Raw genomic sequence first — 50,317 nt, forward strand, 5'->3', positions numbered from 1 at the left:
TAGTTCTAGGATGAGGTGTTCTAATTCCAAGGTAGTATAATCCTATCATGACAAGGGTCTAAGCAACTTCTGTGAATATGTTTTCCAATCAATATGTGGTGGGAAAGTCCAAATAATGGTCCGTTAGTCTCCATAATCGCGTGGAGGGAAGGAAACGGCAAACTGTCGTGGTAACAAAGGGAAGACGAGACCCCGCAGGCACGAGGAGGCTCGGCTATACTATGGAGGTTCTACTAAAACCGCCACATCATGTGGCAACGTAGAACTACCCCACGTCGTGTGGGGCAACAACAGGCTTGCCGTTTCACTGACCGCAACAAACTCCTCAACAGCAACGGACTCCTCTCATTATTATCTCGAAACCAAGTGTTCCACAAACGGGGGCTATTGTTGAACAAAGAAATACAAAAAAACAAGCTCAGATTAGCTCTGAGCTTGTTTGTGTGATTCTACTTATTCAAATATTCAATGACACCTTTAGCAATGCCCTTCGTAATTTTCTCCTGAAAGCTCTTCGTTTGAACCGTTTTCCCCTCTTGAGGATTCGATAAAAAACCTAGTTCTAACAATAAAGCAGGCTGTCGATTTTCACGAATAACATGATAATCACCAAATCGTGCTTCGCGATTGTGGAGAGCCGTTGATTGAATCATTGCTCTCTGAACAGTTTGAGCAAAGTCGCGATCGCGCTTGTGATAATAATACGTTCCAATCCCAGACACACTAGGGGATTGAGGGAAACTATTATAGTGAAGGCTTAAAAATGCATCTGCACCCTTCACATTAGACATTGTAGCTCGAGAGCTTAAGGATATATACGTATCATCCGTACGCGTTAAAATGACATTTGCACCGGCTAATCGAAGGCGTTCTGCTAATCGGTTAGCTGTTTTAATCGTTAACTTCTTCTCATAAAAACCGTCATGACCAATAGTTCCAACATCTCTCCCGCCATGACCAGCATCAATAACGATTGTTTTATTTTTTAACGTTTGGTTTTTCTGAGACATTTGTTTGATATCTGTTTGACTGTTTGCTACGATCCAGTCCGCAACATAAGCCGTTTTATTATTGTATTCAATTTCATACCATTTGTTTTTATGGCTTTTAACTACAAATTGATCGCCCATAGATGCTCGTCCAACAATAGCTGTATCTGTTCCTGGGCCTTTTCGGATGTTCGTAGCATTGTAGAGTAGGGTGATCCATTGTTTACTATTTGATTCAGTAACCGCCCCTCTTTCTACTAGCCAGTTAGCTACCCAACCTATTTGGCCGTTATCAAGTTTGATTTGATACCAAGCTTCTTTTTCTTGAAGGAAAGAAAGTTTATCTCCCTGTTTTACTTGAGCAATGACCTGACTCCCCAAGTTACCTTCACTACGTACATTGAGAATAGGTGTTTCCACCGTAACGGTACCTTTGGCTTGGGCTGTAGATGGGTTGTCATTGTTATTGTCTTCTTGTGTTGAAGCTGGTGCGGATTTCTTAATAAATTGTGAAGCTACCCATCCTTGATTGTTTTGATATGTAATGTTTGACCAATTTTCTTTTTCAGAGGTCACTGTAACTTTAGTACCTTTGTCTAGTTGGTCAATGACTTCAGCTGTTAAAGATGGTTCTCCACGCACATTTAAGTTGTTTACCTGGACCGTTTTTTCCTCAGCTTTTTGCTCATCGGATGAAGCTGAGGCTGTTGTCGTAACACTTACATAGTCTTGATGTACCCAACCTTGTTCATCTTCATAATTAATTCGGATCCACTTTCCTTGTTCACCTGATTTCGTATAGGATGTTCCTTTGTTCATATGACCTAAAATGTCATGAGATGTACCTGGTCCTGAGCGAATTCGAAGGCGGTCAACATCAGAAGTTACTTTATCAACTGAACTCGTGCCCTTTAGGTCAACTAGCCATTTTGCTACCCAGCCTTTTGTAGAATCCATTTGAATTTGTACCCAGTTCCCTTTTTGTTGTATGACAGGATAAGATTCTCCTTCATGAACTTGAGTAACCTGTTCATGTGATAAGCCAGGTCCTCCTCGAACATTTAAAGGCTCCACCTTAATGACCGCTGTACTCTCTGCTGAAATATCACTGCTCATTATGAAAAAAGAACCTATGATAAGAAAAAAGAGGAGCGTGGTGCGTTTTTTAAGTGTCAATGTCGTATTCCTCCTATTTTTTTAATCTAATTTAAGTAATCTGTCGCTACAAAAAACCGCCCTTACATTTCTAACATACTCATTGAGTAATTTTCCACTTTCGACAAAAAGTCCAATTATCCTCTTTTTTTACGTAAAAAAATCAAAGTTTAGGGAAAAATGAGTAGAAAGACTGAAGGGAGTTTTGATAGTGAGAGAAGGTCATAAGCAACAATCCTTTAATCGAACGAATAAAGATATATTCGGTGTGAACTTTCATGACTTTATCGAAAAAGATCCACACTTATCACGTATGGAAATGGCACAAGAATTTGGGGTATCTTTGAATGACGTTAAAAAATTAAAAGAAAGTCTGAATCGTGCTTGACATTCCATATATACGGGATTATGATAGTAATCAACTCATAAAGTATCTTGAATGAACGAAAATCCATATACGAACCAAAGAGGGAAAGAGTAATAAAGAATCACTTGGCCAGAGAGGGAATGCCACAGGCTGGAAGCATTCCTGCAGCGTATCTTTATGAAAGACATTCCTTAGGTTCCTCATCGAACAGTTAAGCTTAGCTTAGTAGGTGTAGGACGTAGCAGGCGTTAACTGTTTAAGCGGAAGCCTTTGCTTCAATTAGGGTGGCAACGCGGGAACTCAACTCCCGTCCCTATTCGGTCAATGATCGAATATGGGACGGGAGTTTTTATATTATTCAAACAATTTTTAGATAAAATTAGCTCTTTTAGGAGGATGAACATGAGTTTTAAATTACCTCGTGGTACCCAGGATATTTTGCCTGGTGAAGTAGAGAAGTGGCAATATGTTGAATCAGTCTTATCCGATTTATGTCGTCGTTATCATTATAAAGAGATCCGTACACCGATTTTTGAACATACAGAATTGTTTCAAAGAGGTGTAGGGGATTCGACAGATATTGTTCAAAAGGAAATGTACACATTTGAAGATCGCGGAGGTCGTAGTCTGACCCTTCGTCCTGAAGGGACAGCTTCCGTAGTACGTTCTTATGTGCAAAATAAACTTTACGGACTTCCAAATCAGCCAACAAAGTTATTCTATTTTGGACCGATGTTCCGTTATGAGCGTCCACAACAAGGTCGTACAAGACAGTTTGTTCAATTTGGAATTGAAGCTTTAGGAAGTGAAGATCCTGGTATTGATGCTGAAGTTATTGCGCTTGCTATGAACTCCTATCAAGAACTAGGCTTACGTTCATTAAAGCTCGTCTTAAACAGTCTGGGTGATAAGGAAAGTAGAGAAAATCACCGTCAAGCATTAATTGAGCACTTTAAACCTCATAAAGATGAGCTTTGTAACGATTGTCAATCTCGTTTAGAGCAAAACCCAATGCGTGTGCTTGATTGTAAAAAGGATCGTGATCATCCTGCAATGAAGGACGCACCATCTATTTTAGAATATCTAAATGATTACTCTCGTGAGTATTTCGAACAAGTTAAAGCTTATTTAGATCAACTAGGTATTCCATATGAAATTGATTCCAATCTTGTCCGTGGCTTAGATTATTACAATCACACTGCTTTCGAAATCATGAGTGAAGCAGAAGGATTTGGCGCTATCACAACATTAAGTGGTGGAGGGCGCTACAACGGGCTTGTAGAGGAAATTGGTGGCCCTGAATCACCTGGAATTGGTTTTGCTTTAAGTATTGAACGTTTACTTATGGCTTTAGAAGCTGAAGGAGTAGTGCTTCCAATTGAAGAGCAATTAGATTGTTATATAGTCGCACTTGGTGATGAAGCGAAAAAAGAAGCTGCTGGTATTGTGTATCAGCTGCGTAAAGCTGGTATTCAGGTAGATAAGGATTACGGACAGAAGAAGATTAAATCTCAATTTAAAGCAGCAGATCGCCTGCAATCCAAGTACGTTCTTGTGTTAGGTGAAGATGAACTTGCGAATAAGCAAATCAATGTGAAGCGAATGGCAACAGGAGAACAAGAAACGATTGACATAGCTGACGTCGTTGAATATATGAAGAAGGAATTTAAGGGGGAGTAAATCATGAGCGGGCATCGTCAATTAAGCGGTCAAATCCGTGAAACACATGTAGGAGAGAAAGTACACTTAAAAGGTTGGGTACAAAAGCGTCGTGACTTAGGTGGCTTAATCTTTATTGATTTAAGAGACCGTTCTGGAGTGGTTCAAGTTGTATTTAATCCAGAAAGATCATCTGAAGCGTTAGCGACAGCTGATAAAGTACGTAGCGAATATGTGATCGAAGTTGCAGGGGATGTTGTAGCACGTGACGAAGGTGCTGTAAACGAAAACCTCGCAACAGGTCGAGTAGAGGTAATGGCAGACTCCATTTCGATCTTAAATAAATCGAAAAACCCTCCATTCCAACCTCAAGATGACTTAGATGTCGCTGAAGAATTACGTCTTAAGTATCGTTACTTAGACTTGCGACGTAACCCAATGCAAGAAACATTTAAATTACGTCATAAGGCAACACAGTCTATTCGTAACTTCCTTAATGACGATGATTTCCTTGAGATGGAAACCCCGATGCTAACAAAGAGTACCCCAGAGGGTGCGCGTGACTATCTTGTACCAAGCCGTGTACATGAAGGAGATTTTTATGCACTACCACAATCTCCACAGATCTTTAAACAGCTGATCATGATGTCTGGTTTTGAGAAGTACTACCAGATTGCACGTTGCTTCCGTGACGAAGACCTTCGTGCAGACCGTCAGCCTGAATTTACACAGGTCGATATCGAGACGTCCTTCATGTCTAAAGACGAAATCATGGATATGACTGAACGTATGATGAAGAGAGTTATGAAAGATGTAAAAGATATTGAATTACCAACACCATTTCCTCGTATGAAATATGATGAGGCGATGGAACGTTACGGTTCTGACAAGCCTGATACACGCTTCGGCTTAGAACTTGTTAATGTATCTGATGTTGTAAAAGCTTCTGAATTTAAAGTATTTAAAGGTGCTGTAGAATCAGGGGGAAGCGTCAGTGCGATTAACGTAAAAGGGAAAGCAAGCGAATTTTCTCGTAAAGATATTGATAAGCTTACTGAATTTGTGAAAATCTATGATGCTAAAGGTTTAGCTTGGGTGAAAGAAAATGAAGGTGAACTTCAAGGGCCAATTGCTAAATTCCTTGAAGATGAAGTAGCAGCAGGCTTACGTGAGGCTCTTGAAATTGAAGAAGGAGACCTAATCCTTTTCGTTGCTGATAAGACATCTGTTGTTCATGAGAGTCTTGGTTCACTTCGTCAAAAGCTTGGTAGAGAGCTTGGTCTTATTGATGAAAGTCAGTTCAATTTCTTATGGGTAACGGACTGGCCATTATTTGAATACGATGAGGATTTAGATCGCTATTTTGCTGCTCACCATCCATTTACAATGCCAGAGCGTGAAGACATTGATAAAATGTCAGATCAACCTGGAGAGACGAAAGCTCAAGCATACGACCTTGTATTAAATGGATATGAATTAGGCGGCGGAAGCCTTCGTATTTACGAAAAGGAACTTCAAGACAAAATGTTTGAAGTACTTGGTTTCTCTGAAGAGGAAGCAAAGGATCAATTCGGTTTCCTACTAGAGGCTTTAGAATATGGTGCTCCTCCACATGGCGGAATTGCGTTAGGTCTAGACCGTTTCACAATGATCTTAGCAGGTCGTACAAACTTACGCGACACCATTTTGTTCCCGAAAACAGCGTCAGCTTCAGACTTGTTAACACAAGCACCGGATTCTGTAAGTGAGGAACAATTGAAGGAACTTCACCTTGAATTGAATGAAAAAGCTAAGGAAAATCAGAAAAATAAGTAGAAAAATTTACTGATTATTAATCCTTGATAAGAAAAAGTAGGTATGCTACTATACAAGTACAACATTAAAGAAATCAATCCTGATGTGTTCGTCAGCCAACAAATCGTTTTGACCGAACATTTTTGAATACGGGAGCTTGAGTTTCTATATGGCGCACAAGCCTCATTTGCTTCAGAGGACTTGCAAAATATAGAGCAGGGCACCCACCTGCCGAGAGCGGGTTCAAAACATTGGGTTAATGACGGCACGATTGGGATTGATTCATGTACATAACTGAGCAGACCTTAAGGAGAGCCTTAAGGTCTTTTTTATACTTTAAATACATAAATCTAATTGTTTATCTTTAAAAAAGCAAAGGAATACTAAAATAGACAACTAAACACGTTACAAGGGGTGTACATAAATGCTTCATCAGTTTTCTAGAAATGAATTAGCTATTGGGAAACAAGGGTTAGATTTAATGAAAGGCGCTACTGTTGCTGTTTTAGGTATTGGTGGTGTTGGTTCATTTAGTGTCGAGGCTCTTGCTCGTAGTGGAGTTGGAAAAATCATCTTAATCGATAAAGATGATGTGGATATTACCAATATCAATCGACAAATTCACTCTCTTCTTTCTACAGTAGGACAATCTAAGGTTGATCTAATGGCAGACCGTGTACTTGATATTAATCCAGAATGTGAAGTCGTTCGATTAAAAATGTTCTATACTGAGGAAACGTATGAAGAGCTTTTCCAATATCAACCTGATTATGTACTTGATGCAAGTGACACAATCTCTTACAAGATTCATTTAATAAAAGAATGTTTACATCGTGATATTCCGATTATTTCTAGCATGGGTGCTGCCAATAAGATGGATCCAACCCAATTCGAAATCGCTGATATTTTTGATACAAGTTATGACCCAATCGCACGTGTTATTCGCACGCGTCTTCGTAAAGAAGGATACAAAAAAGGTATTCCAGTGGTATATTCCAAAGAAAAACCTATTCGTATTCGTGAGGACGTAAGACAAGAAGTAGCTCCTGATAACGCTGAGATTCGTAAAGCAGAAATGCCGCCATCTTCGAATGCATTTGTACCATCTGTGGCAGGCTTAATAATGGCGAGTCATGTTGTTCAAGAAATTTTAAAACCGATTTCTATTGAACGCTACTAACGGGATCGCAAAGCATTTTTGCTTTGCGATTTTATCATTCAATAAGAGAGGAGGATAAGAAGTGGGGAACATTTATCATGTAAAACAACATTGGTTAGGAAGAGTAAGAGCATCAGATCCGGGGCGGAAAAGGTTACAAAAGGCTGGGAAAGCAACACTAAGTCTAATATTTTCGGTTTTTACTATGCTCTTTATTTTACACATTGCTGGTTTCGAGCAAATCACACCGGCGATTGTTGCTGGGATGGTCGGATTAGTCAGCATTATGGTTGTAATGGACGAGACAACTCAAGAGAAAAAAGTAACCACACTTCTTATGTCACTCTCTGCAATATTGGGGATCACACTTGGGTCATTAGCTTCTGTGAATCCATATTATGTAGGTGTGCTGATGATCAGCGTGATCTTTAGTGCATTTTTCTTTTCTCAATTTAGGGTAAGATATTTTTCGTTTGGCATGATTGGCTTCTTTACAGTCTATATATCTTCATTTTTGAAACTGAATATTGTTGAATTGCCTTGGTTTTACTTAGGTATAGCTTTAGGGATTATGTATGCTTATCTTTTTAACTTTCTTGTTTTTAAAGACTCAGCCACAATCTTAAAGCGTGGTATGCGTTCCTTTCATATACAGGCGAACTTAACGTTTAATATGATGATTACCATTATCCAACAACCTAATATAAGCGAAAAAAGAAAGAATCGATTGGAGAAGAATATTAAAATTCTCCGTGCTTATGCTCGAAATGTTTCAGAAGACTTAGACCAACAGGATGTCAAAGAAATTTGGCCAGGTCTTAAAGCTTCTCAGTTACGTTTGTATGTGTTTGATACTGCGATGTTAGTTGAGACATTAGGAGATTCAATTAATAAGCTGAAAAATCAAGATGCACTAGAAACCCAGGAATTAAGAAGATTGCTTTTGTGGATTGTTCGCTCTCTTAGAGAGGCAGAGGTTTTAGCAACGGATTATGACCCACAAAACTTAGAGGAAGCTGAAAAAGCTGTACAGGCTCTTCGTTTAGCACTTAATGAATTTCTTGATAATAGAGAAGAACCACAGAAGTGGCTTTATTTAATTCGTAGAATCGAATCTATTGTAAACCATGTAATCGAAGGGGCTACGCGAATTCAACATTCACTTCATAAATGGGATGGAGAAATAGAAGAGCCTGACTCTACAGAAGAGAACGAAGATGAAGAAGTATCTGAAGAAGAAGGGATGAACGCTGCGACGAAAAAGGCTATTCAAGCACTTGTCGCCTGTTCGTTGTCTATTGTATTAGGGTACATCATTTCACCTATTCAACCTTATTGGATCGTACTTACTTCTTTTATTGTTTTACTGGGAACAGAGTCTGTTGGACGAACCTATATAAAAGGAATGGAACGTTCTATAGGAACTGTAATTGGGGCAGTTTTCGGGTTTATGTTAGCTAATCTTGTATCTGGTAGGGCCGCATTAGAGATTACGTTATTGTTCATTGTTGTATTTTTTGCCTTTTACCTTTTAACTGTTTCATACACGTCAACTAGTCTATTTATTACAATGTTGATTGCTTTCTTGTATGATATCCTACTTGGTGGTATTTCTATCGAATTATTAGGTGCTCGTGTGATTGATACCATTGTTGGATCAGCGTTAGCACTTGGAGCAGCAGCATTCATTTTACCGACCAAAACCAAAGATAAAGTGTCCGAAGGCTTTTCATTATACTTAGAAGAGTTACAAAGTTATTTGTTGAAATACGTGAAGCGGTTCCGTGAAGATACAGATGTTAAGGGCCTTTCTTCTCTAGCATTTTCGATGGATCAACAGCTTCAAACGATTAGAGTGGATGCACAATCTTTAGTGGAAAGACCTTCGTTTCTTCGGTATGCAAACTTATCCCGCTATATAACGGTTTTTACTGCTATTCATTACTATGCTCAGCATTTAGTGGCCTCATCTTATCAGAAAAATTTTGAATCTGTTGATGAATTGGAAGACGTCTTTATAAGTATGGAAGAAAAGTTACAGAACAATACGGATACACTAAGTAAACTTATGCAAGGTGAAGAACGTAGTGGTATTGTTTATACGTTATTTGATGAACGAGAAAAGGTCGAGCGTGTTGCTCCGAGCAGATGGACAGCGAAACGAGACCTCATTCATCACTTATATTACATCTGGAAAATTAATCAATCGATCGTTGTGTTAGCTGAAGGATTAGGTGCTGACGTACAAGATCATAAAGAAAAATCCTATCACGACTCGTGATAGGATTTTTCTTATTGGATTTATGCCTGACGTGCTACTTGTTCCAAGTTTCCGTTTTTCTCCATGCGGAACGCTTTAGCTGCATTTGATTGATCTTCATCATCAAATACAATCATTTTACGAGCTCGGTCCATGATTTGCATCAGAACTTGGTAATCTTCTTGTACCATGTTGTATTTTTGGTCCATTTGTTGAACTTGCTTCTGTAACTTTTCATTTTCTTGTCGTAGAACATGATTTTCTTGTTCTAGTTGACTAAGTTTTGATTTTGATTGATTTGAAGCATTATATTGTTGCTTTAGTTGACGCATATATTTGATAACTTGCTCAAAAGAGACAGGCTCTTCTTCTTGATAAGTGACTTGCTCTTGTTTCTCTTCCATAGGTTGTTCCTGGAGAACCTCTTGTTCTTCTTGAGGCTCCCACTGTAATTGAGGTTGTTGTTGGAAAACAGGAAGTTCAGTAGATTCTTGTTCAGTTGAAGCATTAGCAGTCAAAGCTGCAGGTACTTCTTTTGTTTTTTGTTGACCAGCCATAGCTCGTTTCTTTTCTTTTCTCTGACGCTTAGCGATATCAATTGCTTGAATGTAACGATTACGCACTTCTGCATTCCATCGGAACCCACAAGCTGCTGAAGTTCTATTTAACTGATCCCCAACCTCATCAAATGCTTTTAATTGAGTGCTTCCCTCCCGAATATGACGAAGCACTGTTTCCGCTAATAATAGATCATCCTCGTGTGACCATGCATCTTGTCTTACTTTTACCATAAATAACTCCACTCCTTTTTTCGTCAACCAAATGTTCATTTAATAGAAAGTGTTCAACAAAAAACATCGTACCTTAGCTGTTTTACTTAGGATTGAACACCATCTACTAGAACTAGTTTGGTAATTTTATTTGTATTGTTGACGAATTGGAGGGTTTTATACCTAAAACATATTATTTTTTTCTGCTTTGTATGGATTCAAAGACTTGACTTAAGCCTTTTTCAAATTTTCCAGTCTTTTTAGGTGAATAGTAGATCGCATCTTTGATAGAATCTGGAAGGTATTGCTGATCGACCCAAGCACTTTCATAATTGTGGGGATATTTATAGTCAATTCCACGCCCTAGTTTTTCTGCCCCTTTATAATGAGAGTCTTTAAGGTGAGCAGGAACATCTCCACTTCTTCCCTGACGAATGTCATGAAGTGCCTCATCTAATGCTTTATATGCTGAATTTGATTTAGGGGAAAGGCAAAGTTCAACGATCGCATTGGCAAGTGGAATTCTTGCTTCAGGAAAACCTAAACGTTCAGCAGCTTCTACAGCATGAAGAGCTCTTGGACCAGCCTGCGGATTTGCAAGACCAATATCTTCATAGGCAGTGACAATCATTCTTCTAGCGATGCTATCTAAATCTCCTGCTTCAATAAGTCTTCCCAAATAATGAAGAGCGGCATTTACATCGCTACCGCGAATGGATTTTTGAAAAGCAGAAAGAACATCATAATGGGCATCTCCGTCTTTATCATGTGAGAAACTTTTCTTTTGCATACATTGTTCTGCTACATTTAAATCAATAAGAATTACACCTTCATTGTTTTCAGGTGTAGAGAAAGCTGCTAGCTCTAATCCATTTAGAGCAGCGCGTAAATCACCGTTTGAAGATAGTGCAAAATGTTCCATCGCATCATCTGTTAATTCAATATTGTATTCACCAAGCCCGTTTTCCTGATCATCAATTGCTCGATGGATCGCATTTTTTACATCTTTTTGTTCTAGGCGCTCTACTTCAAACAAATGACAACGACTTCGTATAGCAGGGTTAATAGAATGATATGGGTTGCTTGTAGTACAGCCAATTAGAGTGATTAGGTTAGATTCTACATGAGGGAGCAAAAAGTCTTGTTTTGCTTTATCAAGGCGGTGAACCTCGTCTAGAATGAGGACGAGCTGGCCTGACATTTTGGCTTCCTCAACTACAATCTCCATATCTTTCTTTTTATCTACAACAGCGTTTAACATTTTAAAACGTAATTGTAAGCTTTTGGCTAATGCCATGGCCATAGATGTTTTTCCGGTTCCAGGTGGTCCGAAAAGAATCATAGAAGCTAATCGATTTGCTTCAACCATTCTTCGGATCATTTTTCCTTCACCTACAAGATGGTCTTGTCCAATGATGTCATCTATATGTTTTGGGCGCATACGAAATGCTAATGGTTGTTGACTCACGTCGATCGCTCCTTCATGTGTAGCGGGATTTTGCTATAGATGTTTAGTTCCACGCCCCTCATTACTTAACGGGCGCTTCCACTTTTCTTTTTACAATAAAGATCAAGTTGTTAAAATGCAAGAGACTTGCCATTCGTGCTATAATAGTAATGTTTGCTTAAGAACGAAATTGAAAGCACAAATAACACCTAGAGTAGGAAAGGACAATGTTTATGGTAAAACAATCAAAAATGATAGGACAGGATGCCAAACGTATGAAGGATAGAGAGTTATTCATGCGTTGGTCGTTTTTTGTTATTGGTCTTATTATTTTAGCTCTAGGCATTTCACTAACGATTAAAGCTGATATGTTAGGTATAGGCCCATGGGATGTATTTCATGTGGGATTATACGAGCAGTTTGGATTAACAGTGGGTACTTGGTCCATTATAGCTGGTATTACGATTGTAACGATAACCTCCATTTATCAACGATCATTGCCTCAAATTGGCACGATTTTAAATATGCTATTAATTGGTATCTTTATAGATGTGTTTTTATATGTTCTCCCTGAACCTGAAGGGATCTTAATGAATATCATTATATTTGTTGTAGGTGTTACAGTCCTAGCCTATGGGATTGGAATTTATGTAGCACCTAATCTAGGAGCTGGTCCAAGAGACAGCTTAATGCTTGTGATTCGAGATGTTACAGGCTGGAAAGTAAGCTGGGTACGCAACGGGATAGAAGTGATTGTATTTCTATTAGGTTGGATGCTAGGTGGTCCAGTTGGTATTGGGACAGTTTTCATTGCTTTCTTTTTAGGAACAGTTGTTGGCTATTCATTACCCCAAATGCAACAATTGCTACAATATATGATTAAACGAGGTGAATTGAATGAAAATATCAACCAAGGGACGGTACGGACTGACTATCATGATTGCTCTAGCGAAAAAGTACGGTGATGGCCCAATCTCATTAAAATCTATTGCCAGAGAAAATCAATTATCAGAGCACTATTTAGAGCAGCTCATTGCTCCACTTCGAAATGCTGGACTTGTAAAAAGTGTACGAGGAGCGTATGGTGGCTATATGTTAACACGGGACCCTGCTGAAATCACTTCAGGAGATGTTATTCGTGTGTTAGAGGGACCGATAAGCCCTGTTGAAGGAATAGAAGATGAAGAACCTGCTAAACAAGCTTTATGGATAAGAATTCGAGATGCAGTGAAAGATGTTTTAGATACAACAACGCTTTATGATTTAGCTCAACACCATGAAGATGATGAGCATGATGCTTACATGTTCTATATTTAGAAAGCAAAGTTAATTCATTATGAAAAAGTGAGGGAGATCTCATGAAGTCCATTTATTTTGATCATGCGGCAACTACTCCAATGAGGCAAGAAGTAATTGACGCAATGATCCCGGTCTTCCAGGATGTTTTTGGAAATCCATCTAGTGTACATTCTTATGGAAGAAAAGCTAGAAAACTGCTAGATGATGCAAGAAAAACGGTTGCCCAAAGTATACAGGCAAACGAAAAGGATATCACGTTTACAAGCGGTGGTACGGAAGCAGATAACCTAGCTCTGATTGGTGCTGCTCGAGCAAACCAACACCTAGGTAAGCATATCATCACAACCAAAATTGAACATCACGCCGTATTACATGCAGCTGAACAACTTGAAAAAGAGGGCTTCGAAGTAACGTACCTTTCTGTAAATGAATCAGGATCAGTTTCTGTAGAAGATTTGAAGGCTGCGTTACGAGAAGATACGATTCTTGTATCCGTGATGTATGTCAATAACGAAACAGGCACCATTCAACCTGTTGCAGAAATAGGGGCATTATTAGAAGAACATCAAGCTTTACTGCATACGGATGCTGTACAAGCTTATGGGACGATTCCTATCGATGTCCATGCATTAAATGTTGATATGTTAACCGTTTCTTCTCATAAGGTAAGCGGTCCTAAGGGAGTCGGAGCGTTGTATGCAAAAGAGAAAATCTCTTTAGACGCTATGCAGCATGGAGGAGAACAAGAACGCAAGAGACGACCTGGTACAGAAAATACTGCTGCTGTTCATGGCTTTGCCAAAGCGGTTGAACTGATGCAAGAAGATCAGAAAGAACGATTAACGTCATATAGACAATTTAAACAATTATTTGTACGAACTCTTAAAGAGAGTGGTATTGAATTTAGTCAAAATGGTGGGCGAATTAATGTTCCTTCCATCATTAATATTAGTTTTCCAGGTACGAATGTTGAACAACTCTTAACGAATTTTGACTTATCTGGCGTAGCAGCCTCAAGTGGTTCTGCATGTACGGCAGGGTCTGTTGAACCATCTCACGTTTTAAGTGCGATGTATGGTGAAGGTGATGAACGTACGGTAAACTCTGTTCGATTTAGTTTTGGCTTAGCGAATACTGGAGAAAATGTTCAAGAGGGAGCGCAAAAAGTCGCTCAAATCGTTGAACGCTTAACGAAGACAACCTAAGGCGGTGACAAACATGAAAGATCCAAAAGATACACGCGTTGTCATTGGAATGTCAGGTGGAGTTGATTCATCTGTCGCAGCCTTGTTATTGAAAGAGCAAGGTTATGATGTCGTTGGTATTTTCATGAAAAACTGGGACGACACTGACGAAAATGGCGTGTGTACAGCAACAGAAGATTATGACGATGTGGTACGAGTATGTAACCAACTCGACATCCCCTATTATGCAGTGAATTTCGAGAAGCAATATTGGGATAAAGTGTTTACGTACTTCTTAGATGAATATAAAGCAGGACGTACACCAAATCCGGACGTAATGTGTAATAAAGAAATTAAATTTAAAGCATTTCTTGATCATGCAATGTCTCTAGGGGCAGATTACCTTGCGACAGGTCACTACGCGCAAGTTCGTCAAAATGGAGACAAATACGAAATGCTACGTGGGAAAGACAATAGTAAGGACCAAACGTACTTCCTAAATCAGCTTTCACAAGATGTATTATCTAAAGTCATGTTCCCGCTTGGGCATTTAGATAAAAGTCGTGTGCGGGAAATTGCTAAAGAAAATGACTTAGCAACAGCTACGAAAAAAGACTCCACAGGTATTTGCTTTATTGGAGAGCGTAACTTTAAGGAATTCTTAAGTGAGTATCTTCCTGCACAACCAGGTAATATGGAAACACTTGAAGGTGAAGTGAAAGGTAAACACGATGGTCTGATGTATTACACTTTAGGACAACGTCAAGGTCTTGGTATAGGTGGACCAGGTGAGCCTTGGTTTGTTGTAGGAAAGAATGTGAAAGACAATATTTTATATGTCGATCAAGGCTATCATAATGATTACCTTTATTCAGATGGTCTTGAAGCTTCTGACCTTAATTGGACATCTGGTGAAGCGCCGACAGAACCATTCACATGTACAGCAAAATTCCGTTATCGCCAAGAGGATAGTGCAGTAACGGTGACGCCACTTGAGGACGGACGTGTCAAAGTAGATTTTCATGAGCCTGAGCGTGCCATTACCCCTGGACAGGCTGTTGTATTTTATGACGGAGAATTATGTTTAGGCGGCGGTACGATTAATGGTATCGTTAAAAATAATGAGTATTTAACTTATGTAGGTTAAGATCCCTGACTCCATTGAGTTGGGGATTCTTTCAATTTGTTTTAAATCACAGAGGATCGTTATGAGGAGGAACTTATGATGGATGCATTAAATCAAGGAATTCAATACATGCAAGAACAAAAATATGAAGAAGCAGCACAATCATTTACACAAGCCATTGAAGAAAACCCAGAAGACCCGTTAGGTTATGTTAATTTTGGAAATCTCCTTCTTCACATGAACGACTTAGAACGTGCAGAACGCTTCTTTCAAAAGGCAATTGAGAAGGACCCAGAAACAGCAACAGCTCATTACGGTCTAGGTAATGTGTATTACGAGCAGCAAAAATATGAACAAGCTCAAGAACCTTTCCAACAAGCAATTAAAAAAGGGTTAGAAGAAAGCGATGCTTACTACATGCTTGGATTGAGCTTTTTATACCAAGAGCAATTTAAATTAGCTATGCCTTACTTACAACGTGCAGCTGAATTATCTCCAGAAGATGCAGATGTTCACTTCCAATATGGTCTTTGCTTAGCTCAAGTAGGTTTACTAGATGAGGCGACGCAAACCTTCCATAATGTGCTAGAATTAAATGACCAGCATAGTGATGCTCATTACAACTTAGGAGTTTCTCACCTTTTTAAAGAAGAGCCTTATAACGCATTGGAGCATTTTGATAAAGCAATTGAAATTCAGTCTGATCACATGTTAGCCATGCATGCTAAAGGACAAGTAGAAGAAATGTTGAATTCTAATAAAGAGAAAGAGTAATTTGTTCTAGTATAGGTGTTTTTGAACAACGTTATAAAGGGAGTTACGAATCATGGCAATGGAAGAGCAATTAGAAGGACAATTAGATACTGAACGTGGCTTTATCAAAGGTGAATCCCTTCGTATGATTTACCATAATGATGAAGAACACTTTTCCATTGCACTCATTCGTATCGAGGAAACGAATGAGTCGATTGAAGATAGTGAAGTCGTTGTAAAAGGCCATTTTTCTCCTTTAGATAAAGGAGAAATGTACATTTTTTATGGGGATGTAAAGGATCACCCGAAATTTGGTGAGCAATACCAGGTGAATCATTACCAAAAAGATATCCCCACATCTAAAGAAGGTATTGTCTTATACCTATCTAGCGACTTATTTTACGGAATTGGAAAAACAACAGCTGAGCGTATTGTAGCAACGTTAGGTGACCGTGCTATCCAACGAATATTACAAGATCCTTCAGCTCTTGATGATGTTCCATACTTAAAGCGTGATAAAGCGGATCAACTTGTAGCGGATCTACGTAAACATCAAGGGTTTGAGCATGTTGTCATTGCGCTGTCGGAGTATGGGTTCGGCCTGCAAATGGCACAAAAGATATATGAGGCTTATCAAGATAGAGCATTAGAGGTTCTTCAGGACAATCCTTATCAGTTTGTTTTTGATATTGATGGATTTGGCTTTAAAAGGGCAGATGAAATTGCCTCTAAACATCAAATAAGTATGGACCATCCCACTCGTATTCAGGCTGCTTGTCTCTATGCCTTGAATCAGTGGGTACAACAAGGTCATGTTTATGCTCCTTCTGATCGGTTTGCGGAAGAAGTATTAGCTGTTTTAAATGATGAAGAGGGGATGATATCCAATGATATTATTTCCCGAGAAATGAAACAGCTAGCTGATGAAGAGAAAATCATATTGGAAGAGGGCAATCTTTACTTACCCTCTCTATACTATGCAGAATCAGGCTTTGTTCAGCAACTTCATCGAGTGATGTTGAATGAAGTAGAGGAAGAATATACACAAGCGGAACTGATGAAAATTGTAGGTGAGATCGAGGATGAAGAAGATCTCAGTTATGGGAAAGAGCAATTTGAAGCGATAGAAAAAGCTCTTAACTCAAATATTATGATTTTGACAGGTGGTCCGGGTACTGGAAAAACCACCGTTATTAAAGGCATAATTACCGCCTACGCCAAAATGAATCGAAAGTCATTAAAGCCTGCAGATTATGATCAAGATGAGCCCTATCCTTTCTTACTTACAGCTCCAACAGGCCGTGCTGCAAAACGCATGAATGAATCTACTGGTATTCCTGCGGTAACCATACACCGTCTTTTAGGTTGGACTGGAGGAGAAGCTTTTGAACGAGACCACAATAATCCTCTGGCGGGAAAAATACTTATTATAGATGAGTTTTCCATGGTGGATATATGGCTTGCTAATCAGTTGTTCAGAGCCATTCCAGAAGGCATGCAAGTGCTCTTAGTTGGGGATGATGATCAGCTTCCTTCTGTAGGACCAGGACAAGTTTTATCGGATTTAATTTCTTCTGAGAAGATCCCAGCCGTTCAGTTACAGGAAGTGTACCGCCAAAAAGAGGGCTCGAAGATTATTCAACTAGCCCATGATATGAAACGAGGGACTTGTAATCGTCAGTCCTTGACGAAGGCGAATGACTTTAATTTCATTTCATGTCCAGAACCACAAGTGTTACCCGTAATTGAAAAAGTGTACGCTAAAGCAATGGAGAAAGGGCATAATCTTAAAGATATTCAAATCTTAGCCCCCATGTATCGTTCCAAAATTGGGATCCATTCGTTAAATCATGATATTCAGCAATTGGCGAATCCACCTTCGAGACAGAAAAGAGAAATTCAGTTAAAGGATTTAACATATCGAACTGGGGATAAAGTGATTCAGCTTATCAATCAGCCTGAATCTGGTGTTTATAACGGAGATATTGGTGAAATTGTAGCCATTTACAAAGAAGATGAAACACAGGAGCAGAAGGAAAAACTGACCGTTTCATTTGAAGGGAAAGAAGTTGAATATCTTCGAAAAGATTTAACCCAAATCACCCATGCTTACTGCACATCGATCCATAAATCTCAAGGAAGTGAATTCCCGATTGTTATTCTCCCAGTAGTACGCGGTTTTTCTCGTATGCTTCGTCGAAACTTATTGTACACTGCTGTTACAAGGAGTAAGCAGTCGTTAATTATTTGTGGAGATGAAGAAGCATTTATACGAGGGGTAAATACAGTGGACACCAATCAGCGCTACACAACTCTTCAAGAAAGATTGCAGGAACTACTGGATCGGCCTGAAGAAGACGAGCAGGATGATGAGGAAGAACTTTCCCCTTATGACTTTATGTAATGGACACATACTAAAGGTGTTCACATCGTACATGTGAACCTACCATTGGGTGCCATCCCTTTTACTCAAGGTGTATGAACTAGCAAAAATTTGGCAATAATGACATTCAAAAGCGATCGGCAGTAAACCGATAAGGAGTGTCATATGTATGCATTGCCCAAATTGTAAAAGAAAAGATATTGGAAAGATTGGAAATAACCAATATTATTGCTGGACATGTTTCATTGAACTCTCTGTAGCAGAGGGGAAGGTACATGTACACCAAGTAGAAGAGGATGGTTCCCTGAGCTCTCTGGATGATCTGTTTGGAGAACATGAGCAAACAGCCCAATGGTAAATCCATTTATGGGTGGTGAAGCGGATGAATCGTACACTAACATCTCTTGCAGCAATCGGAGCAAGTGCTGCATTCCTTTCAAGAGGAAGAAGAAAAAGAGGACGTAGAGGATTCTCCGATTTGTTTTCTCAAAAATCGATGAAACGAATCCGTAAGAGAGTAAACAAAGCTTTTCGTTAAGTAATGGTTGAATTTTACGCATGTGGTTCAGTTAGCTGAACTGCATGCGTTTTTTGTTTTCGGTTTATCAGTTTAATGGCAGTAATATTGAATAAGCTAGTGCGTGGTGGTTCCGTTGCTTTTATGCAGAGCGGCGGGCTGTGGAACGGGTTGCTTTCCTGCGGACGAAGCGCCGAGCCTCCTCATTCGCAAGCTCTCTGCGGGGTCTCGTCACTCCGTTCTTCCGCTGGAGTCAACCCGTTCCACAGCCCACCTTGGCCGAATGGTGTATAACGAAACCGCAGCTATCGTGCGGTTTTCTGATTAAAAATATGTAGTTAAATTCTATATGCACCAAAGTGATCTAAAGCCTTATATGTAGAGGGTTTTAGGATCTGAAATACAGTTTCCTTAAGAATGAAGTTAAAAGATCTCAGCTATGGGTCCGTTAATCTACATACCAGCAAAGGGGTGAGGGAAACGGCAAACTCCCGCGGTAGAAAGGGCGGACGAGATCCCGCAGAGAGCTTGCGAACGAGGAAGCTCGGCCGGTCTTCCGCAGGAGTATTGCCGTTTCACCGATCCCCTTACTCTCACAAAAGCAACGGACCTCCTTAGTACTTTATCTCGATTCCAAGTCTTCAAGATAAGGGGCTTTAATTGAGCAAGTAGCTTCCTCTCCATAATAAGAATTACGTCTCTCTCACATAATTAACGCGATTTTGTTCAAAATAAAAACAAAATTCACCAGAAGAGGGCGGAGTAATTTTGAACAACCTAGAGACAACGAAGCGTTGGATATATCGGGGTGTCCTTGTTCTCCTGGTATTATTGATTATATTTTTACTCATGAAGTTATTTCCGTTTTATCGCTCATTTCTTCAAGTCTTATTTCAATTAATGATTCCGTTTGTCATAGCATTATTTATAGCATATTTATTGCACCCGGTTGTCGAAGGATTACATGAGAGACATGTTCCACGATGGGCAGCTATCTTAATTATTTATATTTTATTTTTTGGAGGAGTAGGCTATGGGTTGTATCGTGCTTACCCAGTCTTCTTAAGCCAGCTTAAAGATTTCAGTCAAAGCTTGCCAGGGTTTGTAGATACGTATCGGGAGTGGATATACAGTTTATATGAACGTACATCCTTCTTACCGGAGCGTGTACATGATCGCATGGATCACATTCTAGAAAACGTGGAAAAGTTTGGAGAAGACTTTATCACTTCTCTTGGCACAAGACTAACAGGATTATTTGATGTGTTTATTATTGTGGCTGTAATCCCTGTACTCGTTTTCTATATGCTAAAAGATTTCCCTGTTATGAAAAATATTCTCTGGAATCTTACGCCTTCTAAGTATCGAGAGGAAGGAAAAGAAGTCTTAACTGAAATAGATGAAAGTTTAGGTGGATACATACGCGGGCAGTTGCTTGTTTGCCTCTTCGTTGGTGTTATATCTATGTTACTCCTTTGGTTAATCGGCATGAAATATCCATTGCTTTTAGGTGGAATCATGGGAATTACGAATATTATTCCTTACTTTGGTCCGATCATTGGGGCAGTGCCTGCAGTGATATTAGCTTTTACCATTTCGACTAAAATGGTGCTTTTTGTGATTATAACAGTGTTTGTGGTACAGCTGATCGAGAGTAATTTGTTATCACCTTTCATCGTAGGTAAGAGTCTGCATATCCATCCAATTTTGATTATTTTTGCGTTACTATTGGGAGGAGAAATTGCAGGAGTGATTGGTATGATTGTTGCAGTTCCGGTATTAACAATTGTTCGTGTATTGATTCATCACATCAAACCATTACAACGAGAGCGTTGACATTTGGTGTAGAGTTGACTATAATTTTGGCATATCCTAACGCTTTTAAACGAATACAGTAATACAAAGAAGGATCGAGTATGTGACAGACCATCTTTACAGAGAGGAATTCTCAGAGGCTGGAAAGAATTCTAGGTGAAGGGTCACAGAACGCTAGTCCGGAGTGCGGTTTTTAAAACATCGCCGGGTTTCGCCCCGTTATAGCGGAACGAAGAGAATGCTCTTCATGAAGTGATGAACCTTTCGTTTAAGGTTCATAATCAGGGTGGTACCGCGGATTCCAACTCTCGTCCCTGCAGATAATGCAGGACGGGAGTTTTTTTAATGGTTAATTTTAATTACTTACATTTTTAAAAATATAGGAGGATCAATCATGAAATCACTTAACTCAGCGCAAGTACGACAAATGTTTCTCGATTTCTTTAAAGAAAAAGGGCACAGTGTAGAGCCTAGTGCCTCACTCGTTCCTCATGAGGACCCAACACTTCTTTGGATTAACAGTGGTGTTGCAACACTGAAAAAGTATTTTGACGGTCGTGTCATTCCAGATAACCCACGAATCGTGAATGCTCAAAAATCGATCCGTACCAATGACATTGAAAACGTTGGAAAGACAGCACGTCACCATACGTTTTTCGAAATGCTAGGAAACTTCTCCATTGGTGATTACTTCAAGGAAGAATCCATCAAATGGGGGTGGGAGTTCTTAACAAGCTCAGATTGGTTAGATCTAGATGAAGAGCGTTTAAGTGTCACCGTACACCCAGAAGATGATGAAGCACTAAAGATTTGGCGTGACCAAGTGGGTGTTCCAGAAGAGCGTATTATTCGTTTAGAGGAAAATTTCTGGGACATTGGTGAAGGGCCAAGTGGACCAAATACCGAGATCTTCTATGATCGTGGTGAGTCTTATGGGAATGACTTGAATGATCCGGAACTCTACCCTGGTGGTGAGAATGAGCGTTATTTAGAAATCTGGAACCTAGTATTTTCACAGTTCAACCACAACCCAGATGATACTTACACACCATTACCTAAGAAAAACATTGATACAGGGATGGGGTTAGAGCGTATTCTTTCCGTTATGCAAGATACCCCAACGAACTTTGAAACAGATCTATTTATGCCAATAATCAAGCACACTGAACAGCTTGCTGATACCGAATATAATGTATCTGAAGAAAAAGATGTTGCATTTAAAGTAATTGCTGACCATATGCGTACTGTTTCTTTCGCAATTGGTGATGGAGCATTGCCATCCAACGAAGGCCGTGGATATGTTCTGCGTCGTTTATTAAGAAGAGCTGTCCGCTTTGCGAAACAGATTGGCATTCATGAGCCATTTATGTACAAACTCGTACCAGATGTTGCAGAAATTATGTTGGATTTCTACCCAGAAGTTCAAAATAAACAAGATTTCATTCAAAATGTTATTAAAACAGAAGAAGAACGTTTCCACGAAACATTAAACGATGGGTTAGATATTTTAACGAAAATCATTAAGGAAGAATCAGCGAAAGGGAAAAACGTATTCCCAGGCACTGAAGTATTCCGTTTGTATGACACATATGGGTTCCCGAAAGAGCTTACAGAAGAGTATGTTCATGAAGCAGGCTTCACACTAGATGAGGAAGGGTTCCAACAAGAAATGGAACGTCAACGTGAGCGTGCACGTAATGCTCGTCAAAAAGTTGATTCCATGCAGATTCAATCAGGCGTCTTAGGTGAAGTGACAGCTCATAGTGAGTTTGTCGGTTATGAAGACCTTGAAACATATACAAACATCGTTGAACTTATTAAAGACAAGGATTTTGCAAGTGAAGCAAATGAGGGCGACGAAGTGTACTTGTTCTTAGAGAAAACACCTTTCTATGCTGAAAGCGGTGGACAAGTTGGCGACAAAGGTTGGATTCAAACGGAAGAAGCAACACTTGAAGTCCTTGATGTTCAGAGCGCTCCGAATGGTCAAAACTTACACCATGCAATGGTACAAGAGGGAACGATTCGTAAAGGGGAGCAAGTTAAAGCACGAGTTGAACGTGGATCACGCTCACACATTGTGAAAAACCACACGGCAACCCACCTTTTACATCAAGCCTTAAAGGATGTATTAGGCGATCATGTTAACCAGGCTGGTTCTTTAGTTACTCCAGATCGCTTACGTTTTGACTTCTCTCATTTTGGTTCTGTATCAAATGAAGAGCTTCAGCAAATTGAACAAGTCGTGAACGAAAAGGTATGGAATTCAATCCCTGTTGCTATTGACTACCATTCTTTAGAGGAAGCGAAGAACATGGGTGCTATGGCTCTGTTTGGTGAAAAGTATGGAGATGAAGTACGTGTTGTAAAAATGGGTGACTATTCCATTGAGCTATGTGGAGGTTGTCACGTAACCAACACAGCTGAAGTTGGTCTATTTAAGATTATTTCAGAATCAGGCATTGGAGCTGGAACACGACGCATTGAAGCTGTAACAGCAAAAGGCGCTTACGAGTATATGAGCGGGAAGCAAGCTTTACTCAATGAAGCAGCAAGCCTGCTGAAAACAAAGCCTGAAGGTGTACCTGAGCGAATTGAAGGATTGTTCCAAGAGATGAGAGACCTACAACGTGAAAAGGAATCTCTATCAACGAAGTTATCCAATTTAGAAGCATCTTCTATCCTAGACCAAATCGAAGAAGTCGATGGTGTACCATTATTAGCTAAAAAAGTAGATGTATCCGACATGAACGCATTACGCAACATGGTTGATGAATTAAAACAAAAAGTTTCTTCGGGGATTATCCTCTTGGCTTCTGTTAACAATGGTAAAGTACAATTAGCTGCAGGAGTTTCCAAAGACTTAATGGACCAAGGCTATCATGCTGGAAACTTAATTAAAGAAGTGGCTACTCGTTGTGGTGGCGGTGGTGGAGGCCGTCCAGACATGGCTCAAGCTGGCGGTAAAAACCCTGAACAAGTAGACGAAGCACTAGAATATGCAAAAACTTACGTGCAATCCGTTTCTTCTCAAGGCTAAAAAGGTATATAATGAAGACAGCTTGTCCGCATATTCCATATTATGCTTTTAAGAAATGGAATATGCGGGTACATCTATAAAGAGGTGATTCAATGAGTTCCATGGATAAGACCATGAAGTTCAATTTTTCTGAGGAACCATTTGAGAAAAATGTGAAGGAAGTATTATTGTCCGTTCATGAAACATTGCAAGAAAAAGGATATAACCCGATTAACCAGATTGTCGGCTACTTATTATCTGGTGATCCTGCCTATATCCCAAGACACAAGGATGCTCGAAATTTAATTCGTAAAATGGAAAGAGACGAATTAATTGAAGAGTTAGTGAAATTCTATATAGAGGAACAACAAAAACAAGAAGGCTAGGGCGAGCATGAAAATAATTGGATTAGATGTTGGAGAAAAAACCATAGGGGTAGCAATCAGTGATGCATTTGGTTGGACAGCACAAGGGATTACCACGCTTCGTTGGGAAGAAGGGAACTACGATGATGCTGTACAGAAGTTAACCCCTTATATTAAGGAACACGAAGTCAGCAAAATTGTTGTTGGACTTCCAAAGAATATGAATGGTACGATTGGTGAACGCGGTGAAGCTAGTCAAACGTTTGCGAAGCATGTAGGTGAACAATTTCAGTTAGAAGTTGAGCTTTGGGACGAACGTTTAACAACAATGGCCGCGGAACGTGTTCTTTTGGATGCAGATATGAGTAAAAAAAAACGTAAACAAGTCATTGATAAAATGGCTGCTGTTATGATTTTGCAAAGTTATTTAGATGCAAAAAGTAGATGAGGTGAATAAAAATGGCATTAGAAGAAAAAGAGCGAATTATTATTCCAGACGAGAACGGTGAAGAGCACTTATTTGAAGTACTTTTCAAGTTCGATGTTGATCAAACAGGTCATTCTTACATCGCTGTAGTACCTGTAGAACAACAAGAATCTGAAGAAGTTGAAGTATTTGCTTTCCGTTACGAGGAAAAAGATGACGAGCAAGACGATCTAGCTCTTTATCAGATCGAGACTGATGAAGAATGGGAAATGGTTGAAGAAGTCCTCAATACACTTACAGATGAGGAAGAATAAAGAACAGGAGCCTGCTTAGTCAGGCTCTTTTCTTTAGGGATAAATGTAAAAAAGTGTTAGGGGTATGGTTATTCGGACGATCTCAGCTTTTCGAATCAATTTTCACGTTTCAATAGAAAAATATTAGAGAATTGTAGTATAATATATCGGATGAAAGGGGGAATTGTCATGTCGACCTCGAACCATGATGATCATTCAAATGAAAAAAAGAAAAAACATAGCGATGAGGCGAGAACGGTACGTAAAATAGTAGCTATCGTATTAAGTGTTATCGTCATTGCCATCATTGCTGTTGGTATATCAGGATACTTATATGTCAAATCAGGCTTAGAACCTGTAGACCCAGATGATACGACAAAGAAAACGGTTGAGATCCCGATCGGTTCTTCCGTTTCAAAGATAGGCTCTATCTTAGAAAACAAAGGTATTATTGAAGATAGTCGAATTTTTCGATTTTATATTAAATTCCGAAATAAATCAGGCTTCCAAGCTGGTGAGTATCAATTTTCACCATCTATGACGCTTGATGAAATTACGGAGACATTGAAAACAGGGAAAGTTGTTGAAGAAGCTGTAGCTACAGTTACGATTCCTGAAGGGAAAACAATCCAACAAATTGCTGATATCTACTCGAATAAGATGAGTTTTGATAAAGAGGAATTTGTCGAAAAAACCAAAGATGTTCAATATGTTGAATCGTTAATAGAAAAACATCCTAGTATTTTATCTGATGTTATTCTAGAGCCAGAGATTCGCAATCCACTAGAAGGTTACTTATTTGCAGCCACCTATCAATTTTATGAAGAAGATCCATCAATAGAAAAAATTATTGAAAAAATGCTGCAAAAAACAGAAAGTGTTGTTACCCCTTACCTAGATGGAATTAATCAAAAAGGATTAACGGTTCATGAAGCTGTAACATTTGCATCCCTACTTGAAAAAGAAGCACGCACTGTAGAGGATCGTAAAAAAATCGCAGGTGTCTTTTATAACCGTTTAGAAATTGACATGGCTCTTCAAACGGACCCTACGGTATTATACGCGTTAGGTAAACATAAGGATAGAGTCCTGCACAAGGATTTAGAAGTAGATTCTCCTTATAACACCTATAAGTACCCAGGTATTCCAGTAGGACCGATTTCGAACTTTGCTGAGAATTCTTTAAATGCTGTTGTAAACCCTGTGAACTCAGAAAACTTCTATTTCGTAGCTGCACCAAGTGGTGAAGTTTACTACGCAGAGGATTATGATGAACATCTAAGATTAAAAAACAAATATTTACCATAATTCTATAAAAACCAACACATCAATGCATTTGCCTGAATAGGTGAATGCATTTTCTTTTGTACTATGTTAAAATACAAAGGTTGTGTTAAAATGATGCACGAAAAAACTTGCGGGAGGGCAAGGAATGATTGATCCTAAGCAAGAAACTTATTTAATGAAAACGTTGGATGAACCAGATGAACACATTCAACAGTTGCAAACATATGCTCAAGATCATCGTGTGCCAATCATGGAACCGTTAGGCATAGAGTTTCTAGAACAGCTGATCCGTATGAAACAGCCAAAAAGAATTTTGGAAATAGGCGCAGCTATCGGTTATTCAGCTATACGTATGGCTCAGTGCTACCCTCATAGTGAAATCGTAACGGTTGAACGTGAGGAACAACGCTACCATGAAGCGGTGCAAAATATTCAAGATGCTCAACTAGAAAATCGTATTAACGTCGTTTTCGGTGATGCTCTTGAAGTTTCAGACGACCTTCTATCTCAGGGCCCTTATGATGTCCTTTTCATCGATGCAGCGAAGGGACAGTATCAACGATTTTTTGAATTGTTTACCCCTTCACTGGCTAAAGATGGCGTAATAATCTCGGATAATGTCCTATTTAAAGGTTATGTTGCTGATAATCCAAATGATGGTTCTAACAAAGCTAAAATAGCTCGTAAAATAGAAGCCTATAATGAATGGCTTATCCAACATCCTGATTTTAAAACCAACATTGTACCTATTGGTGACGGAGTGGCTATAAGTACAAAACGATAAAAGTGTAAAAAGTAATCCACACCCATAAGACGATACGTCATAGAATTAATCAGCAAAGGGTGTCTTACCACCGAAAGGAGAAGCATGTACCATGAGTGAGAAACCAGTAGTCATTGGTGTCGCAGGAGGAACTGGTTCTGGTAAAACCACTGTTACACGTTCTATTTTTCAACAATTTACAGATAAAACGATTTTAATGATGGAACAAGATTATTATTATAAAGATCAAAGCCACCTTCCATTTGAAGAACGCCTAAAAACAAATTATGATCATCCATTAGCCTTTGACAATGATTTATTAATGGAACATATTCAAAGTCTTTTAAATCGTGAATCCATTGAAAAACCAGTATATGATTATAAACTTCATACTAGATCGGATGAGGTTATCCTTACAGAATCAAAGGATGTAATCATTCTAGAAGGTATTATGGTTCTTGAGGACGAGCGTTTACGTGACCTGATGGATATTAAGGTTTTCGTAGATACAGATGCAGATGTACGTATTATTCGTCGTCTATTGCGAGATATTAATGAGAGAGGTAGAACCATTGACTCTGTCATTGATCAATATATTAACGTCGTTCGGCCGATGCATTTACAATTCGTAGAGCCAACGAAACGTTATGCAGATATCATAATTCCTGAAGGCGGACAAAACCATGTAGCGATTGATCTTATGACCACGAAGATCAAGACTATACTAGACGAGCGTGCAAATTAGTAACATTTAGAAAAAAATGTTGAAAACAACATGAAAATCTGCCATTATATGTGGTAGTAGTTCTAGAACACCAATTTCCTTTATAGAATAGAACAAGCTTATCACCTGAGCGCACATCCATGTGCCGCTCATTTTTATATAGGAATTGGAGATTTCTTTTGATGCAATTAAGGAGTGAATTTTGGTATGGCTGAAGACAAAAGCTATTATATGACTCAAGAAGGAAAAGAGAAGTTAGAGGAAGAACTGCATTATTTGAAAACAGAAAAGCGCCAGGAAGTTGTAGAGCGCATCAAAATTGCACGTGGATTTGGAGATTTATCTGAGAACTCTGAATATGATGCTGCAAAGGATGAACAAGCCTTTGTAGAGTCTCGTATCTCTCATGTGGAAAATATGATACGTAACGCTGTAATTATTGAAAATGATACTGGTAATAAAAACGAAGTTCAACTTGGTAAATCTGTTACGTTCCAGGAGATTCCTGACGGGGACGAAGAAACTTACACAATCGTAGGAAGCGCTGAGGCTGATCCATTTGAAGGCAAAATCTCAAATGAATCCCCAATGGCGAAAAGCCTGATTGGTCGTGAGATCGGTGAAGAAGTAACCGTAGCCACTCCAGGTGGAGACATCGACGTTAAGATTATGAAAGTAGAGTAGTCTTACAATTTCAATCACGGTTTAGTAAATAGTTCAGTTTTGGAGTATAAAGTAATTTGTACTCTTTAACTGGGCTATTTTTTTATGGGGAAAATTAGTTGGTTAGTTGTTAAACAATCTGACAGTAATCTGGAATAAAGCGTAGAGAGGTTCCGTTGCCAAATAGAGAGCGGGCGGGCTGGGAAATGGGTTGCTTTCCTGCGGACGAACTATCGAGCCTCCTCATCCGCTATTCGCTCCTTGCGGGGTCTCGCTAGCCCGTTTTTCCGCTGGAGTCAACCCATTTCCCAGCCCACCTTAGCCGAATGGTGAATAACGGAACCGCAGCTATCGTAAGGTTTTCTGATGTAGATTATGGGGTTGAGTCATATATGCACCAAAGTGATCTAAAGGCTTATATGTAGAGCTAAAATACAGTTTCCTTAAGCAAGAGATAAAATGATCTCAGCCATGGGTCCGTTAACTTTCATAACAGCAAAGGGGTGAGGAAAACGGCAAACTCCCGCGGTAGAAAGGGCGGACGAGATCCCGCAGAGAGCTTGCGAACGAGGAAGCTGAAAGTAAACATGGAAGATCGACTAAGACCGCCACATTGTGTGGCAACGTCGACCTACCCCACGTCGTGTGGGGCAGCAGGAGTATTGCCGTTTCACCGATCCCCTTACTCTCACAAAAGCAACGGACCTCAACCACATTTTATCTCGAATCCAAGTCTTCAAGATAAGGGGGGCTATGGTAGAATAAATCCTATTTACACAAATAAATACTCGTCAAAGTTTAACCACCTCACTCCATGGCGATAATGAGAATGAGGTGAGGGCATATGAAAACAAGACGAGCTAAGTTTATTGGACTACTACTAGTTCTCTCATTCGGATTACTTATTTATCGGCTAGCACATATCCAGCTAATAACAACAGAACAATTCGGTCCTGAAAACGTTAATTTGCTAGAGGAAAGTGTAGAACAACGAGCACAAAAAATGCTTTTGAATAATGGAAGAGGTCAATTCATCGATCGTAACCATGTCCCTCTTACACACCAGAAAGTTCAGGATATTGTCTTTTTTCCTTTTATTAAATCAATCTCTTACCCAGCTACAGAACTTGCCTCAATACTCGATGAAAGTACATACAAAATACGAACATGGATTGAAGAGGCTGAAGAACCGTTTTACTTAACAGAGAAAAGAGAAAAGCCCTTAACCGAAACCGAATATCAAGAACTAAAAGATTTAAGTATGCCTGGCATCATTCCTGTAAAACGTTCGATTGAAGGGGATCCATCGTTCGCGCAGCATTTTTTAGGCGTCGTAAGAGAAGATCCTGAAGCTTTTAAAGAACAAATAGGTGTCTTAGGCTTAGAGAACAGTTTTGACCCTTTTTTAGAGTCTACTGAAGAGGAAAAACTACTATATCACGTAGATGCAGTAGGATCGCCTATATTTGGCTTAAATGTCCGTTATGTTGGACAACAGGAACCTTATTATCCAGTAAAATTAAAAACAACACTAGATGTGAACATGCAGAAAAAGGCAGAAGAGATCGTGGAGAGGTTTGGAATCAAAAAAGGTGGTCTTATCTTACTGGATATAAAAACAAGAGATGTTTTAGCAATGGTTAGTAAGCCAGACATGGACCCGAAAGATCCGATTAGTGTGAATCATATGCTTACGGCCTATGCTCCAGGATCAATTTTTAAAACCGTTATTGCAGCAGCTGCTATTGAACATCCGAATGTCAACACGCATCGCCTCTTTGATTGTAATAAGAGCATTAATGAGGGAAAAAAGCCTGAAAGAGAACTCGGAATGCTCTCTTTTGAAGATAGCTTTGCCCAAAGCTGTAATCGTACCTTTGCAGAACTAGCGAATGAAATGATGGCTGAAGATCCTGATGTGATCGAAAACTATGCGAAGAAACTAGGGCTCACAGAAAAGGTAGGGTGGAATGGGGATGTATTTCATTTTAGTGATTTTGAACAGTTCCCGAATGAAAACTCTTCGACAATTTGGGGGAATGATACAGATAAACGTGTTCCATTAGCCATCTCACAAACAGCTATAGGGCAGTTAAATGTACAGGTTACTCCATTATCAATAGCTAATATGATGGCTACTATAGCTCAAAAAGGGGTGAAGAAGGAAGTTAGAGGTGTTACACGCATTCTGTATCAAAACGACGCTACAATGACCACATTTGCAGAGCATAGGGACGATGAGAACATTTTATCTTCTTACAATACACTTCGATTACAAGAGCTGCTCGCAAAGGTCGTGGAAGATCCAAATGGTACAGGAGGCAAGTTAAAAGGGCTAGATGTGGCTGGGAAATCAGGTACTGCTGAAATCAATGATGAAGTAGATCCACATCGTTGGTTTGCAGGATATTTTCCGCACGAAACCCCACGATATGCTATGGTTGTCGTTAATTTAAATGCACCATCATCGCAACCGACCTATGATGTATATAAGCATATGGTGAACGAAATATATGACTATGAAAAGGCTTCTTCTTAACAGGAAAGAGAAGCCTCTTTATAGATAACCCGATTAAGAAAATATCGATAGAATGTATCTTTTACAAAACTCTCTTTATTAATAGAAACAATGAATTGAAATACCATTCCTTCTTCAATGTTTGAAAACTCCACGATAGACCCGTTTAAGTAAAAAATGTATAAACGTTTCTCGTCATGGTCGTAGCCAATTTTATCAAACGTTTTTAAATTCCACTTTCTTTGGTCAAATTGAGTAGTTTGCACCAAAGTCCACCGCCTTCTCACATTTGTATTTTTCATATGGACTATTTTTGACAAAATCCTTCTAAATCCTTTCTATTAGCAAAACTAGTTCTTTTTCGACAAAATTAGAGCGGTTGGATGAAAAAACCTTCTGAATTGTCGTAGGGGTTGTTCTTTATTCTCTTTTTTGCCCATAGTATAATAGAGCAAAGGAGGAAGGAATCATGTACGATCGCAATTCAAGATATGACCGTTATGAAAAACGACGTAAAAACACTAAATTAATGACTGTATTAGGTATAGCAGGAGGTCTTTTGGCGATTATATTGCTTGCTGTTATAATTTTGCCTTTTGGTGATAATAATGCCCAAGAACCAGCAGAAGGTGAACAACCTCCTGTCTCTGAAAACGGGGATGATTCAACTGAAGATCAAGGCGAAAAAGATTCAACATCGAATGACGATCGTGCTTCAGAGAATTCTGATGAAGAGTCCTCAGAGGCAACCAATGAAAAGGATAAAGAAGCATCCGACAAGTCTGAAGATGCTGATTCAGATGAAACGACGACTCAAGAATCCAATGATGAAAATGTAATTGAAATTATACAAAAAGATTGGAAACCTGTAGGCACAAAACAGGAAGGAAATCATGTGGCAACCTATGAGATGGACTCTCAAGACTGGGCAGAGATGGAGAAAGCTGTTCGTCTCGGCGCCGATTTACAAGAGGGAAACTCTATCATTTGGCATATTGGAAATGGAGGAAGTCCTCAAAAAGCAATTGGAACTATAACGAATAAAGCACAAACGGAAACCTACCGCGTTTACATTCAGTGGGTAGATGAAAAAGGATGGAAACCAACTAAGGTTGAAGTTTTAAAAGAAAATGATAAAAAGGAACTCTATCAAGACAATAATGAAAATGAACAACAAGATGATGAAGAGCAGTAAGGAGCGTTAATTATGGTAATTGGAATTATCGGAGCAATGGATGAAGAAGTAGAATTATTAAAGACATGGATGGCAGTAGAGCATTCAGAAACCGTAGCAAGTGTTACGTTTTATAAAGGTCAACTAGAAGGACATGATGTCGTTCTGTTGAAATCGGGGATTGGAAAGGTGAATGCAGCCTTAGCAACAAGTATTTTACATGAACGTTATCAACCTACTCATGTTATCAATACAGGTTCAGCTGGTGGCTTCGCTGTTGATCTTAACGTGGGAGACCTTGTTATATCCTCGGAAGTACGTCACCATGATGTAGACGTTACAGCTTTCCAATATGAGTATGGCCAGGTTCCTAATATGCCAGCTTCCTATATTCCTGATGAGAAGCTTGTAGAGGTTGCTGAAAAAGCAGCTGAAGAGATTACAGATATTCAAACTGTAAGAGGCCTTATAGCAACTGGGGATGCCTTTATGCAGGATGCAAACCGAGTTGATTTTGTTCGCGGTCATTTTCCTGCAATGAAAGCAGCAGAAATGGAAGCTGCAGCAATAGCCCAAGTTTGCCACCATTATGAAACGCCATTTGTTATTATTCGCTCACTATCTGATATTGCCGGTCAGGAATCAAATGTATCCTTCGAACAATATCTAGAAACAGCAGGTAAAAATGCAGCGACTCTGATCCAGAAAATGATTCGTGTTTTATAATCTCCCATTATTTACTAGAATCGCTCCCCTTAAAACCATGTTAATATGCTTATAGGGAGAGGTGATAGTGATGGATAACGTAACAAAACAGCTTCAAGCAAAAGTAGAAGACTATAGCCGTTTTGTCATCACCTTACTAATCGTTAGTTTCTATTTTTATATGGGATCCTTGATTACGGTCTATTTAAAACCTTCATCAGAAGGATCTATTACTCTAATGATCCTAACGACTGTAAGTATTGTAACTTCATTCTACTTTGTACTAAAGTGGAAAAAATATAAACAAACATTAGCTGAAAATGAACAATAAATAAAAAGCAATCCCTGCATATGATGCATAAGGGATTGCTTTAATTGTACTTTAAGAAATTTCAACTATTGTAAAGGTATAAAGTATAAGAAAAGACATCGGTTTCGCCATTTGTGGCGATAACCGTGTTTTTCTAATGTATTTAATTGTCTTTTTTCTTCTTAGTACTCTTTTCTTTTCGATAAAACTCATGAAAGATTTTCATCAACGCTCGTTTTTCAATACGTGATACATAACTTCTAGATATGTTCAAGGTCTTAGCTATTTCTCTTTGAGTCATTTCTTCCTTCATTCCTAAGCCATATCTTCCAATAATAACTTCTTTCTCTCTTTTGTCGAGTATTCCTAAGTATTCTCGAATTTTTTCTACTTCCATATTCAGCTGAATGAGTTCCACAACATCCGCATTATCTGCTTTTAAAATATCAATTAAACTAATCTCATTACCTTCCTTATCCTGACCGATTGGATCTTGTAAAGAAACATCTTTCTTGGTCTTTTTCAGAGCTCTTAAATGCATAAGTATTTCGTTTTCTATACATCTAGCTGCATAAGTTGCAAGTTTTGTCCCCTTACCTGGAGAAAAGCTTTCAATCCCCTTAATTAAACCAATAGTCCCGATAGAGATTAAGTCTTCATTATCTTCGCCTGTATTTTCGAACTTTTTGACAATGTGTGCAACTAAACGAAGATTGTGCTCGATAAGCCGATTACGCGCTTCCTCATCCCCCTCGCGCATTTTTTCAAGACATTTTGCTTCTTCTTGAGGCGATAATGGTTGTGGGAAGGCATGGTTCTTCACATACGATACAAAGAAGATCGTTTCTTTAACAAAATACACGAGTGCTGACAGTAAACTGGACAATGACATGCACCTCCACGAGAGCTTTAGGCTTTTGCCTATATAGTCACTTTATGCTCGAAAAAGGCGGATTGTGTCTGTCCAAGTGAGAAAACTATAACAATATAATCATTAGAGGGGGAAGTAATGCACTTAACAATTTATTCAGTATTATGGCAGGATTGTTGAAGACTTGAATCTGAGATATTGGTTAGGAGGAGTCCGTTGCTGTTGAGTAGTTTGTTGCGGTCAGTGAAACGGCAAGCCTGTTGTTGCCCCACACGACGTGGGGTAGTTCTACGTTGCCACATGATGTGGCGGTTTTAGTAGAACCTCCATTGTATAGCCGAGCCTCCTCATACGCTACGCTCCTTGCGGGGTCTCGTCTTGCCTTTGTTACCACGACAGTTTGGCGTTTCCTTCCCTCCACGCGATTATGGAAACTAACGGACCATAATTTGGCTTTCCCCACCTCATATTGATTGGAAATCATAGTAAGAGAAGTTGCTCAGACCCTTGTCATGATAGGATTAACCTGGAATTAGAACACTCTCTCCCAGAACTACGGCGGTTCCGTTAGTCACTATTCGGCTAAGGTGGGCTGTGGTACGGGTTGACTCCTCCGGAAAAACGGGCTAGCGAGACCCCGCAAGGAGCTTTAGCGAATGAGGAGACTCGATAGTTCGTCCGGGGAAAGCAACCCGTTCCACAGCCCACCGCACTCCACTAAAGAAACGGAACCATACGCACTTTATCTCGATTCCAAGTCTTCAACAATAGGGGGCTTTCATGGAAGAAGGGCTAAACAAAACCTAACATAAAAAACCGCCAAAAAAGGCGGTTTTTCTCATTCTTCACTATTAATAATCAGATGTACCTTGTCCACCTGATACGATAGCCATACCTGCGCTTGCGCCAATGCGAGTTGCGCCTGCTTCGATTACTGCATCTGCTCCTTCACGGTCACGAACACCGCCGGAAGCTTTAACGCCCATGTCAGGGCCTACTGTTTTTCTCATAAGGGCAACGTCTTCAACAGTAGCACCGCCGCCAGAGAAACCAGTTGATGTTTTAACAAAATCAGCTTCTGCTTCTTTTGCAAGTTCACATGCTTTAACTTTTTCATCATCTGTTAGAAGAGATGTTTCAATGATTACTTTTGTAAGAGCTTTACCTTCTGTTGCACGAACAACAGCTTCAATATCAGATTTTACAGTTTCGTAATCTCCGCTCTTAAGAGCTCCAATGTTAATAACCATGTCTACTTCTGTTGCGCCTTGTTCAATTGCTTGTTTTGTTTCGTAAGCTTTTGTTTCCTTTGTAGTAGCTCCAAGTGGGAAACCGATTACAGTACAAACCTTAACATCTGTATCTTTTAGAAGGTCGTAACAGAATGATACCCAGTAAGGGTTTACACAAACTGAAGCAAAGCCATATTCTTTTGCTTCTTTACAAATTTGCTCAATCTTTTCTTGTGCTGTATCAGGCTTTAATTGTGTATGGTCGATCATTTTAGCCATTTTAGTGTCCATTTAAATCTTCCTTTCAAAACGTAGTTGTACGGACCTCTTTTATAATAGCATTCTCTTAAGAAAAATGCTACACCTTCACAAGGTTAGCCGTTTTTAACCGTATATCAAAATATGAAAGATCCCCTTACAAGCTATAGCAAGAAAGGGGATCTCCATCTATTAAGAAGATAATTCTACTTCTTCATTTAACTTTGGCTCGTCCATTACACGAACGAATTGTCCAGCATTATAAGGATATCCTGCTTGTGTAATTTTTACACGCACAATTTCGCCTACCATATCTTCACTTGCTTCGAAGATCACTTTCAAATAGTTATCTGTATAACCAACATAACGGTTATCCTGATCGTCATCTTTCTTGAATTTTTCTTCTGGAATCACTTCAAGAACTTCATTCTCATACTGAGATGCATATTCTTTAGCTTGTTGGTTAGATAATTCAATTAGCTGATGAACACGATCATTTTTAACTTCGTCATCTACTTGGTCATCCATACGAGCTGCAGGAGTACCTGTACGCTTAGAGTAAGGGAAAACGTGAAGTTCAGAAAAACCAATTTCCTGAATAGCTCGATAGGTTTCCATAAATTCCTCATCCGTTTCACCAGGGAAACCAACAATTACGTCTGAAGTAATCGCAAGACCTGGAAGTGCCTTTTTGATACGTTCAACACGCTCTTTATAAAACTCCATCGTGTATTTACGACGCATGCGTTTCAACACAGAATCAGAACCAGACTGTAATGGTACGTGAAGGTGACGTACAATCTTATCGGATTCATTTAAAACATCAATGACATCGTCTGTAATTTGACTTGCTTCAATTGATGAGATACGAATACGCTTTAATCCCCTTACGCGCCTATCAAGCTCACGTAAAAGCATAGCTAAATTGTAGTCCTTCATGTCTTCACCATATCCACCAGTGTGAATACCTGTAAGAACGATTTCCTTATAACCTGCATCAACAAGTTGTTGAGCTTGATTAATAACCTCTTCTGGATCACGAGAACGCATTAAACCACGCGCCCATGGAATGATACAGAATGTGCAGAAGTTATTACACCCTTCTTGGATTTTCAGAGAAGCACGCGTACGGTCTGTGAATGCTGGTACATCCAACTCTTCGTACACACGCGTTTTCATGATATTTGTGACACCATTAATCGGTTGACGTTCTTTCTTATACTGCTCGATGTACTCAAGCATTTTAACACGGTCTTGTGTACCGACAACGATGTCAACACCTGGAATGTCCATAATTTCTCCTGGTGATGTTTGAGCATAACATCCAGTTACACAAATTACAGCATTATCATTTTTACGAATCGCGCGACGAATAACCTGTCGACTCTTTTTATCTCCCGTGTTTGTAACAGTACACGTATTAATGACATATACATCCGCTTGACGTTCAAAATCAACGCGTTCATAACCTTGATCCTTGAACAATTGCCAAACTGCTTCTGTTTCATAATGGTTTACTTTACAACCTAGCGTATGAAAAGCTACTGTTGCCATTGGATCACCCCAATTCTTCTAATTGAAAGGAAAGAGCTGATAGAAAATAGGCATGAGCAGTTTCTGTTCTTAAAATTCTAGGTCCTAGACGGACAGAGTTAAAGTTTGATTGCTTCAGCTTTTCCACTTCTTTTTCCGAAAAACCGCCTTCTGGTCCAATAACGAGGAGAACCTTTTGTGATGGTTTAATATTCGGAATGACTTCTTGCAAAGAGCGATATGTATCGGTTTTTGCTTCTTCCTCATAAGCAAATAACGCCCAATCATACTCTTTGCCAATATCCATTATTTCATGCAATGAATGGATTTCTTTAACCTCAGGCACAAGGTTTCGATGAGATTGCTCACTAGCTTCCTTCGCAATCTTCTGGTATCGATCAACCTTTTTCTTAGCCTTTTTATGATCCCATTTTACAATAGAGCGTTCTGCTTCAAAAGGGATAAAGGAATGAGTTCCTAATTCGGTTCCCTTTTGAATCACAAGCTCCATTTTATCACCTTTGGGCAGGCCTTGAACAATGGTTACCTGAGCAGGAAGTTCATGGTTTTCATCTTTCCAGGATACGATGCTGCATGTTACTTCTGAAGGAGATAGTTCTTGAATTTTACACAATGCTACATGTCCTTCAGGATCACAGCAAAGAACTTCATCATCTTCCTTCATTCTCATCACCTTAGTGATGTGATGAACATCTTCTCCTGTCAAAATCACTTCATTTTTATGCCACCCTGTAGAGGGAACAAAATATCGTTGCACAAGATGCACCCGCTTCCCTATGGTTTACGAGCAATAATGGAAGTCCAATCTTCCATTTTGTTCGTCTCCACAATCTCAAAACCTGACTCTTCTAAACGAGCTTTCACTTCATTACGTTTATTTTGAATAATACCTGAAGTAATGAAATGGCCTCCCGATTTAAGAAGACGGAACGCATTATCTGTAAAACGAACAATAATTTCAGCAAGGATATTAGAAACAATAAGATCAGCTTCTACATCCACATTGTTCAGTAAGTTATTTTGCTTGGAATAAATTTTGTGCTCAGCCTGATTTAGCTTAGCGTTTATCGTAGTGCTTTTTACAGCTACATCATCCAAATCATAAGCATATACTTCTTTTGCACCGAGTAATACGGACGCAATACTTAACACACCAGAACCTGCCCCAACATCAATGACAGTATCATTCTCTTGCAGGATTTGTTCAATAGCTTGGATACTTAACACAGTCGTTGGATGTGTACCTGTACCAAAAGCCATACCTGGGTCTAATTCAAGTATAATCTCATCACTAGAAACTGGCTCGTAATCTTCCCAGGTTGGTGTAATTGTAATACGTTCTGAAATCTTCACAGGCTTATAATACTTTTTCCATGCTGTTGCCCAGTCTTCTTCATTAACTTCACTGATCGTGATGTTATTGTGACCAAGGTCAATATCATGAATTAACAAGTTGTTTATAGCTTGCTTGATTTCATCAACGGTTTCCCCTAAAAAACTATTAACAGGAAGGTATGCTTTTACATACACACCTTCCGTTGGATAATCTTCGGGATTTAAATCGTACATCTCACCCATGAAGGTATCTCGTTCTTTTACAAGGTCTTGTGGGTCTTCAATTACCACTCCACTTGCACCAGCTTCATGAAGGATATTTGAAATGGGTTCAATCGCTTCATTCGTTGTATGAATACACATTTCAGACCATTTCACTATGATCAACTCACTTTACTCTAATTTCTTATTCACCTTTGAAAGCACGCTTCATGCGTGAGAAAATCCCGTCACTTTGCTCTTCTGTAGGTTCATTTCCTTCGATCTCATGAAACTCTCTTAAAAGCTCTTTCTGACGATCGTTTAGGTTTGTTGGAGTAACAACGCGCATTTTAACGTGTTGATCTCCATGTCCAGTACCTCGAATACTTGGAGCACCTTTTTCTTTCAGACGGAATGTTTTACCTGCTTGCGTACCCGCAGGAACTTTAAGCTTCACTTTTCCATGAACAGTTGGTACTTCTACTTCATCACCAAGTGCTGCTTGTGCAAATGTGATTGGCATTTCACAGAAAATATGGTTTCCTTCACGTTGGAAGAATTCGTGTGGACGAATTTGAACGACTACGTAAAGGTCGCCTGCAGGTCCGCCATTCTCACCAGGTTCACCTTGGCCAGATACACGGATTTGCTGTCCTTCGTCAATACCAGCAGGAATGGAAATGTGAATGGTTTTGCGTGTTTTCACCTTGCCATTTCCGCCACAAGTATTACACTTATCTTTGATAATCTTACCTGTACCTTGACAATAATGACATACGCGGCGGTTTACAACACGACCAAATGGTGTGTCTTGCTCTTGGTTAAGCTGGCCAGCACCCTTACAGTGTGAACATGTTTCTGGTTCAGTACCTGGTTTAGCACCTGATCCGTCACATGTATCACATGTTTCTTCTTTCGGAATTTGGATGTCGGTCTCTTTTCCGAAGATAGCTTCTTCAAAGCCTAAAGTCATCGTGTACTGAAGGTCTGCACCTTTACGTGGAGCGTTCGGATCGCGTCTACGACCTCCTCCACCGAAGAACATATCAAAAATGTCACCAAAGCCACCGAAGTCTTCTGCACCACCGAAACCTCCGAAGCCTTGACCGGCATTTTGACCAGCGTGACCGAATTGGTCATACTGTGCTCTCTTTTGTTGGTCACCTAGCACATCCCAAGCTTCTTGGGCTTCCTTGAACTTCTCAGATGCGTTTTCTTCTTCACTGACATCTGGGTGATATTTTTTCGCTAATTTACGATACGCTTTTTTGATTTCATCTTTAGATGCGTCTTTTGATACACCTAAGACTTCATAATAGTCGCGTTTACTCACTGAAGATCACTCTCCCGAATCTCTACTCACATAAAGTTTATCTTAACATTGTTCATTATTGATCTCAATATGGAATGTCATCCATCAGAGATTGCTGCACTCTAGTCGTGTGGGCCTAAAAAAGTCAAAGCCAAGAAAATCCTGACTTTGACTTTTTGTTTAGCTTATTCCCACATCGGCATATACGTTCTGTGGTTTACTGTTTATTTTCGTCGTCTTTAACTTCTTCGTACTCAGCGTCCTCAACATCTTCTGCACTTTGGCCGCCTTCTTCGCCTTGTTGTGCTTCAGCTTGTTGTTGTGCCTGTTCGTACATTTTTACAGAAAGCTGTTGAACTTGCTCTTGAAGTGCGTCTTTCTTTTCGCGGATTTGCTCAAGGTCTTCGCCTTCAAGTGCTGTTTGTAGTTCTTGTTTAGCTTCTTCTGCTTTTTGTTTTTCTTCTTCCGTAACAGCTTCTCCAAGATCTTTGATCGTCTTGTCTGTTGTGAAGACTAGCTGATCTGCTTCGTTACGAAGTTCTACTTCTTCACGGCGCTTTTTGTCCGCTTCAGCATTTTCTTCTGCTTCGTTTACCATACGTTCAACTTCGTCTTCAGAAAGACCAGAAGAAGACTTGATCGTGATGGATTGCTCTTTATTTGTACCCATGTCTTTCGCACTTACGTTAACAATACCGTTAGCGTCGATGTCGAATTTAACTTCGATTTGTGGTACGCCACGTGGTGCTGGCGGGATATCAGTTAATTGGAAACGACCAAGTGTTTTGTTATCTTGTGCCATTTCACGCTCACCCTGAAGTACGTGAATATCAACAGCTGTTTGGTTGTCTGCAGCAGTTGAGAATACCTGAGACTGGCTTGTAGGAATTGTTGTGTTACGCTCGATTAGTTTCGTTGTTACGCCACCCATTGTTTCAATACCAAGAGATAGTGGAGTAACGTCTAGTAATACAACGTCTTTAACGTCACCTTGAAGTACGCCACCTTGAACAGCTGCACCAAGTGCTACAACTTCGTCAGGGTTTACTCCTTTAGAAGGATCCTTACCTACTTCTTTCTTGATTGCTTCTTGTACTGCTGGGATACGAGTAGAACCACCAACAAGAAGTACTTTGTTAATGTCGTTTTGAGACATGTTTGCATCTTTAAGAGCACGACGAGTTGGTTCCATAGTGCGCTCTACTAAGCCTGCAGAAAGCTCTTCGAATTTCGCGCGAGTAAGATTCATTTCTAAGTGTAGTGGACCAGCTTCACCTGCAGTGATGAATGGTAGAGAAATTTGTGTTTGAGCTACACCAGAAAGATCCTTCTTCGCTTTTTCAGCTGCGTCTTTCAAGCGCTGAAGTGCCATTTTGTCTTTAGAAAGATCAATGCCATGTTCTTTCTTGAATTCAGCAACCATGTGGTCGATGATTACTTGGTCAAAGTCGTCACCACCAAGTTTGTTGTCACCAGCTGTAGCTACTACTTCGAAAGTACCGTCGCCGATGTCTAGGATAGATACGTCAAATGTACCTCCACCTAGGTCATATACAAGAATTGTTTGATCTTCTTCTTCTTTATCAATGCCGTATGCAAGAGCTGCTGCAGTTGGCTCGTTAATGATACGTTCTACTTCAAGACCAGCGATTTTACCAGCGTCTTTAGTAGCTTGACGTTCTGCATCATTAAAGTAAGCAGGAACTGTGATAACAGCTTTTTCTACAGTTTCTCCAAGGTAGTCTTCAGCGTAAGACTTAATGTGCTGAAGGATAATTGCAGAGATCTCTTGTGGAGTGTACTCTTTCCCTTCAATTTCTACAGTAAAGTCTGTACCCATGTGTCTTTTGATTGACTGGATTGTGTTAGGGTTTGTGATAGCCTGACGTTTCGCTACCTCACCTACTTGACGTTCACCATTTTTGAAAGAAACAACAGATGGTGTTGTACGATTACCTTCCGGATTTGGAATTACCTTTGATTCGCCGCCTTCCATTACTGCGACACAAGAGTTTGTTGTACCTAAGTCAATACCAATAATTTTACTCATGACTAAATGTCCTCCTTTACTTCAATATGTAGTTATTGATTCACTTTCACCATAGCAGGTCGAATAACTCGATCTTTGAGTTTATACCCTTTCTGAAGCTCTTCAACCACTACATTTGAATCATAATTTTCATCTTCTACTTGCATAACAGCTTGGTGCATATGAGGATCGAATGGCTCTCCCTGTGCAGGGATCTCTTCTACGCCCTCTTTTGTTAATGCATCCTTAAGCTGGCGATAAACCATGTTCATACCTTCTACGAAGTTCTGTGCAGAATCTTCTTTCACTTCAACCTGTAGAGCACGTTCAAAGTTATCTAAAACAGGTAATAATTCATTAATTAAATCTTGTGATCTATATTTCTTATCGTTTTCGCGCTCTTTTTGAGTGCGACGACGGAAATTATCATAGTCAGCCTGTAAGCGAAGTAAACGCTGCTGATATTCGTCTTTTTCCTGTTGAAGTTGTGCTTTTTCAGCATCTTCCTGATTATCTTGGTTTTCTTGCTCTTCCTCCAGGATTTCTACTTCAGGATTTTCAACGACTTCTTCTTGCTGATCTTCTGTTTGATTCATTTCTTCAGATTGCTGCTTGTTCTCGTCCATGTATGTCACCTCCTCGAATTTCCGGGTCTCTTAAACACCGATTACGAATATATCAGAAAACGCGATTCATATAAACCATTAAACATTATAAGAGGGGAGGAGATTTAGATGGCCTCCCAACTCTACCATTTATTCCCCGTCTGAATCGTCCTGATACCAAGAATGAAACGTTTTTGTCATTCGATTAGATAGCAGGTTCAGCAAGGAGATCACTTTGGAATACTCCATCCGCGTTGGCCCTAATAACGCAATCGTTCCCATTTGTTCATCGCCTAATGAGTAAGAAGCAGTAATAATACTTAAATCCTGCATCGCTTCAATTTCATTCTCTTGACCAATCGAAACTTTAATATCCTGTGAGTCGTGACGAAGTAGATGAGCTATTTCATTCTCTTCCTCAATCATCGAATATAAGGAACGAATTTTATCGATATCCTTAAATTCTGGCTGCATAAGGATGTTTGTCTTTCCACCTACATACAGTTTAACGGGTTGCTCTTCAAAGAGAGCTGCTTGTAAATATTCATAAGCTTTATCCGATTCATCTGTATGCTTACGAAGAAGAGAAGCAATTTCTGTTCTCAATTTTCGATTAAGATGGATAATTGGAACACCCTGCAAACGCTCATTTAGGATATTAACCATTTTCTCAAGATCGTGAGGTTCAATCCGAACAGGGATTGTGAAGGAACGATGCTCCACGTGACCTGTATTGGTAACAAGTATGGCAACAGCTGTGTGATCTGAAAGAGATATAATCTGCAGTTGCTTTAACTTTGTCTCATAAACCTCAGGTCCAAGAATAATGGATGTATAGTTTGTTAGGTCTGAGAGCACTCGAGCAGATTGCTGAACTACTTTTTCAAACTCTAACAATTGATTGGCAAAAGCCTGTTGAATAAACGATTTCTCATTCTTAGGCAGATCAAATGGTGACATGAGATGGTCTACGTAGAAACGGTAGCCTTTCTCAGAAGGTACCCGCCCTGAGGAAGAGTGGGTTTTCTCCAAGAAACCAAGCTCTTCAAGATCAGCCATTTCATTGCGAATTGTTGCCGAACTAAAAGATACTTCATCCTTTTTGGAAATCGCCCTGGATCCTACAGGTTGCGCAGATTGGATGAAATCATCAATAATCACTTGTAATATGAGCAATTGTCTATCTGTTAACATGATGATCACCTCTGTTAGCACTCGAATAATGTGAGTGCTAAATCTAATAATAAGTTATCAAATGCGATTCACCTTGTCAACGATATTTAATTACAGTTTTTCATCCTCTAATAAAAATTCTTGAAAGACTATGTTTCCGAATAGCTGACCTTGCTTTGTAAGGCGAATCGTTTCCTCATTCTCCTCTATCCATTCTTTCCTTTTTAGGTAATCTAATTCCCTACGATATAAAGAATTTATAGATAATCCGAAACGATCTTCAAATCCTTTCTTAGATACGCCTGCTGTTTTACGTAAGCCTAGAAACATTTGTTCTTCAATAGCGTCTCGCTTCTCAACGGTTTCTTCATGCAGTCTTGGCAGTCCATCTTCTAAAGCTTTCTTATTGTAATGATTCAATGGCTTCATATTAACCGTACGCTTACCTGGTAAATAACCGTGTGCACCAGCTCCGAACCCAAAATAGAAATCATTATTCCAATATGTTAAGTTATGCTGACTTTCGAATCCTGGTTTTGCAAAATTACTAATTTCATATTGATAAATGCCATTTGACTCCATCTTATTAAGAAGTAACTCATACATTGCTGCTTCTTCCTCTTCAACAGGCTTTGTAATCTTTCCTTTTTTATTTCGCATATAAAAGACGGTCTTAGGTTCAATCTGTAATGAGTAAGAAGAGTAATGAGGTAACCCTAATCCGATTGCTTCATTTATTGATGATTCAAAATCTTTATAAGTCTGCCCTGGCAGCCCGTACATTAAATCAACAGATACATTTTGAAAATCTTGCTTTTCAAAATGACGTAAATTTTCATAAACATCTGCAACTGTATGATTCCGACCTAGTTTTTCAAGCATCTGATCATCAAACACCTGTACTCCGAATGAAATACGATTTACACCATATTGCTTCAAGAGAGCTAACTTCCGTTCATCAAACTCTCCTGGATTTGCCTCAAATGTGTATTCAGGACAAGCCATTACATCAAACGAATCTGCTATCACTTTCAATAACACTTCAAGCTGTTCATAAGAGAGGGCTGTAGGAGTTCCTCCGCCTACATAGATCGTGTTTACTGCTTGCTGCTTCTTCCCTACTGCTGTAACCATCTCATTTTCTAAAGCTTTTAGATATTGGTCAGCTAGCTCTCTGTTATAAAAGAACTTGGTAAAATCACAGTAATGACATATATAGTTACAAAACGGTATATGAATATACGCTGAAGATATCATGCTTGTCACGTTCCTTTTAAAAAGTTTAAAAACCGCAAGAATAGCATCCTGCGGTTTTTGTCTAGAGATTAGTATTGTTCATTTATCATAATCCTCTAATTGCTGGTAATCTTGCTCGTGTATTAATCGTTGTCGGTATCCATTTCAAGAACGGCCATGAACGCCTCTTGAGGCACTTCAACAGAACCAACCATTTTCATACGCTTTTTACCTTCTTTTTGCTTCTCAAGAAGTTTACGTTTACGGGAAATGTCACCGCCGTAACATTTTGAAAGAACGTTTTTACGCATCGCTTTAATGGTCGAACGAGCCACGATCTTATTCCCAATCGCTGCCTGAACTGGCACCTCGAATTGCTGTCTTGGAATGAGGTCCTTCAACTTATTCGCAATAGCTTTGCCTCGCTCATAAGCGAAGTCACGGTGAACAATAAAGGATAATGCATCAATCGTATCATTGTTTAACAAGATATCCATTTTGACTAGGTTGGATGCACGGTAACCCACAAGGTCATAGTCAAAGGATGCGTACCCTTTCGTTTGAGATTTAAGTTGATCGAAGAAATCATACACGATCTCTGAAAGTGGAATCTCATACGTAATATTCACTCGATTATCATCAAGGTATTGCATATCCTGAAAGGCGCCACGCTTTGCCTGACAAATTTCCATAACAGAACCAACATAATCGTTTGGAACCATAATGGTTGCTTTTACAAACGGTTCACGCACTTCTGATACAGATTGGGTATCTGGCATCATAGATGGATTATCCACGGTAATGGTTTCGCCATCTGTTAGTTCAACTTCGTAAATAACACTTGGCGCAGTTGTAATAAGGTCAATACCAAATTCACGCTCTATACGTTCTTGGATTATCTCCATGTGTAGTAAACCAAGGAATCCACAACGGAAACCAAAACCTAGTGCCTGAGAGGTTTCTGCTTCGTATTGTAGAGAAGAGTCATTTAACTCTAATCGCTCCAGTGCTTCTCTTAGGTCATTATAGTTTGACGCATCAACTGGGAAGATCCCACAGAACACCATTGGGTTCATTTTCTTATAACCCGGTAATGGTTCAGAAGCTGGTCGCTCAGCTGATGTAATGGTATCACCCACTCGAGAGTCACTCACATTTTTAATAGAAGCCGTTAAATAACCTACATCCCCTACAGTTAAGGAATCTTTAGGTGTTGGCTTAGGGTTAAACACACCAATCTCAGTGACCTCGAATTCTTTCTCAGTCTGCATCATACGAATTCGTTGACCAACACGTACTGTGCCTTCCTTAATACTGATTGAAGCGATAACACCTCGATAAGGATCATATAATGAGTCAAAAATAAGTGCTTTCAATGGATCTTCTGGCTCACCTTCTGGAGCTGGAACACGTTCTACAATTGCTTCTAGAATATCGTCGATTCCTATTCCAGATTTCCCTGAAGCGTGAATAACTTCATCTTTCGTTACGCCTAGTAAATCTTCTAATTCTTTTGTTACACGTTCTGGATCTGCTGCTGGTAAATCAATTTTATTAATAACAGGTATGATTTCAAGATCATTATCAAGCGCTAAGTATAAGTTCGCTAGCGTCTGAGCTTCAATTCCTTGAGCAGCATCAACCACTAAAAGTACTCCGTCACAAGCAGCTAAACTACGAGATACTTCATACGTAAAGTCTACGTGACCTGGTGTATCAATTAAGTGAAATAAATAATCTTCCCCGTTAGCTGCTCCGTAACGCAACTGAACCGCATTTAGCTTAATTGTAATACCACGTTCACGTTCTAAGTCCATTGCATCAAGAAATTGCTCTTTCATTTCACGTTGAGTTAAAGCTTTCGTTCTTTCTAAAATTCTATCGGCTAAAGTTGATTTGCCGTGGTCTATATGAGCGATAATCGAAAAATTACGCACATTATCTTGTTTAATTTGGTTGTTACTCACATTCATCACTCCTACTTTATACCGCAACAATCGCTAGCTTAGATTATAGCAATGGAATAGGGATACTTCAACGAAAAGTCCAATATCCTATTATAAATGGGCACTTGTATAAGAAATTATTTTTAAATTAAAGATGATTAAAGGTAAGGGTAGCCGGCATAAATGAGGCGCTTGTCTTAGGATGTAGACAAGCGCCTTATTTTACAATCCACCTTATTAAAAGAATACTTGGACAAATTGATAAACGACCATAATCATTTGATTGTACATCCATTGCACTGACTTTTCGAGCGTAACCGCTACCTTTTGAATTCCATGACTAGATTGTAACTCTTCATACTTTTTTTGCTTCGCATCTACTGACACTTGTTGAAAATCTTGACCTAATACTTTAACTTCTACTTTTCCAGTATCGACATGACGAGTTTGAACTGCTTCTTGAAATGTCTCACTTTCGTATCCTCGCATCTTGATCATACCTTGGCTAGCTTGGTTCAAGCCAACCAGCACACCACCTAAAAATAAGATCACCATCACAAGAAATGTCATTGTCATTCGTACCATTTAGGCTCAGCTCCTTAATTACCGTTCACTTTTTCAGCCTGCCAGTAGTAGTCGCTAAAGACTTCTGCAAATGCATCAGCTGTTCGATATAGCTCCTCTAAATTACTACTTACTCCACCGAACTCTATTACGATTGAATTACTTGAAAGATCTTGATTAAATACACCATTTGTTCCTTGACCTTTTTTCTCTGTCACACCTCGACTGATCCCTGGATATTTCTTTTCGAGCTGTTTGTGTAAATCCCAAGCTAATTTGGCATTCTTTTCATAGTTCGGATTGTCCCCACCAACTACAAAAAACAAGCGAGCGTAAGATTTACCCTTTATTTCTTTAGTTGTGAAGGACTTGTCCGAATGCCAATCTCTATGAAGGTCAAAAAAGAATTGAAGGTTATCATTTTGCTTTATAGCTTGTGCAACGACTGGTCTAGACATTTCATAGGATTCGTAATATTTCATTCCATTATTTAATAACTTTCCGGTTATATCCGATTTATCAATATTTGCACCTATCCCATTATTCTCTAAACTTTTCTTAAGCCTATCACCAACCATGGTTATATTCGCCTTTGAATGATAGGCATCATCGGCGACTGTCCCTGGTGGAAGTAAAGGTAAAAATGATTCACGGTTATGAGAATGATAAATAAATACAACATCCCGTTCACCAGTTGTCTGAACTGGATCTTTTTCTTCAGCCTTAGGTGGATCAGGAGTTTCTTCATCATTTATGACAGCTTCTTTTTCCTCATCAAACACTTCCATTGGGGGTGAAGATTCTATCGGCATATTTGTATAATCCGTTCCTTCACCAGCCACAATGATCTTCCCATCGTAAGCTGCAAATCCAGGTAGCTCTCTCCCTAATAAAGACCTTGGATCATCAGGTCTAATCGATGTAGCACTCTGGAAAACGAGCTGAGTGATTTCAATATCCTCTTGATCTTCAGGATAAGCCTCTTTATAAAGGCGATTTTCCATCCCCATCAAATGAAGAAAAGACCCTCCTGAAATTTGACCTGTCCAATGATGAACAGAAGAAGAAGATAATCTATAAGCAGGTTGTATCGACGTTAACAACCCAATCAGCAAAAACAAGGCTATGACAGAAAAAAGAAATACACCACTTCGTTTGTACCAACTCTTTAACTCTTTATGAATAAAAGAAAAATTCTTTTTAGACACGAGTTCCACTCCCTCTGCTCATTTCTAGCAACTCTAGTAAATCTATATGAGCGTAAGAGAGAGAGTAGAACTCTTCTTCTAATTTTTATATTATCTTGTAAACGCGTCCTCTGTATCCGTATCTACATCCTCATGTAAAGCAGCATTCATACCAGAAGCTATAACATGAGCCATGTCTTTCATAAATCCATCTACTTCTTTTGGGGTAACCATTAAATTATGACCGATTGGTGTTAATACCTCTTGAATAAGTTTTCTTTTTTCTTGATCTGATAGACCGCCTATCATACCAAGAATCGCCTCGCGTTGCTTATCATTAGGCAAATCTTCTTCTGTTAATTTCTTTCTTTCTCCAAAATCCATTCCGGCTGGTGTGAGTGCTTTTGATGGGTCATCTTTTGTATTCCATTCGCGTCCGAAGTGTTTCAATACATAGTCAATCGTATCGCTTGTAATGGTGACAGCATCCACAACAGTTGGAACCCCTACTGCAATCACCGGAATACCAAGCGTCTCTACACTTAATTCTTTTCGTTTATTCCCAACACCTGATCCAGGATGAATACCTGTATCGGAGATTTGAATCGTTGCATTTACCCGACTAATTGATCTTGCTGCTAAAGCATCTACAGCAATGACAAAGTCAGGTTTCACTTTTTCAATAACCCCAAAAATAATGTCACTCGTCTCAATACCTGTAACCCCCATAACTCCAGGCGTTACTGATGATACTGGACGAAAGCCCTTATCCACTCTTTCTGGCTGGAGCTCAAATAAGTGGCTGGTTACTAAAAGTTTTTCAGCCACCATTGGCCCTAGCGCATCAGGAGTGACATTGTCATTTCCTAATCCTACGACTAAACAAGTAGCATCTTTCGGAAGGTCCGCTTTTCCAATAATCCCTTCTAGCTCTCTTGCAAAAATGGATGCAGTGTGGTGCTCTAGTTCCGTATCATGGTTTCGAATCGCTTGTGACTCAATCGTGATATAGGTGCCTGGCTTTTTTCCCATTCGTTCAGCACCTGACTCATCAATTTCAACATATGTGACTTTAACTTCTCCTTCTTCTTGTTCCTTAACTGTGACACCTTGGTGACCTTTCTTATTTTTCTTTTCTTCCTTTTCAGCTATCATTTCGTTAGCTTCTAGAGCAAGGTCTGTTCGAATTTGGAAACGCTCCAGATCGAGTGACATATGAAAACCTCCACTTTTTTTTATTAGGATTGCCGCGAGCTGATTCTTTCATACAAGATAATTTACTTGTCACACTTTGATAATTCTATTGAAAACTTGCACAGCCTTTGGTAAAATGTCTCTTGTTCCAAGTTAAAGTAGGCTTGAATCTCTTTAGGAGGTGAAAATAGATGCCAAACATTAAATCTGCGAAAAAACGTGTTGTTACACAAAACGCTAGCCGTGCTCAAAACCAGTCTTTCAAAGCAGACATGCGTTCTGCTGTGAAGCGTGTTGAGAACCTAGTAAGTGAGAACAAAAAACAAGAAGCGGAAGAAGCGTTGAAATCAGCTGCTCAAAAAATTGACAAAGCTGTAGGTAAAGGCCTTATCCACAAAAACAACGGTAACCGCAAAAAAGCTCGTCTTTCTAAGAAAGTACAAGAGCTTACTGCTTAATAACGATCCCTTTATTATGACCAACAACAACGGCCCTTGCCTTGGGTCGTAAAAACATCTGCTTTTGGCTTTATGTCGAAGGTAGATGTTTTTTTATTTTGATCTGTTTTATAAGAAAATTGCTAATGGATTTATTCAGTAATATGGCAGGATTGTTGAAGACTTGAAATTGAGAGGAGTCCGTTGCTGTTGAGTAGTTTGTTGCGGTCAGTGAAACGGCAAGCCTGTTGTGGAAGA

At 39.4% G+C, this 50,317-nt stretch carries 45 protein-coding genes, 1 other RNA gene and 2 other annotated features; of the genes, 28 read left to right on the forward strand and 18 right to left on the reverse strand.

Features of this window, described 5'->3' with window-relative positions; genetic code table 11:
- Positions 1 to 449: 449 nt before the first annotated feature.
- Complete coding sequence (locus tag H514_RS22855) at positions 450 to 2,165, reverse strand: SH3 domain-containing protein (RefSeq protein ID WP_051255104.1); 1,716 nt, start codon at positions 2,163 to 2,165, stop codon at positions 450 to 452.
- Between the two features lie 190 nt (positions 2,166 to 2,355).
- Between H514_RS22855 and H514_RS24965 the strand changes: the two genes are divergently transcribed.
- The 6 genes from H514_RS24965 (at position 2,356) to H514_RS22860 (ending at position 9,404) form a co-directional block, all read left to right on the forward strand.
- On the forward strand, positions 2,356 to 2,532 hold the full coding sequence (locus tag H514_RS24965; protein WP_169449753.1) for a hypothetical protein: 177 nt from the start codon (positions 2,356 to 2,358) through the stop codon (positions 2,530 to 2,532).
- 68 nt (positions 2,533 to 2,600) lie between these two features.
- Positions 2,601 to 2,829: a binding site (T-box leader), on the forward strand.
- 84 nt (positions 2,830 to 2,913) lie between these two features.
- On the forward strand, positions 2,914 to 4,191 hold the full coding sequence (hisS, locus tag H514_RS0110010) for a histidine--tRNA ligase (protein ID WP_027446847.1): 1,278 nt from the start codon (positions 2,914 to 2,916) through the stop codon (positions 4,189 to 4,191).
- Positions 4,192 to 4,194: 3 nt separating this feature from the next.
- Positions 4,195 to 5,985, forward strand: a complete 1,791-nt coding sequence (gene aspS, locus H514_RS0110015) for an aspartate--tRNA ligase (RefSeq protein ID WP_027446848.1) — start codon at positions 4,195 to 4,197, stop codon at positions 5,983 to 5,985.
- A 73-nt stretch (positions 5,986 to 6,058) separates the two neighbouring features.
- Positions 6,059 to 6,246: non-coding RNA, 6S RNA (ssrS, locus tag H514_RS24320), on the forward strand.
- A 142-nt stretch (positions 6,247 to 6,388) separates the two neighbouring features.
- A complete protein-coding gene (locus H514_RS0110020; protein ID WP_027446849.1) occupies positions 6,389 to 7,144 on the forward strand; it encodes a tRNA threonylcarbamoyladenosine dehydratase in 756 nt (251 codons plus the stop codon).
- A 61-nt stretch (positions 7,145 to 7,205) separates the two neighbouring features.
- On the forward strand, positions 7,206 to 9,404 hold the full coding sequence (locus tag H514_RS22860; RefSeq protein ID WP_231566621.1) for an FUSC family protein: 2,199 nt from the start codon (positions 7,206 to 7,208) through the stop codon (positions 9,402 to 9,404).
- A gap of 20 nt (positions 9,405 to 9,424) precedes the next feature.
- Here the strand turns inward: H514_RS22860 and H514_RS0110030 are convergent, their stop codons facing one another.
- A complete protein-coding gene (locus H514_RS0110030; protein ID WP_027446850.1) occupies positions 9,425 to 10,174 on the reverse strand; it encodes an RsfA family transcriptional regulator in 750 nt (249 codons plus the stop codon).
- Positions 10,175 to 10,346: 172 nt separating this feature from the next.
- Positions 10,347 to 11,621 (reverse strand): replication-associated recombination protein A, encoded by a 1,275-nt coding sequence (locus tag H514_RS0110035; RefSeq protein ID WP_027446851.1) that lies wholly within the window; start codon positions 11,619 to 11,621, stop codon positions 10,347 to 10,349.
- A gap of 206 nt (positions 11,622 to 11,827) precedes the next feature.
- On the opposite strand from H514_RS0110035, the gene H514_RS0110040 reads away from it, so the two are divergent.
- The 18 genes from H514_RS0110040 to H514_RS0110125 all read left to right on the forward strand — a co-directional run bounded on the left by H514_RS0110040 (position 11,828) and on the right by H514_RS0110125 (position 30,757).
- Positions 11,828 to 12,565, forward strand: a complete 738-nt coding sequence (locus H514_RS0110040) for a YczE/YyaS/YitT family protein (RefSeq protein WP_407946842.1) — start codon at positions 11,828 to 11,830, stop codon at positions 12,563 to 12,565.
- Positions 12,498 to 12,917, forward strand: coding sequence for a cysteine metabolism transcriptional regulator CymR (cymR, locus tag H514_RS0110045; RefSeq protein ID WP_027446853.1), 420 nt, complete (start codon positions 12,498 to 12,500; stop codon positions 12,915 to 12,917). Before H514_RS0110040 ends, cymR begins: the two co-directional genes overlap by 68 nt.
- Positions 12,918 to 12,958: 41 nt before the next feature.
- Positions 12,959 to 14,104, forward strand: coding sequence for a cysteine desulfurase family protein (locus H514_RS0110050; protein WP_027446854.1), 1,146 nt, complete (start codon positions 12,959 to 12,961; stop codon positions 14,102 to 14,104).
- A 13-nt stretch (positions 14,105 to 14,117) separates the two neighbouring features.
- Positions 14,118 to 15,230, forward strand: coding sequence for a tRNA 2-thiouridine(34) synthase MnmA (gene mnmA, locus H514_RS0110055; protein ID WP_027446855.1), 1,113 nt, complete (start codon positions 14,118 to 14,120; stop codon positions 15,228 to 15,230).
- 75 nt (positions 15,231 to 15,305) lie between these two features.
- On the forward strand, positions 15,306 to 15,983 hold the full coding sequence (locus H514_RS0110060) for a tetratricopeptide repeat protein (RefSeq protein ID WP_027446856.1): 678 nt from the start codon (positions 15,306 to 15,308) through the stop codon (positions 15,981 to 15,983).
- A gap of 52 nt (positions 15,984 to 16,035) precedes the next feature.
- Positions 16,036 to 18,366 (forward strand): SF1B family DNA helicase RecD2, encoded by a 2,331-nt coding sequence (gene recD2, locus H514_RS0110065; protein ID WP_231566622.1) that lies wholly within the window; start codon positions 16,036 to 16,038, stop codon positions 18,364 to 18,366.
- Positions 18,367 to 18,514: 148 nt separating this feature from the next.
- On the forward strand, positions 18,515 to 18,703 hold the full coding sequence (locus tag H514_RS0110070) for a hypothetical protein (RefSeq protein WP_036842889.1): 189 nt from the start codon (positions 18,515 to 18,517) through the stop codon (positions 18,701 to 18,703).
- 24 nt (positions 18,704 to 18,727) lie between these two features.
- Positions 18,728 to 18,883, forward strand: coding sequence for a DUF3918 domain-containing protein (locus tag H514_RS24655; protein WP_154657361.1), 156 nt, complete (start codon positions 18,728 to 18,730; stop codon positions 18,881 to 18,883).
- Between the two features lie 747 nt (positions 18,884 to 19,630).
- Positions 19,631 to 20,698 carry an AI-2E family transporter gene (locus H514_RS0110080; RefSeq protein WP_036842893.1) on the forward strand — a complete coding sequence of 356 codons (1,068 nt, stop codon included), beginning with the start codon at positions 19,631 to 19,633 and terminating at the stop codon, positions 20,696 to 20,698.
- Between the two features lie 57 nt (positions 20,699 to 20,755).
- Positions 20,756 to 20,996: a binding site (T-box leader), on the forward strand.
- Between the two features lie 75 nt (positions 20,997 to 21,071).
- Entirely contained in the window at positions 21,072 to 23,717 is a 2,646-nt protein-coding gene (gene alaS, locus H514_RS0110085; RefSeq protein WP_027446860.1) for an alanine--tRNA ligase, read from the forward strand.
- Positions 23,718 to 23,809: 92 nt separating this feature from the next.
- Complete coding sequence (locus tag H514_RS0110090; protein WP_027446861.1) at positions 23,810 to 24,082, forward strand: IreB family regulatory phosphoprotein; 273 nt, start codon at positions 23,810 to 23,812, stop codon at positions 24,080 to 24,082.
- A 7-nt stretch (positions 24,083 to 24,089) separates the two neighbouring features.
- A complete protein-coding gene (gene ruvX / locus H514_RS0110095) occupies positions 24,090 to 24,509 on the forward strand; it encodes a Holliday junction resolvase RuvX (RefSeq protein ID WP_027446862.1) in 420 nt (139 codons plus the stop codon).
- Between the two features lie 11 nt (positions 24,510 to 24,520).
- On the forward strand, positions 24,521 to 24,802 hold the full coding sequence (locus H514_RS0110100) for a DUF1292 domain-containing protein (RefSeq protein ID WP_027446863.1): 282 nt from the start codon (positions 24,521 to 24,523) through the stop codon (positions 24,800 to 24,802).
- Positions 24,803 to 24,970: 168 nt separating this feature from the next.
- Positions 24,971 to 26,089 (forward strand): endolytic transglycosylase MltG, encoded by a 1,119-nt coding sequence (mltG, locus tag H514_RS0110105; protein WP_027446864.1) that lies wholly within the window; start codon positions 24,971 to 24,973, stop codon positions 26,087 to 26,089.
- A gap of 124 nt (positions 26,090 to 26,213) precedes the next feature.
- Positions 26,214 to 26,852, forward strand: coding sequence for an O-methyltransferase (locus H514_RS0110110; protein ID WP_027446865.1), 639 nt, complete (start codon positions 26,214 to 26,216; stop codon positions 26,850 to 26,852).
- 91 nt (positions 26,853 to 26,943) lie between these two features.
- Positions 26,944 to 27,576 carry a uridine kinase gene (udk, locus tag H514_RS0110115; protein ID WP_027446866.1) on the forward strand — a complete coding sequence of 211 codons (633 nt, stop codon included), beginning with the start codon at positions 26,944 to 26,946 and terminating at the stop codon, positions 27,574 to 27,576.
- Between the two features lie 186 nt (positions 27,577 to 27,762).
- A complete protein-coding gene (gene greA / locus H514_RS0110120) occupies positions 27,763 to 28,239 on the forward strand; it encodes a transcription elongation factor GreA (protein WP_027446867.1) in 477 nt (158 codons plus the stop codon).
- Between the two features lie 823 nt (positions 28,240 to 29,062).
- Positions 29,063 to 30,757, forward strand: a complete 1,695-nt coding sequence (locus H514_RS0110125) for a peptidoglycan D,D-transpeptidase FtsI family protein (protein ID WP_027446868.1) — start codon at positions 29,063 to 29,065, stop codon at positions 30,755 to 30,757.
- Here the strand turns inward: H514_RS0110125 and H514_RS0110130 are convergent.
- Entirely contained in the window at positions 30,754 to 31,002 is a 249-nt protein-coding gene (locus H514_RS0110130; RefSeq protein WP_161625883.1) for a KTSC domain-containing protein, read from the reverse strand. The genes H514_RS0110125 and H514_RS0110130 overlap by 4 nt on opposite strands.
- A 203-nt stretch (positions 31,003 to 31,205) precedes the next feature.
- On the opposite strand from H514_RS0110130, the gene H514_RS22865 reads away from it, so the two are divergent.
- The 3 genes from H514_RS22865 to H514_RS22870 all read left to right on the forward strand — a co-directional run bounded on the left by H514_RS22865 (position 31,206) and on the right by H514_RS22870 (position 32,946).
- The gene (locus tag H514_RS22865) at positions 31,206 to 31,931 is read left to right on the forward strand and encodes a YrrS family protein (RefSeq protein ID WP_051255105.1); all 726 of its coding nucleotides are present in this window, start codon (positions 31,206 to 31,208) and stop codon (positions 31,929 to 31,931) included.
- Positions 31,932 to 31,943: 12 nt separating this feature from the next.
- A complete protein-coding gene (mtnN, locus tag H514_RS0110140; RefSeq protein ID WP_027446870.1) occupies positions 31,944 to 32,636 on the forward strand; it encodes a 5'-methylthioadenosine/S-adenosylhomocysteine nucleosidase in 693 nt (230 codons plus the stop codon).
- A 70-nt stretch (positions 32,637 to 32,706) separates the two neighbouring features.
- Complete coding sequence (locus tag H514_RS22870) at positions 32,707 to 32,946, forward strand: YrhC family protein (protein ID WP_036843876.1); 240 nt, start codon at positions 32,707 to 32,709, stop codon at positions 32,944 to 32,946.
- Between the two features lie 142 nt (positions 32,947 to 33,088).
- Here the strand turns inward: H514_RS22870 and sigK are convergent, their stop codons facing one another.
- The 14 genes from sigK to gpr all read right to left on the reverse strand — a co-directional run bounded on the left by sigK (position 33,089) and on the right by gpr (position 49,643).
- Positions 33,089 to 33,811 (reverse strand): RNA polymerase sporulation sigma factor SigK, encoded by a 723-nt coding sequence (gene sigK / locus H514_RS0110150; protein WP_027446871.1) that lies wholly within the window; start codon positions 33,809 to 33,811, stop codon positions 33,089 to 33,091.
- Positions 33,812 to 34,647: 836 nt separating this feature from the next.
- Positions 34,648 to 35,319 carry a deoxyribose-phosphate aldolase gene (gene deoC, locus H514_RS0110155; protein ID WP_027446872.1) on the reverse strand — a complete coding sequence of 224 codons (672 nt, stop codon included), beginning with the start codon at positions 35,317 to 35,319 and terminating at the stop codon, positions 34,648 to 34,650.
- A gap of 159 nt (positions 35,320 to 35,478) precedes the next feature.
- Complete coding sequence (mtaB, locus tag H514_RS0110160; protein ID WP_027446873.1) at positions 35,479 to 36,840, reverse strand: tRNA (N(6)-L-threonylcarbamoyladenosine(37)-C(2))-methylthiotransferase MtaB; 1,362 nt, start codon at positions 36,838 to 36,840, stop codon at positions 35,479 to 35,481.
- A 4-nt stretch (positions 36,841 to 36,844) separates the two neighbouring features.
- Positions 36,845 to 37,597: a 16S rRNA (uracil(1498)-N(3))-methyltransferase gene (locus H514_RS0110165; protein WP_027446874.1), complete on the reverse strand. Its 753-nt coding sequence runs from the start codon at positions 37,595 to 37,597 to the stop codon at positions 36,845 to 36,847.
- Between the two features lie 17 nt (positions 37,598 to 37,614).
- Positions 37,615 to 38,553 carry a 50S ribosomal protein L11 methyltransferase gene (prmA, locus tag H514_RS0110170; RefSeq protein WP_027446875.1) on the reverse strand — a complete coding sequence of 313 codons (939 nt, stop codon included), beginning with the start codon at positions 38,551 to 38,553 and terminating at the stop codon, positions 37,615 to 37,617.
- A 28-nt stretch (positions 38,554 to 38,581) separates the two neighbouring features.
- The gene (gene dnaJ, locus H514_RS0110175) at positions 38,582 to 39,709 is read right to left on the reverse strand and encodes a molecular chaperone DnaJ (protein WP_027446876.1); all 1,128 of its coding nucleotides are present in this window, start codon (positions 39,707 to 39,709) and stop codon (positions 38,582 to 38,584) included.
- A gap of 196 nt (positions 39,710 to 39,905) precedes the next feature.
- Entirely contained in the window at positions 39,906 to 41,738 is a 1,833-nt protein-coding gene (dnaK, locus tag H514_RS0110180) for a molecular chaperone DnaK (protein WP_027446877.1), read from the reverse strand.
- A gap of 32 nt (positions 41,739 to 41,770) precedes the next feature.
- On the reverse strand, positions 41,771 to 42,343 hold the full coding sequence (gene grpE, locus H514_RS0110185) for a nucleotide exchange factor GrpE (RefSeq protein ID WP_027446878.1): 573 nt from the start codon (positions 42,341 to 42,343) through the stop codon (positions 41,771 to 41,773).
- A 129-nt stretch (positions 42,344 to 42,472) separates the two neighbouring features.
- Entirely contained in the window at positions 42,473 to 43,516 is a 1,044-nt protein-coding gene (gene hrcA, locus H514_RS0110190; protein WP_027446879.1) for a heat-inducible transcriptional repressor HrcA, read from the reverse strand.
- 90 nt (positions 43,517 to 43,606) lie between these two features.
- Positions 43,607 to 44,752: a radical SAM family heme chaperone HemW gene (gene hemW, locus H514_RS0110195; RefSeq protein WP_027446880.1), complete on the reverse strand. Its 1,146-nt coding sequence runs from the start codon at positions 44,750 to 44,752 to the stop codon at positions 43,607 to 43,609.
- Positions 44,753 to 44,874: 122 nt separating this feature from the next.
- Positions 44,875 to 46,698 carry a translation elongation factor 4 gene (gene lepA / locus H514_RS0110200; protein WP_027446881.1) on the reverse strand — a complete coding sequence of 608 codons (1,824 nt, stop codon included), beginning with the start codon at positions 46,696 to 46,698 and terminating at the stop codon, positions 44,875 to 44,877.
- 216 nt (positions 46,699 to 46,914) lie between these two features.
- The gene (locus H514_RS0110205) at positions 46,915 to 47,262 is read right to left on the reverse strand and encodes a DUF3679 domain-containing protein (RefSeq protein WP_027446882.1); all 348 of its coding nucleotides are present in this window, start codon (positions 47,260 to 47,262) and stop codon (positions 46,915 to 46,917) included.
- 14 nt (positions 47,263 to 47,276) lie between these two features.
- A complete protein-coding gene (gene spoIIP, locus H514_RS0110210) occupies positions 47,277 to 48,449 on the reverse strand; it encodes a stage II sporulation protein P (protein ID WP_027446883.1) in 1,173 nt (390 codons plus the stop codon).
- Positions 48,450 to 48,539: 90 nt separating this feature from the next.
- Positions 48,540 to 49,643, reverse strand: coding sequence for a GPR endopeptidase (gene gpr / locus H514_RS0110215; RefSeq protein ID WP_027446884.1), 1,104 nt, complete (start codon positions 49,641 to 49,643; stop codon positions 48,540 to 48,542).
- A 170-nt stretch (positions 49,644 to 49,813) separates the two neighbouring features.
- Here gpr and rpsT point away from each other — a divergent pair, with 170 nt between their 5' ends.
- The gene (gene rpsT, locus H514_RS0110220) at positions 49,814 to 50,080 is read left to right on the forward strand and encodes a 30S ribosomal protein S20 (protein ID WP_027446885.1); all 267 of its coding nucleotides are present in this window, start codon (positions 49,814 to 49,816) and stop codon (positions 50,078 to 50,080) included.
- Positions 50,081 to 50,317 lie beyond the last annotated feature (237 nt).

It is taken from the genome of Pontibacillus marinus BH030004 = DSM 16465 (assembly GCF_000425225.1).
In the GTDB taxonomy this organism is placed as follows: Bacteria; Bacillota; Bacilli; order Bacillales; family BH030062; genus Pontibacillus; species Pontibacillus marinus.

Excerpts from the sequence above, each read along its gene's own strand:
- H514_RS24655 (WP_154657361.1), top strand. The coding sequence starts at position 18,728 with ATGAATCGTACACTAACATCTCTTGCAGCAATCGGAGCAAGTGCTGCA.
- mtnN (WP_027446870.1), top strand. The coding sequence starts at position 31,944 with ATGGTAATTGGAATTATCGGAGCAATGGATGAAGAAGTAGAATTATTA.
- H514_RS22870 (WP_036843876.1), top strand. The coding sequence starts at position 32,707 with ATGGATAACGTAACAAAACAGCTTCAAGCAAAAGTAGAAGACTATAGC.
- H514_RS22865 (WP_051255105.1), top strand. The coding sequence starts at position 31,206 with ATGTACGATCGCAATTCAAGATATGACCGTTATGAAAAACGACGTAAA.
- rpsT (WP_027446885.1), top strand. The coding sequence starts at position 49,814 with ATGCCAAACATTAAATCTGCGAAAAAACGTGTTGTTACACAAAACGCT.
- H514_RS0110060 (WP_027446856.1), top strand. The coding sequence starts at position 15,306 with ATGATGGATGCATTAAATCAAGGAATTCAATACATGCAAGAACAAAAA.
- H514_RS0110030 (WP_027446850.1), bottom strand. The coding sequence starts at position 10,174 with ATGGTAAAAGTAAGACAAGATGCATGGTCACACGAGGATGATCTATTA.
- dnaK (WP_027446877.1), bottom strand. The coding sequence starts at position 41,738 with ATGAGTAAAATTATTGGTATTGACTTAGGTACAACAAACTCTTGTGTC.
- H514_RS0110125 (WP_027446868.1), top strand. The coding sequence starts at position 29,063 with ATGAAAACAAGACGAGCTAAGTTTATTGGACTACTACTAGTTCTCTCA.
- alaS (WP_027446860.1), top strand. The coding sequence starts at position 21,072 with ATGAAATCACTTAACTCAGCGCAAGTACGACAAATGTTTCTCGATTTC.
- greA (WP_027446867.1), top strand. The coding sequence starts at position 27,763 with ATGGCTGAAGACAAAAGCTATTATATGACTCAAGAAGGAAAAGAGAAG.
- hisS (WP_027446847.1), top strand. The coding sequence starts at position 2,914 with ATGAGTTTTAAATTACCTCGTGGTACCCAGGATATTTTGCCTGGTGAA.
- cymR (WP_027446853.1), top strand. The coding sequence starts at position 12,498 with ATGAAAATATCAACCAAGGGACGGTACGGACTGACTATCATGATTGCT.
- H514_RS0110205 (WP_027446882.1), bottom strand. The coding sequence starts at position 47,262 with ATGGTACGAATGACAATGACATTTCTTGTGATGGTGATCTTATTTTTA.
- grpE (WP_027446878.1), bottom strand. The coding sequence starts at position 42,343 with ATGGACGAGAACAAGCAGCAATCTGAAGAAATGAATCAAACAGAAGAT.
- udk (WP_027446866.1), top strand. The coding sequence starts at position 26,944 with ATGAGTGAGAAACCAGTAGTCATTGGTGTCGCAGGAGGAACTGGTTCT.
- H514_RS0110070 (WP_036842889.1), top strand. The coding sequence starts at position 18,515 with ATGCATTGCCCAAATTGTAAAAGAAAAGATATTGGAAAGATTGGAAAT.
- H514_RS0110020 (WP_027446849.1), top strand. The coding sequence starts at position 6,389 with ATGCTTCATCAGTTTTCTAGAAATGAATTAGCTATTGGGAAACAAGGG.
- mnmA (WP_027446855.1), top strand. The coding sequence starts at position 14,118 with ATGAAAGATCCAAAAGATACACGCGTTGTCATTGGAATGTCAGGTGGA.
- H514_RS0110110 (WP_027446865.1), top strand. The coding sequence starts at position 26,214 with ATGATTGATCCTAAGCAAGAAACTTATTTAATGAAAACGTTGGATGAA.
- H514_RS0110100 (WP_027446863.1), top strand. The coding sequence starts at position 24,521 with ATGGCATTAGAAGAAAAAGAGCGAATTATTATTCCAGACGAGAACGGT.
- gpr (WP_027446884.1), bottom strand. The coding sequence starts at position 49,643 with ATGTCACTCGATCTGGAGCGTTTCCAAATTCGAACAGACCTTGCTCTA.
- deoC (WP_027446872.1), bottom strand. The coding sequence starts at position 35,319 with ATGGACACTAAAATGGCTAAAATGATCGACCATACACAATTAAAGCCT.
- H514_RS0110090 (WP_027446861.1), top strand. The coding sequence starts at position 23,810 with ATGAGTTCCATGGATAAGACCATGAAGTTCAATTTTTCTGAGGAACCA.
- ruvX (WP_027446862.1), top strand. The coding sequence starts at position 24,090 with ATGAAAATAATTGGATTAGATGTTGGAGAAAAAACCATAGGGGTAGCA.
- H514_RS0110050 (WP_027446854.1), top strand. The coding sequence starts at position 12,959 with ATGAAGTCCATTTATTTTGATCATGCGGCAACTACTCCAATGAGGCAA.
- hemW (WP_027446880.1), bottom strand. The coding sequence starts at position 44,752 with ATGATATCTTCAGCGTATATTCATATACCGTTTTGTAACTATATATGT.
- hrcA (WP_027446879.1), bottom strand. The coding sequence starts at position 43,516 with ATGTTAACAGATAGACAATTGCTCATATTACAAGTGATTATTGATGAT.
- mtaB (WP_027446873.1), bottom strand. The coding sequence starts at position 36,840 with ATGGCAACAGTAGCTTTTCATACGCTAGGTTGTAAAGTAAACCATTAT.
- recD2 (WP_231566622.1), top strand. The coding sequence starts at position 16,036 with ATGGCAATGGAAGAGCAATTAGAAGGACAATTAGATACTGAACGTGGC.
- aspS (WP_027446848.1), top strand. The coding sequence starts at position 4,195 with ATGAGCGGGCATCGTCAATTAAGCGGTCAAATCCGTGAAACACATGTA.
- H514_RS0110040 (WP_407946842.1), top strand. The coding sequence starts at position 11,828 with ATGTTTATGGTAAAACAATCAAAAATGATAGGACAGGATGCCAAACGT.
- mltG (WP_027446864.1), top strand. The coding sequence starts at position 24,971 with ATGTCGACCTCGAACCATGATGATCATTCAAATGAAAAAAAGAAAAAA.